Here is a 55,536-nt window from a genome sequence, read left to right on the forward strand (position 1 = left end):
GGTGCGCCCACCCCGGCGGTCTCTGGCGGGGGGCGGGAGGGGGGTGCGGGCGGGCGGGGGGCCGGGGCGCCCCGCGGGGCGGCTGAGCGGGCGGGGGGGGGGGGGCCCCCCCGCCCCCCACCACTGCGGTCACTCCTCAGGCCAGCGCTTTCCCGGCCTTCTCGACGGCATCCTGGGCGCGGCCCCAGTCGCCGTCGAAGTGATCCGCCAGAGCGTGGAGCCATCGCTCGACACCGAAGCCGACGCAACTGGTGGCGGCCGGACCGCCGCCGATCAGGGAGATGGAGCACCGTTCGCCGAAGAACATGTGGTGGGTGTTGACGGAGGCGATCGCCATGCCCTTGTAGACGTACTCGTGCTTGACCGGGACGATCTCCTGGAAGGTGGCACGCTGTCCGGACTGGTCGTAGAAGGGGTCACGGGCCGCACGGCGTTCGAGGGGCAACCCGATCTCACCGGACAGGCCGTCCAGGAAGCGGGCCGAGTGATCGAGGTGGTCCGTGACCTGCTCAGGGGTGCCCAGTGCCACGACCTCGCGCATCCGGAACGCCTTGAGGCGGCGGAGTCCGTCGAAGTGGTCCTCGTTGCGGAAGCACTGCGCCGACACCGTCACCAGTTCCCCGTCTTCCGCCACCTGCCGATTGCGGTGGTGGAGGTAGACGCCGTAGCAGGCGCTGGAGGGAAGGCCGAGGCCCGCCGTGCCCAGCGAGGCGGGCCCGAACCCACCCGAGGCGGCCTGCCGTTCGATCGGTTCGGTCCCGGCTCCGGCCACGTCCAGAGGGGAGGAGACGAGGGCGAGTTGAGGGAAGTTCCGGTAGACGTCGAGCAGGGCGAGGTCGCCGACCGGCAACAGCGGCGGCACGGTCAGCGCCACAGCGCCCGACCTCCCGGCCCACCGTGTGCAGATGCGGTCCAGCGTCTCGGCGAGCCGCGTCGGCTCCTCCTCCAGGGCGACGAGCCCTTCTGACACCCTGACACCGGTCTTGATGCTCATCACAGGCTCCTTGGGGTGAGTGCCTCTGCCGGCAGGTGGGGCCCCTTCGTCGTCGGCGGGGCGGCCGGGAGCGGACGGCGTATGCGCCGTGCGCGGTGGTCAACGCCCTTGCCGGGGAAGGGCTTTCCGTGCTCCACGGCGCTCGCTAAGGTAACACCTCAGAGGACCTGAGTACCTGAGTGGTTCTGAACACAACGATCACCGAACAGGACAGACGTTTCCATGAAAAAAGGACAACTCGGCTTTCTGACCGGCACCCACGCGGTCAACGACCTGTATCAGGGCGCGATCCCCGCGATGCTGCCGTTCCTGATGTCCGAGCGTCATTACAGCTACGCCGCGGTCTCCGGCCTGGCGTTCGCGGCAAGCGGCGTCTCCAGCCTGTTCCAGCCGCTCTTCGGCGTGCTCTCCGACCGCAAGCCACGCACCTGGCTGGTCCCGGCCGGGTTCGTCACCGCGGCCCTGGGGGTCGTCGCGGCCGGGCTGTCCGGGAACTACGTGGCCACCTGGCTCTGCGTCGCACTGGCGGGGATCGGCATCGCGGCCTACCATCCGCCCGCCACGAGCCAGGCCCGCGCCGCCGGCGGCTCATCGCAGAAAGCCATGAGCGTCTTCTCCGTCGGCGGGACGGTCGGCGGCGCCGTGGCGCCGGCACTGGTCACCCTCGTGATCGGATCAGCGGGGTTCGACGGGAGCTACCTCCTGGCGGCCCCCGCCCTGGTCATGGCGATCCTGTGGGTCCTCAAGGGCCCATGGATGCGGTGGCGAGGACACACGGAGGCGACTCCGCTGGTCACCGCCGCGCCGACGGCCTCGGCGGCGAACGGGACGGGACGGACCGACGACTGGCGCGCCTTCGGCCACCTGGTGGCCGTCATCATCGGGTGGTCCATCCCCTTCGTCACCGTCACCTCCCTGGTCTCCCTCCATGCGCAGCGCGAGCTGGGCCGGTCCGCGGCGGCGGGCGCGGCCGTGCTCACCTGCTACACCGCGGCCGGCGCCGTGGGGACACTGCTGGGCGGCTGGGTCGGCGACCGGTACGGGCGCATGACCTCGGTGCGGGTCGGCTACTCAGTGGCGCTTCCGGCCCTGTTGGGCATCGCCTGGGCCCCGACATTCCCGGCCCTCGTGGCGAGCGCCGCCCTGTTCGGCACCGCCATGTTCGTGCCGTTCGCCGCTCAGGTCACGCTCGCGCAGGACTACCTGCCCAATCGTCCGGGCACAGCCAGCGGACTGACTCTGGGGCTGGCCATGGCGGCGGGCGGCCTGTGCTCCCCCGCGTTCGGCTGGTTGGCCGATTCGAGCGGTCTGCGTACCACCTTCTACGCGCTGCTCGTCCTCTTCGTCGGCCCTGTCGTCATGGCGATTCGCCTGCCCGATCGGGCCCTGTACACACCCGAACCCCAATCCCCCGAGCCGGCCGAAGCAACAAGCACTGGCAGCGCACAATAGAGATCTCGGTCAATTCACAACAGCGAACGATGGTTCTACACTCGAGACAACGCTCAAAATATGAGACGGCCATTGAAAGTAACTTCGCCATTACGTACCGTCTGGTCTGGTCGTAAAAAACGATCCAGCAAAGCAACTCTCCCATTGACCCAAAAGGTCTCACCCGTCAAACCTGTGTGTCACAAGGAGAAATCTCATGAAGATCAACTGGGATGACCACGAGGAACTGAAGGCCGAAGGGATAGCACTTTCGCGGCGCCTCGCGTTCGGTCAGGAGATGTCCTGCCTCAAAGTGGTGGCGGACCAGTCCGGAGACCTGAACCTCCCGCCACACTGGCACGAGAACGAGCAGTGGGTCGTCGTCACCGAGGGATCCATCCGCTTCGTCTGTGAGGGGACCGAGTACGAGCTCAACGCCGGCGACGTGGCCTACATCCCGTCGCGCCAGCGGCACACGGCCACCTTCGTCGGGGAGGAAGGGGCCGTTCTCATGGAGTTCTCCGCCCCGCCGCGGCTCGACCTCGCCCCCGGTTCGATAATCCCCTCTTCGATGAAATTCGACTGAATCCCGCCGTGAAATCCCGCCGCTAATCAGCAACCGCGCCGATGGGGGCTCGATCGTGCGTAGCACCATGTACGGCAGGAAGAATCCAGAGACGACAATCCATGAGGCGTTCGGCCGGGTCGCTCGGGAATTCCCGGACCGGAATGCCCTGGTCACCACCGAGCGGGCGGTCACCTACGCGGAACTCGCCGCCGACTCCCGTCGGATCGCTCACCACCTGATCGGCCGGGGCGTGCGGCCCGGCAGCATCGTCCCGGTCGTGGCCCGCAGATCACCGGACCTGGCCGCCGTCATCCTCGGCGTCCTCATGGCCGGCGGGGCCTACGGCATCCTGGACGTGCGGTGGCCGGTCCCCCGTATCACCCGGCTGCTCCGCACGATGCGCCCCCCGGTCGTCCTGGCGGACACCGCGGGGTCCGCTCGCCTCGACGAGGGCGGGATCGGCCACAGCACCTTCGAGCAGTTGCGGCGGACGGCCCCAAAGGCTCCGGCGCCGGACGTCCTGCCCCATGTCCCGCCGGACGCCTGCGCGACCCTCTTCTGGACGTCGGGGAGCACTGGCGCCCCCAAGGCGGTTCTGTCCCCACATCGGGCCACGACGAGACTGTTCACCCCAAACGGCTTCCTCGACTTCGGCGAGCACCCGGTGATGATTCACGCGGCGGCAGTCGCCTGGGACGCCTTCGCCCTCGAACTGTGGGGCATGCTGCTCAGCGGCGGAACCGCTGTCGTGCACGAGGACGATCTGCTGCTGCCGCCCGCGATCCGCGCCTACACCCGTGACCGGGGCGCCACTCACCTCTTTCTCACGCCGTCGCTCTTCGACGTGCTCGCCGGTGGCGACATCGACTGCCTGGGCGGGCTGCGTGCCGTGCTCCTGGGCGGGGACAAACCGCCTCCGGCGAACTGCGGGAAGCTCCTCGACGCCTACCCGGACATCGAGTTGTACAACGGTTACGGCCCCGTCGAGTCCTGTGTGTTCGCCACGGTCCACCGCATCACCGGTGCCGACACGGACACGGCGACCGGCATCCCGGCCGGCCTCCCCGTCCCCGGAACGGAGGTGTACGTCGTCCGCGACGGCGCCCCGGTCCGGCGGGGCGAGACGGGCGAGGTCGCCATCGGGGGCGCCGGTCTCGCCCTCGGCTATCTGAACGCTCCCGACCAGACCGCCGCCGTCTTCCGGTACGTCACGGTCGACGGGGAGCAGGTCCGGGTCTACCTGACCGGCGACCAGGGCCGGCTGGACGACTCCGGCCTCCTGCATTTCGTCGGCCGCAAGGACGCTCAGATAAAGATCGCCGGACATCGCATCGAACCGGCGGAAATCGAATCGGTCGTCCGCAGTCTGGGCAGCACCCGAGCGGTCATCATGCCGATCTCCGATCGCGGTGGAACACCGCGCATCATCCTGTTCGCCGAAATGCCCCACAAGGCCATGACCGAACTGGAGATGCGAGGCCACCTCAGGGAAATGCTTCCCGCTTACATGGTGCCTTCCAAGGTGCATTTCGTCTCCTCGATGCCTCTTTTGGAAAACACCAAAATCAACAAGAGGGAGCTCTCGGCACGCTTCGGCTACCACTCCTGAGCGTCCGCCCGGATTCCCGAACCACAAGTGCCACACCCGTGCACAGGCAAGGAATCGAATTGAGTACGCTGAACCACACGGAAGAAAAATTCTCCGTCGCACTCGAATCCATCCAGAGCAAACGCCGAATAGAGCGGGTCCTGGAGGCGGCGAACGCCCTCCTCGACCGGTACGCCACTCAACGCGACCCCGAAGAACGCCTCAAGCTCACCTTCGAGCTTCTTCGGAGGAACTTCACCCCAGAAGTAGCCATCGTTTTCGGAAGCATGGCCCTCGGTACCGACGGCCTCGTCGGAGTTGCTGGAACCGAAGCCGTACCTCCCTTGCCCAAGGGAGGGCGCCGAGGTGCCACAGTTTTCCACTGCAAAATACATGGTCTCGACGGCACGAACGGATCGCTCACCGCGTTCTACACGGCGCCGGGTTCCATGGGACTGACCGACGCCGAGTGGCTCGCGGCGATGCGGCTGCTGGTCGGCATCAGCGGTCTGGGGGTCGGAGGGCAGGTGACATGCCCGGCATAGCGACCGCGGAATCCCCGGCGAGCCTGTTGTCCCAGCCGTACTGGTACCGGCGTCTGCCCAGGGAAGCCGACGTGCACCGGCTCGGCGAGGGGCTGTTCGCCGTGACCGGCAACGCCGCCGTGCAGGAGGCGCTCGCCCACCCCTCGATCGTGGCCGACCACCCGCTCAAGGCCAGTGCACGCGCCTTCGGCCCCAACGTGCTCGACGCCGACGGACCGCGCCACCGGGCCTTCCGTGCCCTGCTGGCGCCGATTCTGTCCGCCGGACGCATCGCGGAGTACAGACAGGCCTTGATGCCAGACCTCATCCGTGGCCTGGTCGACAGCATCGCGGGCGTCGAGACCGACGATTTCCACAACTCCTTCGCGCACAAGGTGCCCTACGGAATCGTGTGCACGATCCTCGGCATCGACGCCTCGCTGGAGGACCGGTTCCACGAACTGACCCGCCCGCTGGCACGGCTGCTGGACTATCCCACCCACGAGACCGACGAGACGCACTCCAACGTCGCCGAGTTGCTGCGGCTGATCGAGGAGCAACGGGCCGCCGGGATGGCCGACGAGCGGTCCCTGCTGGAAACCATCGAGCGAACCCGGGACCGCAAGGGCATCTCCCTGACGGACAGCGAAGTGCGGTCCACGGCGCTGCTGTTCTTCCTGGCCGGCACCGAGACCAGCAGTGCGTTCATCACCTCGCTCGTGTACTGCATGGGACGCGGCCTGTTCGGTCTGGACGAACTGCGCGACGAGACGGTTCGGGACGACTACATCGAAGAGGTCCTCAGGCTGTACCCGCCCGTGCAGACGATCGTCCGGTTCGCCGCCGAGGACCTGAACATCCAGGGCGTGACGGTGCCCCGACACTCGGCGGTACTGGCTTCGATCGCCGGGGCCAATCGTGATCCACGGGTCTTCGACCACCCCGACCGGTTCCGGACCGGCAGAAGCCTGAAGGGCTCGATCCCCTTCGCGGTCGGCGCACACGCCTGCCCGGGAGCCATGCTCGCGAAGACGGAGTTCTCGCTTCTCATCGAGGAGATCGTCCAGCGCTGTTCGGAGGTGGTCATCACCCGAGACCGCCTCGGCATGGAGAGCCAGTCGTTCTCCCACCCCACCGACTTTTCTGTCGAGTTCATTACAAAGTAGAAGGAAGAGGGCAGAGTGGAAAGCAAGATAGTGTCGTTGCGCAAGTGGCTCGACGGCCTGCACGAGGAGCCGCTCGACATCCAGGACGACACCGACCTGATCCAGTCGGGCGCGGTGACCAGTCTCCAGTTCGTCCAGATGGTCATCGAGATCGAGCGCCTGCACGGTCGGAAGCTGGACCCGGGCGTGATCAACATTGAGTCGATGCGCACGCTGAAGGCCATCGACGCGGCCGTCTTCCAAGCCGCCTGATGGCCACGCGCACCTCCCCGACGGCGGTGGTCTCAGGGACATCGTCGGGCATCGGGGCGGCCGTGGCGGCGGAGTTGCTGCGCCGGAAGTACACCGTGATCGGCCTGTCCCGGCGCGGCAACCCCGACCTGACGAAGGAGAGCGGCTACGTCGACCTCGTCGCCGACCTGTGTGACACCGACGCCGTACGGACCGCCCTGGCCTCCGCGGCCGATGCCACAGACGGCCGGGTCAAGGCCGTCGTCCTCAACGCCGGCGCCTCGCCGGATCCCGCCGACCTCGTCAAAGTCGAGTGGCAGGTGGCGGCGGAAACCTACGAGACCAACGTCCGCACGGCGCTGAATCTCCTCCAGGCCACGGCCCCGCTGCTCAGGCAGAGCGGCGGCGGCTCACTGACGTTCGTCGGTGCGAGCCTGGCCAACGGCTACCAGCCCGAACGCTGGGCGTACGCGGCCAGCAAGGCCGCGATGACCACCCTGATGCGGGCGTGCTCGGTCGAGTTCGCCGACGACGGCGTCGTCGCGAACGAGGTACGTCCCGGCCCCGTGGCCACCGCCATGACGCTGGCCGGGCTGGATGGCGCGGTGAACGACCAGATCATCCGCGCCATCAACGCGGGATTCGGAACGGACTGGCTCAAGTCGCCGCGCACCGTGGCGGAGTGGATCGCCGCCATCGCCGAGTTCCCGTCGAACGGACCCACGGGTCAGGTCTTCAACTACAGCCGCAAGGTTCTGTAACCCGGAGAAAGGCAGACAGACACCCATGTCCAACCACCCCTCTTCCGAGCAGCTTCTCGACCTGTTCAACTGGGCCTCCCCCGGCATGGTGATCACCGACGCCGACGGCGCCGTGGTGCTGGCCAACAAGGCCGCCACGGAGCTGCTGAGGGACAACGCCGCGGCCGGCACCGAGCTCGCCGGTGTCCTGGGCATCCACGACCACGACGTCCTGCTCGCGGCCGGGACGCCGGTGGAGAACCGGGAGGCGACCTTCACGAACCCCGACTTCCCCTCCGGGTACGCCAACATCGGCTTCGGTAAGGTGAACGGCAGGACCTACGGCTTCTGGGCCCTGCGCCCGATCACCACCCACCCGACGCCCTCCCCCGCACCGGGCGACGGCGCCTCCACCGCCCAGGCGTGGATCAACCGGGTGGACCGGGCCGACGAGTCGTACACCCCGGTCGGCGAGGACGCGGTCGTGTTCATCCAGGCGTACTACGACACGTGCCCGGTCGCCATCCACCTCATCGAGGAGGACGGCACGGTCGCCCACGCGAACTGGAAGGACATCGCGATCGTGGGGGCGAGCGAGAAGCCGGACACCTATGTCGGGCACCACATCCGGCGCATCTACGCGGACCAGGACGTCGTCGAGGACTTCCTGGGCCGCTGGGGCGAGGACGCGCCGATCATCGACTTCCGCGCCGACTTCCTCAACAAGGGAGAGCGGGTCCCGGTGGTGATCTTCTCCACGGCCAAGGTCGAGGAAGACAAGCTGAAGAACACCCGCTGCTTCGTCTTCCCCGACAGCCACCCGGACCGCGCGCGGGACAAGGTCAAGGCACTGGACCTCGGCTTCTGAGCCGGGTGGCGCGGGGCGCTCCGTTCCAGGCCGTTCCCGCGGCAATGCCCTGGACCTGAGTCGCGGTCCGCCCTCTCCGCAGACAGCGGCGCTCAACAGAAACGCCGGGCCCCGGCGAGAACCCTCGTCGGGGCCTGTTCCGTGCCCACAAAGCCCGTCATGCACTCGGAGTGAACATGGCTCACACATCTGCCCGACAAGGCGGCTGGCTCACCGGCTGGGATCCCGAGGACGAGGATGCCTGGCACCGGGGAGGCCATCGGGTCGCCCGACGCAACCTCGTCCTCTCCGTCCTCTCCGAGCACGTCGGATTCTCGGTGTGGACCTTGTGGTCCGTCCTCGTCCTGTTCATGTCCCCCGAGATCGGCCTCGGTTTCAGCGCCGGTGAGAAATTCCTCCTGGTGGCCACGCCCACCGTCGTCGGCTCGCTGCTGCGTCTGCCCTACAGCCGCGCGGTGACCCGCTTCGGCGGGCGGAACTGGACCGTGTTCGCCACCGGAATCCTGCTCGTGCCCATATTCCTGGCCGTGTATTTCGTACAACGGCCCGGGACCCCTCTGTGGGTGTTCCTGCTGATCGGTGCCCTGGCGGGCTTCGGAGGTGGGAACTTCGCCTCCTCGATGACCAACATCACGGCCTTCTACCCACAGCGCCATCAGGGTTGGGCACTCGGCCTCAACGCCGGCGGCGGAAACCTCGGGGTCGCGGCGGTCCAGCTCATCGGGCTCATGGTCATCTCCATCGCCGGCGACACCCATCCCTCGTACGTCGCGGCCGTGTACCTGCCCCTGATCGTGGTCGTCGCCCTGCTGGCGGCGTGGAAGATGGACAACGTCGACACGGTACGGGCGGCGCCCGGCGCCCAGCGCGAGGCGGCCCGGGATCCCGACACCTGGTGGATCTCGCTGCTGTACATCGGCACCTTCGGCTCGTTCATCGGCTACGGCTTCGCCTTCGGCCTCGTCCTGCAGAACGAGTTCGGAGCCTCCCCCCGGGAAGCCGTGGGCTACACCTTCCTCGGCCCGCTCCTGGGGTCCTTCTTCCGTCCGCTGGGCGGGCTGCTGGCCGACCGGCTGGGCGGTGCCAGGGTGACGTTCTGGACCTTCCTCGGCATGGGCGCCGGCACCGCCGTGCTCATCGTCGCGGCGGAGCGGAATTCCTTCGGGATGTTCGTCGCCGGCTTCACCGCCCTGTTCGTCCTCAGCGGCTTCGGCAACGGCTCGACGTACAAGATGATCCCGGCCGTCTTCGCGAAGAAGGCGGAGCACGAGGTCACCTCCGGTGGCGACGCGCGTGGGGCCTTCGTGCGGGCCCGACGCCTGTCCGGCGCGGTCATCGCCATCGCCGGCGCCATCGGCGCACTCGGCGGTGCCGCCATCAACCTCGCGTTCAAGCTCTCCTACACCGACGGAGCCGGCTCCGGTACGCCCGCGTTCATCGCCTTCCTCGCCTACTACATCGTGTGCCTGGTGGTGATCCGGGCCGTGTACCTGCGCCGTACCGCGACCGACGACAAGAAGCCCACAGACGCCGTGAAGGAAGCCAGCAGTGTCTGAACTGCCCGCGTCCGTACCCGAGACGAACACCCACTGCCCGTACTGCGCCCTGCAATGCGGCACACAGCTGTGCGGTGACTCGGACGTCGGGGTCAAGGTGCAGCCGACGGACTTCCCGGTCAACCGGGGCCGACTGTGTCACAAGGGCTGGACCGCCGCCGAGGTGCTGACCACGGCCGACCGGCTCACCCGGCCACTCGTGCGGGGCGCCGACGGTCGGCTCGACGTGGCGTCCTGGGGCACCGCGCTGGACACCGTGGCCGAGGCCCTGCGCACCCTTCGTGCCCAGCACGGCCCCGACTCCGTGGCGGTCCTCGGCGGTGGCGGCCTCACCAATGAGAAGGCCTATCTGCTGGGCAAGTTCGCCCGTCTCGCCCTGGGGACCAGCCAGATCGACTACAACGGCCGGTTCTGCATGTCGGCCGCGGCCGCGGCCGGCAACGCGGCGTTCGGCCTGGACCGGGGCCTGCCCTTCCCCGTCACCGATCTCAGGAACGCGCAGACGGTACTGCTGGCCGGGGCGAACGTCGCCGAGACCATGCCGCCGCTGATGCAGCACCTCGACCAGGCCGAACTGATCGTCATGGACCCTCGGCGCACGGCCACGGCCCAGCGCGCGGCGCTTCACCTGCAACCCACACCCGGCACCGATCTCGCCCTCGCGCTCGGCCTGCTGCACATCGCCCTCGCGGACGGCCTGGTCGATCGGGACTACGTCCACGAGCACACTCTCGGCTTCGACTCGGCGGCGCGACGGGCGACGGCATGGTGGCCGGAACGGGTCGAGGAGATCACCGGCGTTCCCGCGAGCGCACAGCGCCGAGCTGTCCGGATGCTCGCCGCGGCCCGCAGCGCGTATGTCCTGACCGGCCGCGGTGTCGAACAGCACAGCAAGGGCACCGACACCGTCGCCGCGTTCATCAATGTCGCGCTCGCTCTCGGCCTTCCGGGCCGGATCGGCAGCGGGTACGGGTGCCTGACCGGGCAGGGCAACGGCCAGGGCGGTCGGGAACACGGGCAGAAGGCCGACCAGTTGCCCGGCTACCGCTCCATCACCGATCCGACGGCCCGAGCCCATGTCGCCCGTGTGTGGGGCGTGACACCGAGCGATCTGCCGGGCCCGGGGCGCAGCGCCTACGAGCTGCTCGACGCGCTCGGTGGCGACCAGGGGCCGCGGGGACTGCTGGTCTTCGGCTCCAACCCCGCCGTCTCGGCACCGCACGCCTCGCATGTGACCCAGCGGCTCGCATCGCTCGATCTCCTGGTCGTGGCCGACTTCGTCCCGTCCGAAACAGCGCGCATGGCCGATGTGGTGCTGCCCGTCACGCAGTGGGCCGAGGAGGAGGGGACCCTGACCAACCTGGAAGGCCGCGTCCTGCGACGCCGGGCGCTGCTGCCGCCTCCACCGGAGGTACGCAGTGATCTCCGGGTCCTGCACGATCTCGCCGTACGGCTGGACGAGCCCGCGAACCGCTACCCGACCGATCCGCGAGAGGTGTTCGAAGAGCTGCGGGCCGCGTCCCGGGGCGGAAGGGCCGACTACTCCGGGATCTCCTATGAGCGTCTGGACGCCGGGGAAGTCCTGCACTGGCCCTGCCCGCACACGCGGGAGCCGCACCCCGGCACGCCGAGGCTCTTCCTGGACCGGTTCGCCCACCCCGACGGCCGGGCCCGGTTCGCGGACGTGGACCATCGCGGGCCGGCGGAGGAGATCAGTTCCGTCCACCCCCTCTACGCCACGACCGGAAGGGTTCTGGCCCACTACCAGTCGGGCACCCAGACCCGCCGCGTCGCCGAGCTGACCGAGGCCGTTCCCGAGCCGTTCGTCGAAGTACATCCCGACACCGCGGCCCTGTACGGCCTCGAGGAGCAGAGCCTCGCGCTGGTCTCCTCCGCGCGCGGCAGCATGACGGCCCGGGTGAGGCTGGACGGGACGATGCGCCTGGACACCGTGTTCCTGCCCTTCCACTTTCCCGACGAGGGCCGGGCCAACCTGCTCACCCACCCCGCTCTCGACCCGCGCAGCGGCATGCCCGAGTTCAAGGTGTGCGCCGTGCGGATCGCCCCTTCGCGAGGAGTGACGCCTTGAACAACGTCCTTGTTGTCGGCGACGGGGCGGTGGCCCAGCGGCTCGCGGAACGGATGCGCCACCACGGACATGAGGGAACCCTCACCACGCTGGTCACCGACCCCGAAACCTCTCGCCGCAGGCCATCGTCCCAGCCCGGTGCCACCGCCCCGTACGCCCTCGACGCCTTCGGCACGCCGTGCCCGGCCCCGACACTCATCCATCCGACCGCCGCGGTCACCGCCCTCGACCGGGGACAGCGCCGGGTACTGGCACACATGAACGGGGCCACAACGGCGTACTCCTACGACACGCTGGTCCTCGCTCCACAAGCACGGCCCCTGATTCCCGGCATCCCCGGTCTGGTCAGCGCCGAGGGGGACCTGACGGAAGGCGTCGTCGCGCTGGGCACGTCGTTCCCAGAGGTCCGCATCACCTCGGACACGGTGGTCGTCCTCGGCGAGGGCGCCCTCGCGGTCGAAACCGCGAGCACGCTCTCCGCCCAAGGTGTCGACACCACCTTGGTCTGCGCTTCCCCGCACCCGCTGCAGGCACGGCTGGGTGACATCTGCGGCGCGATGCTCTCCGAGAAACTGGAGCGGGCAGGGATCACCGTGCTCGGCGGGAGGACCGCTGTGCGGCGCGAACCCGGCCATCTCCTCCTGGAGGACGGGACCGCGCTGCGCGCCGGAACCCTCATGCTGTGCACCGGAGCCGTCCCCGACACCCGGCTGGCTCTTGACGCCGGTCTGAACGTGCACAACGGGATCGTGGTCGACGACCGGCTGCGGACGAGCGACCCCCAGGTGTACGCCATCGGTGACTGTGCCGAGTACGACGGGCATGTCATGGCGGGGCCCCGTGCCGCGTGGGAGCAGGCCGAGGCCCTCGCCGAGATCCTCACCTGTCGCGCCGGGAGCTACAGGCCTCGTCCCTCCGCACTGCGCCTGCGCACCGAAGCGGCAGATGTGTTGACCATCGGATCACTCACCGATCTGCGCCGGCCTGGTACCCGGCTGATCAGCCTCACCGACCAGTTCGGTCGGCGCTACGCACGTCTCGCTCTGCATGACGAACGCGTCGTCGCCGCCGTACTGCTGGGTCTGCCGCGGGCCATCGCCACGATCGGACTGCTCCACCGGCTCGGGCAGCGGCTTCCCTCCGACCGGCTCGGCCTACTGCTGGACCTGCCTCCCGAGCCGACGTCGCAGGGCACCGAAGAGAACAACGACCCTCCCGTCTGCCTGTGCAACAACGTATCGAAGCAGACGCTGTTCCAGGCATGGCGGGCGGGTTCCCGCACCGTCACGGAGCTCGCCGGAAGGACGCGGGCCACCACGGGGTGCGGCGGCTGCAGCCGGTCCGTGGCAGAACTGTGCGGCGTCTGGGCACGCGAGACCCGAAGCGAAGTGGAGAAGGCAGCGTGACGCGGACACTCCTCGTCGTCGGGCACGGCATGGTCGGCCACCGGTTCGTCGACCGGCTCAGGGCCCTGGACACCGACGGCGTCTGGCACATCGTCATCGCGGGCGAGGAGCACTACCCGGCCTACAACCGCGTCGGCCTCTCCTCGTACCTGAGCGGCAAGAGCAAGGCCGACCTCACCCTTGCCCGAGCAGACCTGTTCCAGGACCCGCGGACGGATCTTCTCCTGGGCTGCCCGGTCGTTTCCGTGGACCGCACCGCACGGACCGCCAGGACAGCCCAAGGTGACCGGCTCCCCTACGACGCCCTGGTCCTGGCCACCGGCTCGCGTCCGTTCGTCCCCCCGGTGCCCGGCCACGACCTGCCCGGCTGCTTCGTGCACCGCACCTTCGACGACCTCGATGCCCTGCGCACCGCCGCGCGCCCCGGCCGGTCGGGCGTCGTCGTCGGAGGCGGACTGCTCGGCCTTGAGGCGGCGAACGCCCTGCGCCTGCTCGGCATGCGCCCGCATGTCGTGGAAACCGGCCCCCACCTGATGCCGACGCAACTCGACGCGGGCGCCGCACTCATACTGCTGCGCCATGTCACCGAGCTCGGCCTGCGGGTGCACTGCGGTACCGCCACGACTTCGATCGACGCCGGGCCCGCCGGCAAGGTGCGTGCCGTCACGCTCTCGGACGGGACGGTTCTGGAGGCCGACGTCGTGGTCTTCGCCGCGGGCATCCGGCCACGTGACGAACTGGCCGAAGTCATGGGCCTCCGGCGCGGCGAACGAGGCGGCATCGTCGTCGACGATCTCTGCCGCACCGCTGACGAACGAGTCTGGGCCATCGGTGAGTGCGCTGCCGTGAACGGACGCTGTCACGGCCTCGTCGCTCCCGGATACCGCATGGCGGACAGCGTGGCACGCCAGCTGACTGGGCACGCTCCTGAGCCCTTCATCGGCACCGATGCCTCGACCACCCTGAAGCTTCTCGGCGCGAGCATCGCCACTTTCGGCGAGGTCACCGATCCCGACGACGGCCCCGCGATCGAAGCCGTCTTCTCGGAAGGCTCCGATCGCTACGCCAAGGTCCTCCTGTGCCCACGCAACGGTCATCTGCTGGGTGGAATCCTCGCCGGTGACACCGGCTCCTGGACGACAGCCCGCTCGCTGGTCGGCCGCCGACCCCCCGCAGACCTGGAGCGGCTGCTCCTGCCCTGATATTGCCCCCCCTTCGCCCTCACAAAGGAAGCTCCCCTTGAAGACGATCGGTTTCCTCGGCCTCGGCACCATGGGCAGCCCCATGGCTGTCAACTTGTGCGCGGCAGGACACACTGTGTACGGCTGGAACCGCAGCGAAGGCAGGGCCGGGCCGCTGCTCGCGGCGGGAGGACGAACGGCCGACTCGATACGGGAAGCGGTCCGCGACACCGACGTGGTGATCACCATGCTCCCGGACGCACCCCAGGTCGAGGAGGTCGCCTACAGCCCTGAGGGGATTCTGGCCAACGCCCGCCCGGGGACGCTCCTTATCGACATGTCCACCATCGCTCCACGGAGTTCGGTCGAACTCGCCCGCAACGCCGCCGCCCACGGAATCCGAGTCCTGGACGCCCCGGTCGCCGGCGGTGAGGCGGGAGCGACCGAAGGCATCCTGTCGATCATGGTCGGTGGTGAAGCCGACGACTTCGAGGAGGCGAAGCCCGTCTTCGAGGCCCTCGGCAGGACCATCACGCACTGTGGCGCCCACGGTCTCGGTCAGACGGTGAAAGCCGCCAACCAGCTGGTTCTCGCGATCAACATGCAGGCGTGCGCGGAAGCCGTGGTCTTCCTGGAGAAGTCGGGCGCGGATCTCGAAGCCGCCCTCAACGTACTGAGCGGCGGCCTCGCCGGCTCCAACGTCCTCACTCGCAAGAGGGACAACTTCCTGCGGCGTGACTACACGCCCAGCTTCAAGATGGCCCTTCACCACAAGGACATGGGCATCGTCACCGATACCGCACGTGCCGTCGGCGCCGCCATCCCCCTCGGCAGCGTCGCCGCACAGCTCTTGGCGTCCGCCGTGGCCCGCGGAGACGAAAGGCTCGACCACTCCGCCCTGCTCCAAGGCGTCGAACTCCTCAGCGGGTGGAACCGTTCCCGGGGAGCAGGGAGTCCGACACCCACGCCCGGCCTTTGACCGCGCCGCCCGTGCTGGAGCCGCGGCGGGACACCGACACGGCCGATCCGAGCACGTCCACCGGCACGGCGATCTCCTTGAGCGCTGACACATCGGAGGCGCGGTGCCGGGTTTTCGATCACGCCGAGACCAGCAGGCCTCTCACTTGACGGGTCACCCTGCACGACTCCGAAGGCGCTGGTGTTGATGTCCCAAGGCCTGGTGGTGATGACGGTCGCGGGCGCCGCGGCGGCCCTCTCCCGGGCTTAAGTGGTGGAGCGTGGAAGTCCTTCGGGGGTTGACGTGGGGCTTCACTCTGTGGCGTTCCGATGTTGCTGGGTGCACATCGAATATCGAGCGCAGTGGCTGGGTGGCCTATGTGTCGATATCCATGTTCTGGGTGCCGAGGACGGAGAGGAGTTGCAGGGCCTGGTCGGAGGGGGAGCCGGGTTCGGCGGTGAAGATGACCACGTGCTGGTCCTGGTCGGGGACGACGAGGACATCGCAGTTCAGCGTGATCGGTCCGACCACCGGGTGGTGGATCGTTTTGTGGAGGTGGCGGGCGGTCCGTACCTGGTGTGAGGTCCACAGGCGGGCGAACTCGTCGCTGCCACTCGCCAGTTCGTCAACGAGGGCGCGGATTCCTGGGTCGTCGGGGTAGCGAGCTGCTGTGGCGCGCAGGTGGCCGGCGGCGAACAGGCCGAACACTTCCTCGCCGGACAGGCCGTAATGCCGTTGTGCCGGGTCGGGGTGCAGGAAGTGACGCCGGATGAGGTTGCGCTCGCGTGGTGCCAGTGCGGAGAAGTCCTCCAGGAGCGCGGCGGCCAGGGCGTTCCAGGCGATCACTTCGTACGTCGTGTCGAGCACAATGGCAGCGGCCTGTGGCAGGCGGTCGATGAGGTCCAGGATGCTCTGCCGCACCTCGCGGGGCGGGCCGGGCGGCGGGCCGGGGGGCTCACCCGCGAGGTGGTAGAGGTGGTCGCGTTCCGCGTCGGACAGGCGCAACGCACGCACGATGCCCGCCAGCACGCGCCTTGAGGGGTGGGGGCCGCGGGCCTGTTCCAGGCGGGTGTAGTACTCCGTTGAGATGTGGGCGAGCTGGGCGACCTCCTCCCTGCGCAGACCGGGCGTGCGCCGTCGTGGTCCGGCCGGCAGTCCCACATGCGAGGGCTGCAGCCGTTCGCGCCTGCTGCGCAGGAAATCCGCCAGTTCAGGTTTGTCCACACGCCCAGTGTCCCGTCGTCCACGCGGGCCAGCCAGGTACCGGCCGTGCCTGGCTGGCGCGGCAAAACGGCCGCAGGCTGCCGGCATGAGCAATGCAACGACACCGAACAACGGTCCGGACCGCGCTCCTGGCGGGCTCCTGGCGGACAAGGTCGCACTGATCACCGGCGCCGGTCGAGGCATCGGCGCCGCCGCGGCACGGCTGTTCGCCCGGGAAGGCGCCATCGTCCTCCTGGCCTCGCGGAGCGAATCCGAACTGAGCGGCGTGGCCGAGGAAATCCGCGGGGCCGGCGGCACCGCCAGCTATGTGGTGACCGACCTGGCCGACGCCGCGAGTGTCCAGAACGCGGTCGACGTTGCGGTGGAGCGCCATGGACGGCTGGACGTCGCCTTCAACAACGCCGGCATGACCATCCCCCACGCGTCCCTCGCCGAGGTGCCCGAAGGCGACTTCGACGTCGTCACCTCGATCAACTACAAAGGCGTCTGGCTGGCGATGGCGGCTGAGGTCCGGACGATCCTTCGGACGTCCGGAACTGGCGCGATCGTCAACAACAGCAGTGTCGGCAGCCTGGTGGGCAACCCGGGACTGGGGCCCTACTCCGCCGCCAAACGGGCGGTCAACAGCCTCACCCAGACCGCAGCCGCCGAGTACGGGCCGGAAGGCATCCGCATCAACGCCATCGCTCCCGGCACAACCATGACCGCCATGATGCGGCGGTGGGCCGGCCGGGAGCCCACCATCGTCGAGCGGCTCAACGCCCGCACCCCCCTGCGGCGCGCCGCCGACCCCGACGAAGTCGCCGAAGCGGCCGCCTGGCTGTTGAGCGACCGCGCCTCGTACATCACCGGAGCAGTCCTGCCCGTCGACGGAGGCATCACGGTGTGAGACGCACCCGCGGGCCCCGTCCGGGTACGCCGCCCCTGTCGGAGCCCCTCGACCCGTGAACAGCCCGAAATGACGAGACCAGGGGATGGAACGCGATGGTACAGCCATCAAGTGCGTCCTTAACGCCTGGCTCAACGATCAGCCGTCACTCGCGCCGCGCGCCGATCATCTTTTCGACGTCCTCGTGAGCGCGATTGTGACGAGCGCGGGGAGCAGCGACGACAAGCCGGAAAGCCACTCTCGGGCCCGGAGCTGAAGCCGACCCCTCTGCGGACGAGCGACCCGGCCGCGCGCTCGACACGGAGCGGCTTTTGCTGCCGAGTCCGCCAAGGCGGTCACGGGCACGGGCGGCGAGCCGTGCTCGCGCAGGATCTCGTGCGCGGGTGCGAACCCCGGGCGGGCGGCCCCGGGACACCTCCCACGTCGGCGGCGGCGTCAGTCGTCGGCGGCAGCCGTGCACGGCTGCCGGTAGGGTCGCACCGCGCGGCGGGCGATGGCGAAGCGGTGCGTCTCCGACGGGCCGTCGTAGATCCGGAACGGCCGCACCTCCCTGAACAGCCGGGCCAACGGGGCGTCGGCGGCCGAGATGCCGAGGGCTCCGCAGATCTGCACCGCCCGGTCGACCACCCGGTTCACCGCCTCCGCCACGAAGGTCTTGGACACGGAGGTGAGCTGCGAGGCGGCTGCGGAGCCGGTGTCCAGTTCCCAGGCGGTGCGCAGGATCAGCGCGCGGCTCGCCTCGATGTCGATCTCGGAGTCGGCCAGCATCTGCTGGACCATGCCCAGGTCGCCCAGCGCCGAGCCGAACGCCATCCGGCTCCCCGCCCGTTGCAGCGCGACATCCTGGGCGCGGCGTGCCGCCCCCAGCCAGCGCATGCAGTGGGTCATCCGGGCGGGGCCCAGCCGAATCCGGGCGCCTTCGAAACCGCGGTCCACCCCGCCGAGCACCTGCTCCTCCCCCACCACGCACCCGTCGAAGACGATCTCGCCGTGCCCGGCGAAGAGCGACTCGTCCAGCGTCTCGATGCTGCGGACGAGACGCATCCCGGGAGTGCCCGCGTCGACCAGGAACATGGTGGCGCCGCCCGGGTCGCCGGGGCTGCCGGAGGTGCGGGCCATGACGATGGCGAAGCCGGCTCCGTGGGCACCGGTGATGAACCACTTGCGCCCGTCGATACGCCAGCCGCCGGGAACCCGGGTCGCGGTGGTGCGCAGGGCGCGGGGATCCGCGCCCGCTCCCGGCGCCGGTTCGGTCATGGCGAAGCAGGAACGCGTGTCGCCCGCGGCGAGCGGACGCAGGTACTTCTGCCTCTGTTCCTCGGTGGCCACCTTCTCCAGCAGGTGCATGTTGCCCTCGTCCGGGGCCGCGCAGTTCAGCGCCAGCGGTCCCAGCAGCGAGTAGCCCGCCGCTTCGAACACCACCGCCTGTCCGCGCAGGTCGAGCCCGTGCCCGCCCCATCGCGTCGGTACGTGTGGAGCGAACACACCCGCGTCACGGGCGGCTTTCTGCAGGGTTTCCCGCGCCGCCTCGGGGGCGTCGTGCACGGACCCGCCGCACTCGCGCTCGGCCGGGATCACCACCTCGCGCACGAAAGCCCGGGTGGCTTCCGCCAGTTGGGCGACGGTCGGATCGACATCGAACTGGATGGGCACGGGACCTCCCGTCGACGGGCGTACGGGCACCGTCACCCGTCGGCTCCTAGAAACTGTATAGCGTCTTCAGTATCTTGCCGGGAAGCCCCGTCGACGGGAAGACGACAGGAGAGACCCCATGAGGCCTACCGCGAGCTCCGACCCGGTCCGGATCGTCCGCCATCCCGAGGGAGTCGTCGAGCTGAGGCTGAACGATCCCGGCCGAGGAAACGCGCTGGATCTCAGGACCGCCGAGGCACTGCGGGACGCGGCCTTCGAGGTGACCGCCCACCCGGGTGGCGCGGTCCTCCTACGGGCGACGGGCGGCAGCTTCTGCGTGGGGGGTGACCTGCGCGCATTCGCCGGCCGCGGCAGGGAGACCGGCAGCTATGTGCACGCCGTGGCGAGCGCCGCGCACGCCGCGATACAGGCCCTGTACGACCTGCCCGTGCCGCTGGTGACCGCCGTGCGCGGAGCGGCCGCAGGCGGCGGGGTCGGCCTCGCCCTCGTGGGCGACATCGTCCTGGCGGCCCGCTCCACGCGGTTCCGGCTGGCGTACACGGCGATCGCCCTCACACCGGACTGCGGGGCGTCCTGGCTCCTGCCCCGCCTGGTGGGCCCCCGCAGGGCGGCGGATCTGATCCTGGCCAACCGGGTCCTGACCGGAGACGACGCCGAACGCTGGGGCCTGGTCTCCCGGTGCGTGGACGACGGGGAACTGGACGAGACGGCCCACCGGACCGCGGCCGACCTGGCCGCCGGCGCCGGTGAGGCACTGCGCGCCGCGAAGGGCCTGCTGCGCGCCGGCGACGGTGAGGATCTGCGCCGCCACCTCGCCGACGAGGCCCGGTCGATCGCCGCCCTGGCGGACGGCCGGGAGGCCCAGGACCGCATGGCGTCGTTCCTCGCCGCGAAAAGTGTTTCTTGAGTTCCTCTTCACTAACCTGCCTGCCGGGGCGTAACCTCCGGGCAACACCGAACCGAGCCAAGGGTGTGGCGATGCAATCTGCTGCCGTGAACCTTCCGGACGCGTCCGAAGAGCCCCTCACCGAAGCCGTCGTCGATCTCGTTCTGCGTGGCATGTGGCGTGACCGGCCGGAGTCCGAGCACCGTCCGCTGGTCGACGCCGGTCTCGCGATGGTGAAGGGACCGGTGGTCCTGCCGACCGAGCGCGCCAAGTCCGCCGTCGCGCAGATCCTGCGGGTTCCGGCGGGATCCGAGCAGGAGGAGCGGATCACCGCGGCGTACGAGTCGTTCCTGCCGGTCAACCGGCAGATCCGCGATGTGTGCACGGCATGGCAGTGCCGACCCGACGGCACGGTCAACGACCACTCGGACGACGTCTACGACGCCGGGGTGCGCGAGTCGCTGGAGGACGTGCACGAGGCCATCCAGCCCGTGCTGCGCCGACTGGACCGGGTGCTTGCGGGGAGCGGACGGTACCTGTCGGCACTGGAGGACGCCCTCGAGCGCTTCGACGACGGCGCCCCGCAGTGGCTGGCCTCGCCGCTGTGCGACTCGTACCACACGGTGTGGATGCGGCTGCACCAGGAGCTGCTGCTCGTGCTGGGCATCAGCCGGGCCGAGGACGAGGCGCGCGAAGAGGAGCTGGTCGCAAGGAGCCGGGGTTGAGCGTCACCGACCGCGAGGCGGACGCGCTCGCCCCGTCCGGATCGGCCCTCGCGTCGCAGGAGACCTCCCCGGCCTCCGCACCCTGCGCGACCTCCGGGTCCCCCGGCCGGATCCTGGTGCCCTACGGGCAGGGACGGAGCCGGGGCCTCGATGCCGACGAACTGGGCGTGCACGGCATGGCGATGGACCGGCTGGTGGCCCTTGGTCTGCCGGTCGTGCCGGGGCTCACCGTGCCCGCCCGCGCCGCCGCGTCGCTGTGCGAACCCGGCACCGCCGAAGCCGCCGTGGAGCTGGTCGAGCAGCTCTCGGGGCGGCGCATCGGGGACACGGCCCGGCCGCTGCTGCTGCGTCTGTCGGCGAGCGCGCCGAGGGAGATCGCCGGTCTGCCGCCCGACCTGGCCTGTCTCGGCGTCTCCCCCGCCGGTGCCGACGACCTGTGCGCCGTCATCGGAGGTGAGGAGGCACTGTACGAGGTCTGGGCCGGCACCGTGCGTGTGATCGCCGAGTACGCCCTCGACGTGCCCGGCGCACTGCTCGACGACGCCCTCCTGGACACGCCCGGACCGCGGGCACGGGCGAAGGTGCTGCTGTCCCTGGTGGCGGAGCACGGCATCCGTCCCTTCCCCGACGACCCCGCGCAGCAGCTCTCGCTGGCCGCCCGTGCCCTCCTCGCCCGGTGGGACTCGCCGCGTGCGAAGAGGTCCCGCCGGACCCAGCGGCTGCCTGCCGAGCTGGCCGTCGCCCTGCATGTGCAGGCCCTGCGCATCGGCCCGGCGGACCACTCGGGCTACGGCACGGCGGTCAGTCGCGATCCCGAGACCGGACGTCTCTCCCCCCGGGGCTCCTTCTTCCGCGGAGTGCGCCGCAGCGCGCCGCCGCCGCACACCGGTGAACCGCTGGACCGGCTCGCGGGCGGCACCGCTGTCCTGGAGCACTCCCTGCTCACCCTGGAGCGGCACCTGCGCGCGCCGGTGTCGGTCGACTTCGAGGTGCGTGACGACGAGATCTCCCTGCTCGCCGCCTCCGCACAGCACCGCCCGCCGCTACGCGCCTCGGTGTGTCTGGCCGCAGACCTGGCCCGAGACGGGGCACTCGGCCGTCAGGAGGCCGTACGGCGGATCACACCCGCCCAGGTGCAGGAACTGCTGCACCCCCAGCTCAGGCTGACCGGCGCGGAGGAGCTCCTCGCGAAGGGGCTGCCCGCGTCGCCGGGGGCGGCGACCGGAGCGGTCGTGCTCTCCAGTGAACGGGCCCTCGAACTGGCCGCGGACGGCACCCGGGTCGTGCTCGTGGCCGCCGAGACGACCCCGGCGGATGTCCCCGGGATGCTGGCCTCCGCCGCCGTGCTGACCGGCAGCGGCGGTATCGCCTCGCACGCCGCCGTGGTGGCGCGGGGCGCCGGCAAGCCCGCCGTGTGCGGCGCCGAAGGGCTGCGCGTGGACCTGGCCGCCGGGACGGTCCGCTTCGGGGAGCGGGTGGTGCGCGAGGGCGACCCGGTCTCGCTGGACGGCCGTACCGGCGCGGTCTACGCGGGGACGCTGAGCGTCAGTGTCGCGGGCCCCCCGCCCGAGCTGTCCACCCTGCTGGAGTGGGCGGACGGTACGCGCCGGCTGGGTGTGCGGGTGAACGCCGACACGGCCGCCGAGGTGGAGACGGCCCTCGCCCTGGGTGCGGAGGGGGTCGGGCTGTGCCGTACGGAACACCAGTTCCTCGGGGAGCGGCTGCCGCTGATCCGCCGGGTGCTTCTGGCCGCCGATCCGGCCGCCCGCGACGAGGCGCTGCTGGCGCTGGAGCGCGCCCAGTACGAGGACTTCCACGCGCTGCTGGCCGCCGTAGGGGAACGCCCGGTGACCGTGCGCCTGCTCGACGCGCCCCTGCACGAGTTCCTGCCCGCCCCCGGGCAGGCCCTGGACGCGGCCGAGGAGCAGCGGGCCGCCGCACTGCGCGAGGCGAACCCGATGCTCGGGCTGCGCGGGGTGCGGCTGGCGCTGCTGCACGAGCGGCTCTACCCGGCCCAGGCCGAGGCGCTCTTCACCGCCTGGGCCGATGTCGCCGCCACCGGGGTCCGGCCGCAGCTGGAGGTGATGATCCCGCTGGTCAGCCTGCCGGAGGAACTCGCAGCCGCGGCCGCGTACGTACGCTCCGCCGCCGACGCGGTCGCCGCCCGCACCGGGGTGGAAGTCCCGTACCGGCTGGGCACGATGATCGAGACACCCCGGGCCGCCCTGCTGGCCGGCGAACTCGCCGAGCACGCCGACTTCTTCTCCTTCGGCACCAACGACCTCACCCAGCTCACCTACGGGTTCTCCCGGGACGACGTCGAACGGCAGGTGCTCGCCGCGTACCAGGAGCGCGGGTTCCTGACCGCCAGCCCGTTCGCGCGGCTCGACCCGCACGGGGTGGGCGCCCTGGTCGGCCTGGCGGCCGAGCGGGCACGGGAGGTGCGGCCCGGCATCAAGCTGGGCGTGTGCGGTGAGCACGGCGGGGATCCGGAGTCGATCGCGTTCTGCGACGACCTCCGGCTGGACTACGTCTCCTGTTCCGCGCATCGCGTGCCGGTGGCCCGGATGGCGGCCGCGCACAGTGCCCTGAGGGAGCGACACGAAGAGAGCGGGAGCGCACGATGACGAGCGCCGTGACCGAGGGCAGGGCACTGTCGGACACCGAGCTGCAGGACCTGCGCGAGACGGTACGGTCGGTGTGCGCGGACGCGGGCGGAACCGCCGCGGTACGCCGACTGTCCGAGGAGGCCCCCGGCGTCGACGCCGCGTTGTGGGACACCCTCGGCCGCCAGGTCGGCCTGGCGGGGCTCGGCCTGCCCGAGGCGGCGGGAGGCGTCGGCGGCCTCGCCGAGATCGCCGCGGTCTGCGAGGAGCTGGGCAGGACGCTGGCACCGGTACCGCTGCTGTCGTCCACCGTGCTCGCCGGGCAGGTGCTGGCCGACTGCGGTACGGCCGACGAGGCGCTGGCCGGGTTGGCCGGGGGAACCGTGCATGCCCTGGCGGTGGCGGCGCCCGACGGGACGTGGCGAGCCGAGTCCGTGCCGGTGGCCGTCTCCTGGCGGGGCGGCGTCCCCCTGCTGGACGGTAGCGCGCCGTTCGTCCTCGACGGCGCCGACGCCGAGGCGCTGGTGGTGGCCGCGGCCGGGACCGACGGCGTGGACCTCTTCCTGGCCGACCCACGCGAGCCGGGGGTCACGGTGCGCCGGGTGCCCACCCTGGACCTCAGCCGGGGCCAGGCGGTGGTCACCTTCGGCGGTGCCCGGGCCCGGGCGCTGACCGCCGGCGGGGAGGGGGCGGACGTCGTCTCCCGCGCCCTGGACGTGGGCCTGGTGGCGTTGGCCGCCGAGCAGCTCGGCGGCGCACAGGCCGCCCTGGACATGACAGTGGCCCATGTGCGCGACCGTACCCAGTTCAGCAGGGCGATCGGCGGCTTCCAGGCGGTCAAGCACACCTGCGCCGACATGCTGCTCCAGGTCGAGGCCGCACGGTCGGCCGTGGTGCGCGCGGTCCGGGCCGACGGCTCACCGGGCGCGCTGGCCGAGGCGGCGGCGGTGGCACAGGCGTGGTGCGGGGAGGCGTTCGTCTCCGTCGCCGCCGAGTGCGTGCAGTTGCACGGCGGGATGGGCTTCACCTGGGAGCACGACGCCCACCTGTACTTCCGGCGCGCCCAGTCCGACGCGGTGCTGCTCGGCGGCGCCGCCCACCATCGGGAACGGCTGGCCGCGCTGCTGAACTGGTGACGCGGACGAGGGAGGGAACATGAGCACCAGACTCGTCGACGAGTCGCTGTTCGAGAACCGGGACAACCGCGAGAACCGGAAGTACGACGACGGGGACGTACCGTCTCTCGTGGGGGCCCACTGCGCCGCGTGCGGCACCGTCGTCTTCCCCCGGCAGGACTCGTGCCCCAGGTGCACGGACGGGGTGATGTCCGCGCACGTGCTGCCGGTGAGCGGGCGGGTGTGGTCGTGGACGCTCCAGGTGTTCCCGCCGAAACCGCCCTACCGGGCGCCCGCCGGAGGCCACCGGCCCTACCACGTCGGCTATGTGGACCTGGGTGGGGTGCTGGTCGAGGCACGCCTCGCGGTGCCCCGCGCGGAGATCCGGATCGGTCTGCCGGTCCGGCTCACCCTGGTGCCCGCGTACCAGGACGAGGACGGAACCGGGGTGGTCACCTTCGCGTTCCGCCCGGAGCGGGACGTGGAGCGATGAGCCGGGCCGACGACGTCTACGTGGTCGGATGCGGGATGCATCCCTTCGGGCGCGACGAGAGTGTCAGCGGAATGGACATGGCCGAGCGTGCCGTACGCGAGGCGCTGGCCGACGCCGGGGTTGCCTGGGAGGACATCGGATACGCGGCCGGCGGCTCCGACGTGTCCGGCAAGCCCGACACCCTGGTGGGACGGCTGGGCCTGACCGGAGTGCCGTTCGTCAACGTGCAGAACGGCTGCGCGACCGGGGCCTCCACCGTGCTCGCGGTGGCCAACGCGCTGCGCGCCGGCGAGGCCTCCCTGGGCCTGGCGGTGGGGTTCGACAAGCACGAACGGGGCGCGTTCCACGTCTCCGCGGCCCGCTACGGCCTGGGCGACTGGTACGCCGAGACCGGCATGATGCTCACCACCCAGTTCTTCGCACTGAAGACCCGGCGGTACCTGCACGAGCACGGGATCTCCGAGCGGGCACTGGCGACGGTCGCGGCGCGGGCCTTTCGCAACGGCTCGCACCACCCCTTGGCCTGGCGGCGCACGCCGCTGACGGAGCAGCAGATCCTGGACTCCGCGGAGGTCAGTCCCCCGCTCACCCAGTACATGTTCTGTTCACCCGGACAGGGTGCGGCGGCGCTGGTGCTGGCGCTCGGCGACCGCGCCTTCGACCTGTGCGAACGACCCGTCAGGCTGGCGGCGCTGGCCTTCCGGACCCGGCGCTTCGGCTCGTTCGAGGTGTTCTCCCCCTGGCTGCCGCCGGGACCGCACCACAGCCCCAGCTCCGACGCCGCGGAGGCGGCCTTCCGTGCGGCGGGGGTGCGGCCCGCCGACGTGCAGGTGGCCCAGTTGCAGGACACCGACAGCGGCTCGGAACTGATCCATCTGGCGGAGACGGGACTGTGCGGCCACGGCGAGCAGGAGGAACTGCTGGCCGGCGGGGTCACCGATCCCACGGGCCGGATACCGGTCAACACCGACGGCGGCTGTCTGGCCGGCGGGGAGCCCGTCGGCGCCTCCGGGATGCGCCAGTTCCACGAGGTCGTACGACAGTTGCAGGGCCGGGCGCCGGGTGTGCAGGTGCCGGGCGCTCCCCGAGTGGGCTTCACCCATGTCTACGGCGCGCCCGGCATCAGCGCGTGCTCGGTCCTGACGGTGTGACAGGAGGCAGCCATGCGGAACGGTGACAGAACCGCGCTGGTGACCGGCGGGGCACGCGGCATCGGCCTGGAGATCGCCCGCCAGCTCGCGCACCGGGGGCTGCGGGTCCTGGTCGGGGCGCGCAGCACGGCGGCCGCCAAGGAGGCGTGCCGTGCCATCGGCCCGGCGGCCCTGCCACTGGCCCTGGACGTGACCTCGACGAAGAGCGTCGGTGAAGCGGTCCGGGCGGCACGCGAGCTGACGGGCGGGATCGACGTCCTGGTGAACAACGCGGGGGTGTCCCTGGACGGGCAGCTGCGGCCCCCGTACGTCGACGAGGACATTCTGCGCGCGACACTGGACACCAACCTCACCGGCGCCTGGCGGCTGGCGGAGGCCGTCGTCCCGGGGATGGTGGAGGCCGGCTACGGCCGGGTCGTGAACCTCACCAGCTCGTACGGCTCACTGGCGCTGATGGACTCCGGCCGGCACCCCGCCTACCGCGTCTCCAAGACGGCGCTCAACGCCCTGACCCGTATGCTCGCGGCCGAGCTGGCCGGGACGGGTGTGCTGGTCAACGCCGCCGATCCCGGCTGGACCCGCAGCGGCATGGGTGGCCCGTCCGCCCCGCGCGGCCCGGAGGAGGGAGCGGACACGCCGGTCTGGCTGGCGACTCTTCCCGAGGGCGACGGGACGACGGGCGGGCTGTTCGCCGACCGCAGGCCACTGCCCTGGTGAACGGCCTCGGGTCCGTGCAGCGGCCGATTCCGCCCGCTTCTCCGCCTACTCCGGCTTCTGGTCGGCGGCGACGATGCGCAGCGCCAGCTCCCTGACCGCCTCCAGCACCGAGCGGGAGGGCAGCCGGGACAGCGGTCCTCCCTCCGCCCGCAGCGCGGTGACGAGCATGGTCGTGCTGATCAGCGTGCGGACGGCGAGCGCCTGTGCCGCGTGCCGGGCCTTCGCCGCGCGGGGGCTGCGCGTGGTGCCCTCGGGCAGGTAGTCGTAACCACGCTGGATGTGCCGCTGTTCGAACTCGTCCCGCAGCACCTTCACGCTGCCGTTGGCCGAGGCGACCTGGACCTGGTACAGCCGGGCCTCGTCCGGGTTCTGCTCCACCCAGTCCCACACGGCGTCGATGACGCGGACCAGGCCCTCGGCGTCACCCGGCTCGGAGTCCGGCCGGGCGGCCTCCACGACCGCGTTGAGCTGGTCGAAGACCCGGCGCATGGCGAGTTCGAGCAGTTCTTCCTTGCCGTCGAAGTGGTAGTAGACGGCCGTGGGGACCACCTGGGCCTCGTCCGCGATGTCCTGGATGCTGGTCTCCGCGAACCCGTTGCGGCCGAAGACCCGCACGGCGGACGTGATGATGTGCTGCCGCCGCGAGGGTCGGTGGGCGGGCTGCTTGCCGGTCTTCGTGGTGGCCATCATGCTCCCTGCCCGCTGCCGTGAACCCACGTCCGTGGGTCCTGCGTACTGACCATTGTATCCAGTAACTGAAACCCTGCTTCCGCATAATTCCCGCTGCGCACTGGCCTCCGGGGCCTCGAGGTCCCGGCATACTTGACATCATGACGACATCCGGAACCCGCGCCGCTCACCGTCCCTCGCGCAAGCAGTGGGTGGTCGAGGCAGCCACGGAGTTGTTCGCCACGCAGCCGCCGGACGAGGTGACGGTGGCCGACATCGCCGCTCGTGCGGAGATGACCTCGGCGGCGGTGTACTACCACTTCTCCTCCAAGGACCGGGTCCTGGCGGAGGCCATGCGGGGGTTCGCCGCCGCGCTGCGCGAGCAGTTGCAGGCACTCACGGAAGCGCACGAGCCCGGTTCGGACATCGCGGCGGCGGTCACCACCCTGCTGGCCTGGATGGGCGAACACCGGTCCGCCGCCACCGTGTTCTTCGTGTCGTCGGCCGGCATGAGCCAGGACGCCGAGGCGCTGCGGCAGGAGAGCCGTACGGAGTTGCTGGACGAGCTGGTGCGGCTGATCCGCAAGGCCCGCGCGTCCGTCTCCGACGCCGAGGCGGCGGTGATCGGCCTGGGCCTGCTCGCGCTGCTGGAGACCGCGGCGATCTCCCAGGTCCGGGGGGACGACGTCTACCGGTCGCTGGGGCACCGCTCCTTCGTCCGTGAGGTCGGCGAACTCGCCGAGCGGATCGCCGACCCCACCGCGTAGGTCCCGGATCACACCAGCAGGCGGAGGGGTTTGCCCAGCAGCTCACCGACCGTGCGGAGGAAATCGGCGGCGGGTGCCCCGTCGACGGCACGGTGGTCGAAGGTGAGGCTCAGGGTGAGCACCCGGGTCCGCAGCGGCCGGTCGTCGACCCACTCGACCCCGTCCCTGAGCCGGCCCACCCCGAGGATCCCGACGTTGCCCGGATTGATCACGGGAGTGAAGAAGTCGACGCCGTATCCGCCGAGCGAGGTGACGGTGAAGGTGGCGCCTTCCAGCTGTGCGGGGGAGATCCGCCCCTCGCGCGCGGCCTGGGCAAGGGATCTCGACCGGCGGGCGATCTCGGGCAGTGGCAGTGCCCCCGCGTCCTCGATGACGGGAACCATGAGGCCGCCCGGCACAGCCACCGCGAAGCCCAGGTGGATGCCGTCCAGCAGATGGATGCCGTCCTCCCGCACCGTCGCGTTGAGCAGCGGGTGCGCGCGCAGGGCCAGGGCCGCGGCCTTCAGCAGGAAGTCGTTGACGCTGGGCACCGGCAGTTCGCCGTCGGCCCACTCCTCCTTGAGCCTGTCCCGCAGGGAGACCACGGCGTCCATCCGCACCTCGTAGCCGTGGGTCAGCTGGGCCATCTCCTGGAGGCTGGTGTGCATCCGGCGGGCGATGGTTCCCCTCATCCCGGTGAGGGGGATGACGTCGCCGCCTTGCGGGGCCGCGTTCCGACGGACCGGCGCCGGTGTGGCGGCGTCGAGGTCGGAGCGGCGGATCCGGCCGCCCGGGCCGGTGCCGTTCACCTCGGTGAGATCGATGCCCCGTTCCCTCGCCAGCTTGCGGACCAGCGGCGAGGAGGAGGTGCCGGCCGGCAGAACCGGCGCGACGGAATCGCCGGAGCCGCCGGAGTGGCCGGAGCCGCCGGAGAGTGTCGCGAGGAAATCCTCCAGGTCCTCGGAGACGATCCGGCCGCCCGGTCCCGTGCCGCTCACGGCCGTGAGGTCGACACCGGCGGCCGCAGCGACCCGGCGGGCGTTCGGCGAGGACAGAAGCCGGCCGGCGGTGCCGTTGCCGGAGGTCGCCGCACCGTCGAGGGCAGGCATGGCGGTCGTATCCGCACCGGTTGCGGGCCCGGCGGCAGGCACCGGCGCAGCCCCCGTCCGCGGTGGCTGCTCGCCCTCGTCCAGCAACCAGCCGATGAGGGCCCCGGCCGGGACGGTGGCCCCCGCCGGGACCACCGGATGGAACAGCCCCCCGGCCTCCGCCTCGACGTCCACGTCGACCTTGTCGGTGGCCAGCCGCAGCAGTGCGTCACCCTCCGCGACAAAGGCGCCGGACGGCACCAGCCATGCGTCGATCGTGCCTTCCTGCATGGTCAGGCCGATCTTCGGCAGCAGAACCTCGACCGCCACGTCGGTCACGACCTTTCGAGCAGGCGCCGGCAGCCCTGGGCGATACGGGCGCGATCGGGCACGTACGCCTTCTCCAGGACCGGCGAGAAGGGCACCGGGGAGAAGGGGGCGCCGATCCGCAGGACCGGCGCGTCCAGGTGGTCGAAGGCGGCGTCCTGGATCTGGGCGGCGATCTCCGCTCCGAGCCCGCCGAAGGTGACGGCCTCGTGCACCACGAGCACCCGGTTGGTGCGGCGGACGGAGGCGAACATCGTCTCGGTGTCCAGCGGCTGCACGGTGCGCGGGTCGATCACCTCGATCTCCACGCCTTCGGCCGCGAGTTCGTCGGCCGCCGCGAGGGCCTCTCCCACCATGCGGCCGAGGGCGATCACGGTCACGTCGGAGCCCTGTCGCGCGGTGTGCGCCCGGCCCAGCGGAATGCCGTAGATCTCCTCGGGCACTTCACTGGTGCTGCCGAGCAAGACCTTGTTGAGCATGACGACGACCGGGTTGTCGTCCCGGATGGCCGAGACGGTCAGGCCCTTGGCGGTGTAGGCGTCGCACGGCATCACCACCTTGAGGCCGGGGACGTGGGCCAGCCACGCCTCCAGGCTCTGGCTGTGCTGGGCCGCGGCGCCGAGGCCCGCGCCGGAGGCGGTGGTGATGGTGAGCGGCACGGACACCGCGCCGCCGAACATGTACTTCATCTTCGCCGCCTGGTTGACGATCTGGTCGAGGCAGACGCCGATGAAGTCCATGAACATCAGGTCGACGACGGGGCGCAGACCCCGGGCGGCGGCTCCCACGCCGAGGCCGACCAGGGCGGCCTCGGAGATCGGGGTGTCGATCATGCGGCGGGGGCCGAACTCGTCGAGCAGGTTGTCGAACATGCGGAACACGCCGCCGTATCCGGCCACGTCCTCTCCGGCGACGAAGACGTTCTCGTCCTCGCGCATGGCTTGGGCGAGTCCCTCGTTGAAGGCCTTGACGTAGCTGAGTCTGCGCGGGGCGGCGACCGGGGTGGGGGCCGGTGCCTCGGTGGTGGTGGTCATGGCGGTCATCCCGAGTAGACGTTGAGCAGCAGGTCGGCGGGGTCGGGCAGTGGGCTCGCCTCGGCGTACGCGATGGCCTCGGTGATCTCGTCGCGGGTGCGCCGCCATACGTCGTCCAGCTCGGCGCGGGTGGCGATGCCGTCGGCCATCGCCCGGGCCTCGATCAGGTCGATGGGATCGCGGGACTTCCACTCGGCGACCTCCTCGTCCGAGCGGTAGGGGTGACGCAGGCCCTTGACGCCCTGGTGGTCGAAGTAGCGGTAGGTCTTGGCCTCGATCATCATCGGGCCCGCGCCGGCCCGGGCCCGTTCGACGGCTTCGGTGGTGGCGCGGTGGACGGCGACCGCGTCCATGCCGTCGACGATCACGCTGGGCATGCCGTAGGCGGCGGCCCGGTCGGCGACATCCGTGAGCAGCATGTGCCCGGACTGCGGGGTGAACTCCGCGTAGCCGTTGTTCTCACAGATGAAGATCACCGGCAGGCCGAGAATCGCGGCCAGGTTGGCGCCCTCGTGGAAGGCGCCGATGTTGGTCGCGCCGTCGCCGAAGAAGGTCACGGCGACGCTGTCCTCGCCCTTGTACCGGGCGGCGAAGGCGGCGCCGACGGCGATCGGTACGCCCGCTCCGACGATGCCGTTGGCGCCGAGCATGCCCCGGGTGAGGTCGTTGATGTGCATGCTCCCGCCGCGGCCGAGGCAGGCTCCGGTGACCCGGCCGTACAGTTCGGCGTACATCTCGCGGAAGCCGACGCCCTTGGCCACCGCGTGCCCGTGGCCGCGGTGGGTCGAGGTGATCTGGTCGTCGTCCCGCAGGACTGCCATCACTCCGGCGGCCACGGCTTCCTGGCCGACATAGAGGTGCAGGAAGCCGGGCAGTTTGCCCGCCTCCATGAGTTTCCCCGCCTCGGTCTCGAACAGCCGGATACGCACCATGCGCTCGTGCAGGTCCTTGATGACCTGCGCACTGACCTGCGTGGATTTCTTCGACGCCGTTGACGCTCGTTGAGCCATCGTCCGCCCCTTCGTCCGAGGGAGGTTGCCAAGCGATCGGACTTACTTATGCCGGTCTACAGTAACCGGCAGGGGCACCTTACTGAACAGCGTCTCTAATTACTACGCCCCGGATCGGGGTTGCCGTCCTGCGCGTCCACCACCTCCACGACGTTGCCCTCCGGATCCGCCCAGAAGCTGATCCGCCGTCCGCGCGCGCGGACGACGACGGGGTCCGACACAGGCCGGGCGCCCGAGGCCGTCAGCGCGGCCACCACCGGGTCCATGTCGTCCAGATGGAAGGTGAGATACGACAGCCCCGGACGTCCGGCCGACCAGGGCTCCGCACGGTCCGGCACCGGTGCCGACCGGGGACGGATCAACTTGACGCACCCTCCGGAGGGCACCCGCAGCCAGACGACCACCAGCTCACCGCCGAGCCCGGCCGGGCCCCCGACGAACGCCGGCACCCGCGAGCGGCGCTCCACACGGCAGCCGATGACGTCGCAGTAGAAGCGCTCCATCGCCTCCAGATCCCGCACCATCACACCCACCTCGAACGGCAGGGTCATGACCATCCCACCCACCCCCACGCGACACCGAGCGGCAACTTCGACACTTTCTATTGACAGACCACACTAAGTCCTGTTGCAGTTTCGGACACAACCCAGCTGTCGCATTCCGAAGCCGGTCACCGGCTCGCGGCTGGGAGGATTGTGAGGACACCGTGGTCCAGATCAGTTCACCGGCGGTTCGGGACACAGGTGCCGAGCGCGGGACGCCGTCCTCGGCCCCCTCCGCCCCCGAGTACTCGTCGTGGATCAGCCAGGACCGGTCCACCGACGCCGCGTCCGTGACGATGCGGCGGGAGGCGGCCGAACTCGTCGAGCGGGTGGTCGCGCACTACCGCGACAACACGACGCACGAGGCGGACGGCCAGTGGACGGAACCCGTGGCCAACTACCTGGACGCCGACCGCTGGCGACGCGAGACGGACGCGGTCCACCGGAGCGTCCCGCTGCCGCTCGCCATGTCCTGCGAGCTGCCCGGGCCGAACACCTACAAGGCGATCGACGTGCTCGGCGTCCCCGTACTGATCACGCGGGACCGGCAGGGCGCCGTGCACGCGATGATCAACGCCTGCCGGCACCGGGGGGCCAAGCTCCTCGAACCCGGTTGCGGGGTGTCGAGACGGCTCACCTGTCCCTACCACTCCTGGTCCTACGACCTGGCCGGGGAGCTACGGGGCGTGTACGCCGAGAAGACCTTCGGCGAGGTGCCGCGCGAGGGCCGCGGCCTCGTCAGGCTCCCGGCCGGGGAGCGCGCGGGGATCGTCTTCGTCTCGCTGGACCCGGCAGCCGAGCCCGACCTGGACGGCTGGCTCGGCGATCTGCAGCCGCTGCTCGAAGGGCTCCGGCTGGCGGAGTGCCACCACTACTCCACCAACGAGCTGACCAGCCCCAACTGGAAGGTCACCCTCGACGGGTACCTGGAGACGTACCACTTCGCCTCGCTGCACCCGAAGACGGTGTTCGAGACGAACCTCTCGAACATGATGGCCCACGACACCTGGGGCCCCCATCAGCGCATCGCACCGGCCCTGCGCCCCATCGCTCAGGCGGTCGAGCTGCCGCCGGACCAGCGCGACCCCGGGGACTGTGTCGGGCCCATCTACTGGCTCTTCCCGGGCCTCGCGATCGCCGGCGGCTGGCGCCAGAAGATCGCCGTCTCCCTGGTGCTCCCCCGGACGGCGACCGAGTCGGTGACCCAGCAGATCATCCTGCTGCGCGAACCGGCGGTCACCGAGGAGGAGCGCCGGGCCGCCGACCGGTTCGGCTCGTGGTTCCACGAGGTGGTCCGCGACGAGGACTACGCGACCACCTACGGAGTCCAGCAGGGCCTGCAGGCCCTCGACGGGACCGACTTCGTCTTCGGACGCAACGAGCCCGGGCTCCAGCACTTCCACCACACCATTCACCAGCACCTGGAGACAGCAGCCCCCAGAGCCGCCAGGTGACGTACCGACAACACTCGCGGGAGAACAACATGGTGGCTACGGGCAGCCTCGACGGACGTGTCGCGGTGATCACGGGCAGCACGCGCAGCATCGGCCGCGCCATCGCCGAGGCCTTCCTGGCCGACGGCGCCACGGTCGTCGTCAGCGGCCGCAGCGAGATCAAGGGCAAGCAGGCCCTCGAGGAGATGGGCGCCGGTGACCGGGCCGTCTTCCACCCCTGCGACGCGGGCAGCCAGGAGGACATCGAGAGCCTCGCCGACTTCGCCGCGGAGCGCTTCGGCCGGCTCGACATCTGGGTCAACAACGTGGGCGGCAGCTCCGGCTTCGCCCCGATCCACCAGCTCAGCGACGAGGCCTGGCACGACGCCCTCAACCTGAACGTCAACAACTACTTCTACGGCACCCGCCGGGCGCTGCCGACGATGCTGGAACACGGCTGGGGCCGCGTCATCAACATCTCCTCCGTCGAGGGCAAGCAGGCCAACAAGCCCGGGATCAGCCATTACATCACCAACAAGCACGCCATCCACGGACTCACCAAGGCCACCGCCTTCGAGTACGGCACCCAGGGCGTCACCTGCAACGCCATCTGCCCCGGCGCCGTCGACACCGACCTGATGCGTGCCGCGGGCCCGGCCGCCGCCGAGGCCGAGGGCATCAGCTACGAGGAATGGCTGAACCGCTTCGCCGAGCACGCCGCCACGAAGAAGATCACCACGGTGGAACAGATCGCCGCCGTCGCCTCGCTGCTGGCGAGCGAGGCCGGGGCGGGCATCACCGGCGCGCTGATCAGCGTCGACGGCGGAACGGCGCAGTGGTAGGCGAGGGACGGGCAGGAGCGGGCACGGGTACGGAAAAGCGGGAGACCTCGGGCATGAAGAGCTGGATCACGGACTGGCAGCGCAGTGAGCGGCTGCCGCACTACACCCGGGCCAACGCGGGCGAGACCCTGCCGGACCCCGCCAGTCCGCTGGGCTGGACCCTGGTCTGGGGGCGGGGCCTCGAGGGCTGGCGCAACGGCTTCGTCGGGTTCGGCATCTACCGCGAGGAGGAGGTGGCCGGCCCCAGGCCGCCGTTCGTCGGCATGTTCGGCGGCCACTTCTACCTCAATCTGTCCCACATGCGGCTGTTCGGCATCCGTATGGGCCAGACGGCGGACCAGATCGACGCGGCCTTCGTCGGTCAGCGCTCCGACACGCCACTGTACGTGGCGCACCCGGACGACCAGGACGAGGAGCTGACCGGCAAGGCCGGCGCGACGCTGCAGCGGATGCTCGGCCAGACCGGGTTCCCCGAGGCCGACGCCGACCGGGAACGGCTGCGCGCCCTGCGCCGCTCGCGCCCCGCCCTGACGGGTCTGTCCGACGCCGAACTGGTCGCCCACGCGAGGTCGTTGCTGGGCGATGTGGAGACGACCTTCCAGCGGCACGTCGAGTCCTCACTGCCCGCGTCCGTCGGACCGGCGATCCTCGGCCCGCTGTGCGCGAGCGTGGACCGCCCGGAAGCCATGCTCGACCTGATCGGCGGTCTCGGCGACGTCGACTCCGCCTCCCCCTCGGCCGGGCTGTGGACGCTGTCCCGCCAGGTGGCGGCCTCCGCCGAGCTGAGCGCGCTGTTCGACCGGGGTCCGGCCGCGGTGGAGCAGGCGCTCGACACCGCGACCGGGGACGTGAAGGCGTTCCGTGACTGCTTCGAGGAGTTCCTGGCGGAGTCCGGCGACCGCGGCCCCAACGAGTGGGACATCCACGCGCTGTCCTGGGAGGCGGCGCCCGTCCAGGCGCTGGCCCTGGTCGACCGGATCCGGCACAGTCCCGACGACGACTCCCCGGCCGCGCGGCGCAAGCGGTTGACCGAGGGGCGTGAGCTCACGGCTCGGGAGATCCGGGCAGCGCTCCCCGAGGAGACGCAGCCCCTGTTCGACGCCGGCATGCACGCCTCCCAGGTGTGGATCCCGGCCCGCGAGCGCACCAAGGCGAACTGCGTCACCGTCGTCAACGAGATCCGTATGGCCGTACGGGAACTCGGCCGTCGCGGCGTCGAGGCGGGACTCTTCGCCCGGCCCGAGGACGTGATGATGCTGCTGGACACCGAACTCGACGACTATGTCGCCGCCCCGGAGTCCTTCGGCCCCATGATCGCGAGCCGGCTCGAGGAGTACGCGGGCCTGCACGAGCTGGAGCCGCCGTTCTTCGTCGCCGACGACACGCAGACGGAGATCGACAGCTGGCCGCGACGCGCCGGGGAGCGGACACCGGCGGCTGTCGAGGGTGATGTGCTCGGGGGTGTGGGCGGCAGCCACGGCACCTACACCGGCAGGGTGCGGGTGGTGACGGACCCGGCCTCCTGCGAGGCGCTGGAGCCCGGTGAGGTGCTGGTCGCGCCGATCACGGACGCGGCCTGGACCCCGCTGTTCCTGGTGGCCGGAGCGGCCGTGGTGGATGTGGGCGCGCTCAACAGCCACGCCGTGGTGGTCTGCCGCGAGCTGGGCATCCCGGCGGTCATCTCCGTGGAGGGCGGTACACAGCGACTGCGGGACGGCATGGTGATCACGGTCGACGGCGACAAGGGCACGGTCACCGTGGACAGCGTGCCGGCCACGCTCGGCGTCTGACGGACGCGTGGGCCCGCCGCTCCCCCGACGGGGCGGCGGGCCCACGTCCATGACCGCGAAGGGAACATGCCATGACCGAGGAGATCATCGTCGCGGGCTGGATGGACTACGAGCCCGGCGATCGCGACAGGATGCTGGACCATCTGGTCGTACTGGGACACCGGACCCGTGAGGCGGAGCCGGGCTGCCTGGACTACGCGATGACCGCGGACCCGGGCGACGAACGGCGGATCCGGGTGTACGAGCGGTGGGCCTCCCAGGAGGCCCTCGACGAGCACTTCGCCACCCCGCACATCAAGGAGTTCCGGGCGGCCGTGGGCGGACTGACCCGGGTCGGCGTCTCGCTGACGGCCCATACCGTCGCCGCGTCCCGCCCCATGCGCTGAAACCGCGCCCCCCGCGAAGGGGCGCCGTTTCACTCGTCCATGAGTCAATCGGCCAGCCGCACCAGCATCTTGCCGACATTGCCGCCCCCGAGCAGCGACAGCAGCGCCCCTGGCGCGTTCTCCAGGCCGTCCACGACGGTCTCCCGCGCGGTGATCCGGCCCTCGGCGAGCCAGCCCGCGACCCGCCGCTCGAACTCCGGCCGCAGGTCGTCGTGGTCACGGACGATGAAACCGCGCAGGGTCAGCCGCTTGAGGACCGCCTGGATCAACTGGTTGATGTCGGCGGACCGCCGGTCGCCGCCGAACTGCGACATCATGCCGCACAGGGCGACCCGGCCACCGGTGCGCAGCGCGTGCAGCGCGGCGGCGAGCTGCTCACCTCCGACGTTGTCGAAGTACACGTCCAGGCCGTCGGGCGCCAGCCGGGCCAGCGCGTCGCGCACCGGCTCGGCACGGTAGTCCGCGGCCGCGTCGTAGCCGAACTCCTTCACCAGCAGGGCGCACTTGTCCGGCCCTCCGGCGGTCCCGACGACGCGGTCCGCGCCCAGCAGGCGAGCGAACTGGCCGGCGGCCGTGCCGACGGCGCCGGCCGCCGCCGACACGAAGACCGTGTCCCCCGGGCTCAGCTCCGCGATCCGGGTCAGGCCCACGTACGCGGTGAACCCGGTCTGTCCGAGCAGGCCCAACCAGGTGGGCAGCGGGGCGAGCCGGGGGTCGACACGACCCGCGCCGTCGGTGTCCGCCGCGTCCAGCACGGCCCACTCCCGCCAGCCGAGCTGATGGCGTACATAGGTGCCGGGCGGCACCGAGGCGAGGCGGCTCTCCTCCACGACGCCGAGGGCCCGGCCGTCGAGCGGCGAGCCCGGGGTGAAGTTGTGGGTGTAGTGCTTCTCGGTGCTCTCCAGACGACCGCGCATGGCCGGGTCGACGCTCATGTAGAGGTTGCGCACGAGCAACTGCCCCTCCCCCAGGGGCGGCAGCGGGCGTTCCTCGACGGCGAAGTCGGCGGGAAGCGGTTCGCCGTCGGGCCGGCGCACCAGACAGACCATCCGGGTGGTACGACGGGGCGTCATGCGTTCACTGCTCCCGCTGGGTCGTACGCCGGCGGGCGAGGCGGCCGACCCAGCCGGCCATCTGGAGGTCGGCGTGGCGCAGTTCGCCCGACTGCCAGCGGGCCTGGAAGTCGAAAATGCCCCGCGCCCCCGTCCCTGGATCGGTCACCTCGACCAGTCCGTCCTCGGTGAGCCGGTACACCTGCCCGGTCAGTGGGTGGATCACTTGCTTGGACATGGGGCCTCACTCCTGCACTCGGCGGCGCACGCCGCGCTTGGTCACGGTCACCGGGCCCTCGACCCGGAGCCGGCAGGCGAGCCGGGTCAGGCCGTCCACCGGCCTGCGGAGGGCTTCGATGCCCTCGCGTTCCAGCGGGCCCACGGGGGAACAGTTCTCGGCACCCTCCTCGACCCGGACGAAGCAGGTACGGCAGGTGCCCTTGCCGCCGCAGACGGTGGGCCAGCGGTAGCCGAGCCGCCCGGCCGCGGTGAACAGATCCTCGCCGTCCAGGACTTCGAGCTCGGCGCCCAAGGGCTCGACCGCCACCCGGTGCGTCACTTGTCCATCCATGCGTCGAGCGTCCGGTTGAAGTGGCGGATACGGCTCTCCTGGTAGTTGGCCAGCGTGATGCCCGGCTTGCGCATCGCCTTCAGTCCCTGCTGGACGTAGGGCAGGTTCTCGCAGTCCTGGTCGAAGACGGGTCCGAGTACTCCGAGTTCGGGGATGTCGGCGAAGAGCATGTCCTCAGGAACCCAGCGGATCTTCGCCGGGGGTGGCAGCTCGCCGGGACTCTTCGGGGACGACATGAAGATGATCTCGGCGGTGCAGGAGTCCGGGTCCAGACCGTGGGGCCGGAACCGGTAGATGATGTTCGACTTGGCGCCGCCCCAGGGGTTGAAGTTGGGGAAGAGCAAGTAGTTGATGGCATCCAGCAGTTCGGTGTCCGGAGTCTGTGAGAAGTCCTGCTGCGAGGTGGCCGCCAGCTGGGCGCGCATCCGCTCGGCGAGGACCTGACGGGCGGTGCCGCCGGGCGGGATGGCCGGCAGGTCGTCGCCCTCCTGCCGCACCAGGTCACGGCCCTGGGCCGCGGCGTAGAACGCGCGCGAGTCGTAGAAGGTCTCCAGGATGTCCTCCTCCGTGACGGAGTCCGCCACATGCGGGCTGGGCGCGCCCTGGATGTTGATCATCCGGTTCCAGTTCGGCTGGTCCGCCATGACGTCGTACTGCGAGTTGGCGTCGGCGAGCCACGGCAGCATCTGCGGGTGGGTGGCGATCACATGGAAGGACTCGATGAACGCGTCCTGGGCGATCTTCCAGTTGCAGGGCAGCACCTTGCCGATGTGCAGCGACTTGTAGCGGTTCTCCAGCGGCCAGATGTAGTACGCGTCGAAGGTGCCTCGGTAGCTGTCGAAGGACTCGGCGTACGGGTCCATGTTGATGAAGACGAAGCCGCGCCAGGTGGCCACCCGGGCCTCGGGGAGGGCGAACTTCTCGGGGGTGACGTGCGGGAAGTCCCAGGAGCAGGGCGGGGTCTGCATGGTGCCGTCCAGGTTCCACGCGAAGCCGTGGAACGAGCAGCGGAACTCGCTGACGTTGCCGCCGCCGGTACGCAGTTTGCGTCCGCGGTGCAGGCAGACGTTGACGAAGGCGCGGATCTCGTCCGGAGCCGTGCGGACGACGATGAGGGAGTCGTCGCCGATCTCGTAGACCTCATGGTCGCCGACCTCGGGGATCTCGCTCTCCAGGCAGGCGAACTGCCAGACGCGCCGCCAGACCTGCCGCATCTCGCGCTCCGCCCACGCGCGGGAGGTGAAGCGGGCGGTGTCGATGTCCTCGCTGCCGAGGTGGTCGTTCCGCTCGAACCTCAGCGCGGGGGGAACGGGGCGGCTGTCCTGGTCGAGGTAGTCCTGGACGCTGGGCCCGGGGCACCGCGCGGTACCCAGCTCCGACGTTTCGTCCATCATCTCTCCTCCGGCAGAAACTTTAGAGTGAGTGTAGTTACCGTTGACGTCCGGGGGCAACACTCAGACCGGCGAGCACGGCCAGGACTTCCCGAGGTCATCGCTTGATTCAACCGCGAGCATGGAATTTCTTGCGGCGCCCCTCTCCCCAAGCCCCCTGGGCCGTGTCACACTCCGACCCACTTGAGGCTGTAGAGCCTCATAAGTTTCTCGCTTGCTTCCCCCTCCGGGACGGTCTCTGCCCTCCCGGCCCCAGCCCCGCGGCGGTCCCGCTCCGGGGCGACACGACACGGGAGTGCTCAACGATGAGTTCCAGACCCCGTTCCGCGGTCCGCCGCGCCCTCACCTCGATCGTCCCCGTCACCGCCCTGCTCGCCCTGGCGGCGTGCGGCACCGGTACGGCTCCGGCCGCCGACTCCGCCAAGGCGGCGGCTGCGGACTCCCCCGGCCTGACCGCCGCCCGCAAGGCCCTGGCGAAGTACTCCGAGCGCCCGGAGAGGATCCCGGTCACCACACCGGTGGGCGAGGCAATCCCCTCCGACAAGAAGATCGACTTCATTCTGTGCGGTGTGCAGTCCTGCCAGGACCTGGCCGACTTCTTCACCGCGGGCGCCAACCAGCTCGGCTGGAAGGTCCAGCAGATCGCCACCCAAGGCACGCCGGAATCCGTCCAGGCCGCCTACGAACAGGCGCTGCGCGACAAGCCGGACGCCGTCGTCTCCTCCGGGTTCCCGCGCGCGGTGTACGCCAAGCAGCTGGCGCGACTGAAGGCAGCGGGTGTCCCGGTCATCCAGTCGAACGCCGACGACGTGGTCGGCGATGGCATCTCCCTGCTCAAGAACGGGCCCGACGACGTCGCCGTCCAGGGCGAGATGCTCGCCTCCTGGGTGGTGTCCGACGGCAACGGCCGGGCCGACACCGTCTACTTCGACCTGCCCGCCTACACCATCCTCAAGCCCGTCAAGGACACGTTCGCGGCCAAGTACAAGGAGTGGTGCGAGGGCTGCGGGCTGGACACCGTCGACGTGCCGATCACCGCGATCGGCAAGGACATGCCGGACCGGGTGGTGTCGTACCTCCGCTCGCACCCGAAGGTGACGCATGTCGTCTTCTCCCTGGGCCTGCTCAACGTGGGCGTCCCAGCCGCACTGAAGACCGCCGGCCTCACCGGCAAGCACATCGCCGTCAACGTCGGTGACGGTCAGAACTACCAGTACATCCAGAGCGGCCTCAGCGACGCCGCGATGGCACTGAACTCGCACGAGGCCGCCTGGCTCCAGGTCGACGCGCTGGCCCGCCACTTCACCGGCCAGTCCATGGACGTGGACCAGAAGGCGGTGCTGCCCAACGTGCTGATCACCAAGGACAACCTCCCGGACGCCATGGGCGACTTCCCGCTCGTCGAGGACTACCAGGCGCAGTTCGAGGCGCTGTGGGGACTGAGTTGACCGGGCCGGTGCTGCGCGTGGCCGCGCTGTCGAAGAGGTTCGGCGGCACCCAGGCCCTGAAGGACGTCGAGCTCGAGGTGTCGCCCGGTGAGATCCACGCCCTGATCGGCCCCAACGGCTCCGGCAAGTCCACCCTGATCAAGATCCTCGCGGGCTACCATCACGCGGAGCCGGGCGCGGTGGCCGAACTCGACGGAGAACCCTTCGACCTCGGTCAGGTCTCGCTCTCCCGCCACGACCGGCTCCGCTTCGTCCACCAGGAACTGGGACTGGTGGGCGAGTTGAGCGCCATCGACAACCTGGCGCTCCGTCAGGGCTTCGCCCGCACGGCCTTCGGCAACATCCGCTGGCCCGAGATGGAGAAGCGGACCAGTGCCCTGGTCGAACGGTTCGGCCTCGGCATCGACGTAGGCCGCCCCCTGGCGACAGCGACCCCCGTCCAGCGCACGGTGGTGGCCATCGCCGCCGCGCTGCAGGGGTGGGAGGGCCACCGCGGGGTCCTGGTGCTCGACGAGCCCACCGCCGTGCTGCCACCCGGCGAGGTGGCCCGGCTGTTCGACATCGTGCGGGAGCTCCGCGACGCCGGTGCCGGCGTGCTGTACGTCTCGCACCGGATGGACGAGATCTTCGCGCTCGCCGACCGGGTCACCGTGATCCGGGGCGGACGCCGGATCGCCACCCGTGCGGTCGCCGAGCTCACTCCGCGTGCCCTGGCGGAGTTGATGGCGGGCGAGGAGATGGAGACCGACCACCGTCCCCCCTCGCCCGCCAGCCGCGCCGACCCCGTGCTGGAGGTCCGCGACCTGTGGGCCGGACCGCTGCGGGGAGTGGGCTTCGACCTGGCCAGGGGCGAGCGGCTGGGCGTCACCGGTCTGGTCGGCTCCGGGCACGAGATCGTGCCGTACGCCGTGTGCGGGGCGCATCCCGGGCCGGTGAGCGGCAGGCTGCGGCTGTCGGAAGGCTCCGAACGGTGGACCGAGGCGCGTGACGCCGGCGGCCTGGGCCTTCCCCTGGTCCCGGCGGACCGGGCACAGGAAGGGGTGATCGGCGACTTCTCGGTCGGCGAGAACCTCACCCTGCCGCTCCTGGACCGCCTGCGCGCCCGTTCCGGGCGGCTGCGCCGACGCCGCGAGTCCGCCCTGGCGGAGGACTGGATCCGGCGGGTCGGCGTGCGTACGCCCGACGGCCGCCCGGCCGACGCCAGGATCACCACGCTGAGCGGCGGCAACCAGCAGAAGGTCGTCATGGCCCGCTGTCTGGCCCAGCGCCCGCCGGTGCTGACGCTGTGCGAACCCACGGCGGGCGTCGACATCGCCACCCGTCTGCACCTGTACGACCTGATAGAGCATCAGGCCGCCGCGGGCACGGGCGTCATCGTGTCCTCCTCCGACACCCAGGATCTGCTCGCGCTGTGCACCCGCGTGCTGGTGGTACGGGACGGCCGGATCGCACGCGAGATCAGCGGACGGGACATCACGGAGTCCACGCTCGTGCACGCCATGGAAGGAACCGACTGACATGAGTCCTGACGGGAACCGAGCGACGGCGGCGCTGTCGTTCCGGAACATCGGCGCCGTGTACGTGTGGCTGGTCATCGTCGTGCTCTTCTCCGTGTGGGCGCCGGACACGTTCCCGACCACCATCACGGTCAGGCAGGTGCTGAACGGCAACGCCGTCGCGGGCCTGGTGGCGCTCAGCGTCGTACCACCGCTGGCCGCACGGGTCTTCGACCTCTCGATCGCCTACACCATGTCCCTCACGAGCGTGCTGACCGCGCGCTTCCTGGTCTCGGCGGGGCTCGGGCCCGGCATGGCCATCGCCTTGGCGATGGCCGCGGCACTGCTGGTCGGAGTCGTCAACGGAATCGTGGTGGTGCTGCTGCGGGTGGACTCCTTCATCGCCACCCTGGCCACCGGGGCGCTCATCCAGTCCCTGATCACCATGGTCACCAACGACAGCTCGATCACCGGAGTACAGCTGCTCGCCGAGCCGTTCGCGAGCATCGCCCAGCTGGACGCGGGCGGCATCACACTGCCGGTGCTGTATCTGCTGCTGGCCGCCCTCGCCATCTGGTTCCTGCTGGAACACACCGCCACCGGGCGCCGGCTGTACGCGACCGGTTTCAACGCCGACGCGGCCCGGCTGCAGGGGGTGCGCACCGACCGGCTGCGCTTTCTGACCCTGGTGGCCTCCGCCCTGCTCTCCGGGTTCGCCGGCGTCGTCTTCGCGTCCTCCGTCGGATCCGGATCGCCGACCGCCGGCACCCCGTATCTGCTGTCGGCCTACGCCGCCGCGTTCGTCGGGGCGACCCAGTTGCGCGCGGGCCGCTTCAACGCCTGGGGAACGGTACTCGCCGTTCTCCTGCTCGGCACGGGCATCACCGGACTCGGGCTCGCCACCAGCGCGCAGTGGGCCGCGAGTCTGTTCACCGGCTCGGTCCTCATCGTGGCGCTGGTCCTCACGGGCGGGCGGATCGCCCTTCCCGCGGTGCTGCGCCGCCGGACGGGGACCCGGCCGGATCCGATCATCGAAAAGGAGACCGAGGATGAAGGCTGTTCAGTACCGACGGGTGGGGCACGCCCCTGAGGTCGTCGAGCTTCCGATGCCTGAACCCGGGCCCGGCCAGGTGCTGTTGAAGGTGACGGCGGCGGGGCTCTGCCACTCCGACCTGGCGGTGATGGGCTGGCCCGAGGAGCAGTTCCCCTACGCCCTGCCGATGACCCTCGGTCACGAGGGTGTCGGGACGGTGGCGGCGCTGGGAGCCGGCGTCACCGCCGTGACGGAGGGCGAGGCGGTGGCGGTGTACGGCCCGTGGGGCTGCGGGCGCTGTCACCCGTGTGCCGAGGGCGGGGAGAACCGCTGCCCGCACGCCGCCGGCCTGGGCATTCTGCCGCCGGGGCTCGGCTTCCCCGGCGCCCTGGCGGAGTACATGGTGGTGGACTCGCCCCGCCACCTGGTGCCGCTGAACGGACTCGACCCGGTGCAGGCCGCGCCCCTCACCGACGCCGGACTGACTCCGTACCACGCGATCCGCGGGTCCCTGCCGAAGCTGCTGCCCGGCAGCACGGCGGTGGTGATCGGCGTCGGCGGTCTGGGGCACATCGCCGTGCAGCTGCTCCGCGCGCTGACCCCGGCCCGGGTGGTCGCCCTCGACGTCAGTAAGGAGAAGCTGAAGCTGGCCGGCGAGGTGGGCGCCCACGAGAGACTCCTCTCCGACGACGAGGCGGCCGCGCGGATCCGGGAACTCACCGGCGGTACGGGAGCGGAGGTCGTCCTGGACTTCGTCGGAGCCGAGATGACCCTGGCGGTCGCCGCCGCGTCGGTGGCGGTCGCGGGCGATGTCGCCGTCGTCGGCCTCGGCGGGGGCACACTATCCGTCGGTTTCGGCGGCGGGCTGCCCTTCGAGGTCTCGGCCTCCTTTCCCTACTGGGGCGGCCGCACGGAACTCATGGAGGTCATCGAGCTCGCACGGCGGGGGCTCGTGTCCTGCCACGTCGAGACCTTCACGCTGGAGCAGGCGCCCGAGGCGTACGAGCGCCTGCACGCCGGCGACATCAACGGCCGCGCGGTGGTGCTTCCGCACGGTTGAGCCGCGATTCGCAGAGGGGCCGGCGCCGGACTCGCTCAGGCGCCGGCCCTGTCCGGTGTGTCCACCACCCGCTGCACACAGCGCCGGAGCACGGTCAGGAACTCCGCTGTCTGCCACGGCCCCGCGTCCACCTGCCCGGTGTCGTCCACGCCGAGGTCCTGCATGTCGTAGCGGCCCCGGCAGTGGCCGAGGGTGAAGTAGCAGACCTCGCCGCGGCCGTGCCGCTTGAGATACAGCACCGGCCGGGACGCCGTGTCGAGGGCCGCTGTGCCGCCCTCGGCGAAACCGCGGCACGGTCCCGTGTACTCGGCGTGCAGCAGCACTTCGAGCTCCCCGTGCAGCTCGCACACGTACAGCTCGTCGGTGACCGTGAACGGCCGGATCCCGGCGACCAGTGGGTGGTCGGGCCGGGTCACCTTCACCTCGTACGGCTCGATCGGCGGGTGGGCCAGGAACTGACTGCCGAGCACCTGAGCCAGGTCCCCGAGGAGCCGCGGAGTCGTGAACACCCGCGGCCCTCCACTCCTCGACGGCTCGATCACCGCGTTGGTGCCGTGCAGGGCGAGCCAGCGCCCGCCCCGCTCGACGAACCGGGCCAGCGCGGCCCGCTGCGCCGGGCGGGGCCGGACGTCGCAGGTGTAGGTGACCAGCAGGTCGGCCCGGTCGAGGGCGTCTTGACAGTCGTAGTCCTGGTGGACGGTCGTGCGCACCCGCGGATGCTCTCCGAGCAGCTCCAGCAGCCTGAGCCGCGCCTGGTCGAAGTCGTGCCAGCGGCCGCCGCAGACGAGTACGGCGTCCAGGCGGCCGGCCGGGCCCGCCACGGCTCAGTACTGGACGCGGGTGAGCAGCCCGCCGTCCACCACGAGATTGACCCCGACACAGAAGGAGCCGGTCCGTCCGAGCAGGAACGCCACCGCCGCGGCCACGTCCTCCGCGGTGCCGTAGCGACCGATCGGCAGCTTGGCGAGGACCTCCTCGTAGACCTCGGGACGGCTGGTGCGGATGGTCTCCCAGGCGCCGCCGGGGAAGTCGATCGGGCCGGGCGAGACGGTGTTGACGCGGATGCCCTTCGGCGCGAGGGCGTGCGCGAGGGCCGAGGCGTGCTGGACCACGGCCGCCTTCAGCGCGGAGTAGGAGTTCGCTCCGGCCGGCCGGGCGGTGTCGGAGGCGTTGGTGGTGCCGATGGCCACGACGGCGGCCCGGCTGGAGGCCTCCAGGTGCGGAAGGGCCGCCTCGACGAGCCCCGCGAACGGGACCAGATCGCCGCGCAGGCTGGCTTCCCAGGAATCAGGGCCCTTCACGTTGCCCGCCGACACGTTGGACACCAGCAGGTCGAGTCCGCCGAGTTCACCGGCCGCCCGCTCCACGAAGTCCGCGAGGGCGCCCGGGTCGGTGACGTCGACCGGTTCCGCGAACACGGTGGCCCCCTCCCCGCGCAGTTCGGCGGCGGCCTTGGCGAGCCCCTCCTCACCGCGGGCGCACAGCGCCAGTGCGCAGCCCTCCGCTGCCAGAGTTGCGGCGATCGCCCGGCCGATGCCCCGGCTCGCACCTGTCACCAGCGCCTTCGCGCCTGTCAGTCCCAGATCCATTGATGTCACTCCTTGGTGAGATGAGCCTGTGGGGTGCCGGGGAGCTGTGAGAACGGCGCCCGGTCCGCGCGCGGCTCCGGCGGCAGCTTCAGGACGCGCTCGCCGATCAGGTTGCGCTGGATCTGGTCGGTGCCTCCGGCCAGCCGGTAACCGGGGGCGCCGAGCAGGTGCTGGGTCCAGGCGAAGGTGCCCGCCTCCCCGGTATCGGCGCTGATCCGCGCGCCCATCAGCTCCGCGGCGACCTGGCCTGTGTGGGTGAGCAGGTCGGAGGCCATGAGCTTGGTCAACGACGCCTCCGGACCCGGGCGACCGCCGGCGGCGCTCGTCCTGGCCACGCGATCGACGGTGGCCGCGCGCAGGGCGGCACGGACGTACAGGTCGGCGAGGCGCTGGCGGACCAGCGGGTCCGAGGTCCGGCCGAGGGAGCGGGCGAGCGCGAGAACGTCCGCGAAGGTGCCGCCCTTGCGGCGGTTGCCGCTGCCGGAGGCGGTCCGCTCGAGGGCGAGGGTGGTGGTGGCGACCTCCCAGCCCTGGCCCGGCCGCCCGATCCGGAGCCGGTCGGGGACGTGTACGCCGCTGAGGAAGACCTCGTTGAAGGAGGCACCGCCGCTCATCTGGCGGATGGGGCGGACCTCGACTCCGGGCGCGTCCATCGGCACCAGGAAGGCGGTGATGCCGGCCTGTTTGACGACGTCCGGGTCGGTGCGCGCGAGCAGCAGACCGTAATCGGCGAACTGGGCGCCCGAGGTCCACACCTTCTGACCCTCGATCACCCAGGCGTCGCCCTCCTGCCGGGCGCGAGTGCGCAGGGCCGCGAGGTCGGATCCGGCACCGGGTTCGCTGAAGAGCTGGCAGGCCAACAGGTCGGCGCGCAGGAAGGCGCGTGCGTGGTCGTGGCGCTGCTCGGGCGTCCCGAACAGGGAGACGGCCATCGCGACGAGACGCACGGTGACGCTGATCAGCTCGGTGGACGGCGGCACCTCGAACGCGGACTCCTCCTCGGCGAAGACGGCCGCGTGGGCGGCGGTCAGGCCGGCGCCGCCCTTGTCCGCGGGGAGGGTCAGCGCCTGGTAGCCGGCGTCGAAGCGGGCCCGCTGGTAGGCGCGGCAGCGCTCGAGCAGCAGGCGTTCCTCGTCCTGAGCGAGGTTGTGGAACACGGCGAGGTCGGCGGCCTCACCGGTTGACTCCGGCGCCCGCGTCGGTTCGAGCACGGTGGCCAGCCACTGCCGGACCTGCCGGCGCCATGCGTCCGGATCGAGCTGGGACATGGCTCCTCCTCGGGCACTTACCAGATGACAGATTCAGTAACGGCGAACCGGCCGCTTGCTTGTTTCACCACTGAGCCAGGCATGAATGTCTACGTCCGGGATCAGAGTGTTCCGTACTTTCTTGATAAACGCTACAGTCTCAGCATCCCCTCTCCCCTCGAACCGGGAGAGAACCGAGGAGCCGCCGGAGGAGCCATGTCGCTGCTGCCACTAGACCGTCGCGCCCAGGAGACACCCGACGAGCCCGCCCTGGTGGACGACCTGGGCGTGCTGTCCTGGTCCGGTCTCGCCGACCAGGTGGCGCGGGCGGCGGCCCGGCTGCTGGAACTCACGTCCGGCCCCGACGACCGGATCGCCGTCCTCGGAGACAACGCGATCCCGACACTGGTGGCCCATCTGGCGGGCCTGCGAGCCGGAGTGGGGACGGTGGCCACGTCCCGGAACCTCACCTCGGGCGAACTCGTCGACCAGATCACCGACGCGGGCGTGACCGGGATCATCGCCGGGCCCGTCGGCGCGGGGGCCGCCCTTGACGCGGCCCGGGAACTGGGCCTGCCGGTCGTGACACACGGAACCCCGGCGGCGGGGCACGCCTTCGACTGGGATCTGTGGCTGGCCGCCGCACCCGCCGGACGGACTCTTCCCACGGACCGTCCCGCCAGGCCACCGCTCGTCTACACCTCGGGAACCACCGGACGGGCGCGCGGCACCGAGGTGCGCTGGGTGAGCGGCCCGGTCGCCGACAACTGCGCCTATCTCGCCGAGATGTCCGCCCGGCCCGGATTCCCGCCGGGACCGCACCTGGTGTGCGGCCCCCTGCAGCACAACGCGCCGCTGACCTCGCTGCGGCACCTGGCGGCGGGGGAACCGGTGGTCGTCCTCGGCAGATACGACGCGGAGACGTTCCTCAGCCGGGTGCAGAAGTGGCGCGTCTCCTCGACGGTGATGGTCCCCACCCACTTCCAACGGCTGCTCGCCCTCCCGCAAGAGGTCCGCGCCCGGTACGACGTCTCCAGTCTGCGGCAGGTCTCCCACACCGGCTCCGCTTGCCCACCGGACGTGAAGCTCGCCATGATCGACTGGTTCGGTCCGGTGCTGACCGAGTCGTACGGCGCCAGCGAAGCGGGAACCGTGGCCCGTATCAGCAGCACCGAATGGCTGGCGCACCCGGGCTCGGTCGGGCGCGCCCGGCCGCCGTTCGAGGTCCTGGTCACCGATGACGACGGCCGCCGACTGGAGCCCGGGGAGCGCGGGTTGCTGGCCTTCCGGGCGCCCGACGACCAGGGCGTCCGCTACCACGCGGACCCGGACAAGACCAAGGCCGCCTACCTCTCCCCCGGCGTCTTCACGCTCGGCGACATCGGCTACGTCGACGCGGACGGCTACATCTTCATCACCGACCGGGCGGCGGACGTCGTGGTCTCCGGTGGCGTGAACCTGTACCCGGCCGAGAGCGAGGCAGTCCTGCGGCGGCACCCGGCGGTCGCCGAGGTGGCGGTGATCGGCGTGCCCGACCCGGACTTCGGCGAGTCGCTCCGGGCGCTCGTCGTGGCGGCGGGGCACGAGCCGCCGGCCGACGATCTGGACCGGTTCTGTCGCGAGCACCTCGCCGCCTACAAGTGCCCGAAGGCGTACGAGTTCGTTCCCGAGCTCTTGCGCAACGCGATGGGCAAGCTCGACAAACGCGCGATGCGCCGCCCCTACTGGAGCTCGGAACGGACCATCGCCGGCTGAGCCGCCCCACCCCCTTCCCTCTCTGTCACGAAGGATCGTCCCCTCTCCGTCACGAAGGATCGTCCATGACCGAACTCCTCCTCATCCGGCACGGACTTCCCCTGGCCGGCGTGTTCGACCCAGGGCTGTCGCCGGAGGGCACCGCCCAGGCCGAACGTCTCGCCGCCTGGCTCGGACACGAGGACCTGGACGCCCTGTACTCCAGCCCGTTCCGGCGGGCCCGTGAGACGGCGGCGCCCCTGGAACGCCGCACCGGCCTGACCACCACCGTCCTCGACGACCTGCGCGAGTGGGACACGGACGTGTCCCACCCCTACACACCACCGGAGCAGATCGGCGCGGACGATCCCCGGGCGGCGGCGCTCGCCGAGGGACGCTACGAGGACTTCGTGCCCGACCTGGACTGGGACGCCTTCCGCGCCCGAGCCGTACGGGCCATGGACACCGTCTTCGCCGCGCATCCCGGCGGGCGGGTCGCGGCCGTGTGCCACGGCGGCATCACCAACACCTATCTGGCGACGGTGCTCGGCCTGCCCACGATGTTCTGGTTCCACCCCGGCTACACGTCCGTCAGCCGGGTCCGGCGCCTGCCCGGCGGCCGGATCGTGCTGCACTCGGTCAACGAGACGGCCCACATGATCGCCGACCGTGCCGTCGACACGGTCGCGTGACCCGTCCCACACCTCAGGAGGTCCCGGTCTTGCCCGGATCCGTCATCGTCGCCGGAACCAGAACGCCCATCGGCAAACTGACGGGCGCCTTGAGCACCCTGTCCGCGGTCGACCTCGGCGCCCACGCCATCACAGCGGCCCTGGCCACCGTCGGCCTGGACCCGGCAGCCGTGCAGGCCGTCGTCATGGGCCATGTCGTCCAGGCCGGCGCCGGCCCCAACCCGGCGCGGCAGGCCGCCATACACGCCGGCATCCCCTTCTCCGTCCCCGCGAGCACCGTCAACAAGCTCTGCCTGTCCGGCCTGCACGCCATCGCCCTGGCCGACCTCATGATCGCCTCCGGCCGTCACGAGGTGGTCGTCGCGGGCGGCATGGAATCCATGTCCTGCGTCCCCCATCTGCTGCGGCGAGCACGCACCGGCTGGAAATACGGCTCGGCCACGGTGGAGGACGCCCTCGACCGCGACGCCCTCGTATGCGCCTTCGACGGCGTCTCCATGGGCGCGGCCACCGAGCGCTACCAGCAGCCGTACGCCCTGACCCGCGAGGAACAGGACGAGTACAGCGCGCTGTCCCACCGACGGGCCGCCCACGCCCAGGAGTCGGGCGCGTTGTCCGAGGAGATCACCCCCGTCACCGTGCCGGGACGCCGGGGCGAGACAGTGGTGGAGGCCGACGAGGGCGTACGGCCGGACAGCACCGCCGAGAGCCTGGGCCGCCTGACGCCGGCCTTCTCCGGCGCGGGCACCATCACCGCGGGCAACTCGTCACAGCTCTCCGACGGCGCCGCGGCCGTCGTCGTGATGAGCCCCGAGCGCGCCCGGCGGGAGGGACTGACCCCGCTCGCCGAGGTCGGCGCCTACGGCACGGTCGCGGGCCCGGACCCCTCGCTGCTCGCCCAGCCGGCCGGCGCGGTCCGCGACGCCCTTTCCCGGGACGGCCGGCTGAAGGCCACCGACCTGGACCTGCTGGAGATCAACGAGGCTTTCGCCGGAGTGGCCCTGGCCTCCGTGCGGGAGCTGGGCCTCCCCCTGGACAAAGTGAACGTCAACGGCGGAGCGATCGCGCTCGGGCACCCGGTCGGCATGACCGGCGCCCGGCTGGTGCTGACCCTCGCGGCGCAGCTGCGGCGGCGCGGCGGCGGCAGCGGAGCGGCGGCCCTGTGCGGCGGCGGCGGTCAGGGCGACGCGCTGTTGCTGCATGTGCCGGCCCAGGCCTGAATCCCGGAGCTGAACCACTATGAACGACCCACTGTCCCCGGTCGACACGACCCTCACCGTGGCGAGCCGCACCGTCGCCGCCGACGCGGTCGTCTCCCTCACCCTGAGCCGCCCCGACGGCGGTGCGCTTCCCCCTTGGACGCCGGGCGCCCACATCGACGTCCTCCTGCCCGGCGACGACGGCGGCCTGGTCCGTCAGTACTCCCTGTGCGGGCACCCTGCGAACCGCGAGACCTGGCAGATCGCCGTGCTGCGCGAGCCGGGGGGCCGCGGCGGCTCGGCGTACGTCCACGACCACCTCGGTGAGGGCGCCACCGTGCGGGTCCGCGGACCGCGGAACAACTTCCCGCTGCGGCCTGCCGCGCGCCATCTCTTCATCGCCGGAGGCGTCGGCATCACACCGGTCCTGCCCATGGTCGAGGCCGCCGAGGCCGCGGGGTCCGACTGGCGTCTGCTGTACGGCGGGCGGACCCGGACCTCCATGGCGTTCCTGGACCGTCTGGCCCCGCACGGGGACCGGGTGCTCATCCGTCCGCAGGACGAGTACGGCCTGCTGGACCTCACCGCACATCTCGGTGCTCCCGAGGAGGGCACCCTGGTGCACGCCTGTGGTCCCGAGCCCCTGCTGCGGGCGGTGCAGGAGCAGTGCGCGGGCTGGCCGCCGGGCACCCTGGGCGTCGAACGGTTCGCCCCGGTGCGGGCGGCCGGAACCGGCCCGGCGGCGGCCTTCGACGTGGAGCTCGCCCGTTCCGGGCTCGTCCTCACCGTGCCGCCAGGCCGTTCGGTGCTCGAAACCCTGGAGGAGGCAGGCGTCGCGGTCGACTTCTCCTGCCGGGAAGGCACCTGTGGCACCTGCGAGACCGACGTACTCGACGGCAGGCCCGACCACCGGGACACGCTGCTGACGGAGGACGAACGGGCCGCCGGCGACACCATGCTCATCTGCGTCTCCCGCTCGTGCGGACCTCGCCTGGTCCTCGATCTGTGACGGCGATCCCCTCGAGCGATCTGCCCGGGCCGTCGAGGAGGAGAAGCCTTCTCAACCGGCTGGGCCGCGGACTTCTGGGCCACCACGACCGGAGCGGCCCGGGCTGCTTCCCGGCTGGACCGAGCAGAGCGAGGGCGTCGTCGCCGGGGCGGCCCACGTAGATCATCCGATGCGGCAATGCGGGTGCCGATCTCCACCCCGCCGGCGGCGCCGTACGCCTCGTACCGCCGGGCGGTGGCGTACCGGCCGCCGTCGTCGTCGACCCACCCGGCCGGCGCCGCAAGGTCGGCGGTCGCCGCGCGCACCCGGGCCTCAGCGAGGTGGGGTGCCTCCTCCAGCACCGTGGCGGTATCGGTGCAGCTCAGGGGGGTGTGAGGGCGTCGAGTTGTGCGGCGAGGTCGGGGTGGGTGGCGGTCAGGTGGGGGCGGGTGGCGTTGAGCGGGTGGATGAGGTCGGCCGGGTCGTCTTGGGCCAGCGCTTCATGGAGTTGGCCGAGGGGGAGGTGGGCGGCGGTGGGCAGGTCGGTGAGGGCGCTGATCTGGCCGGCGATGCGGCGCAGGTCGGCGGCGTTGCGGCGGGCCCAAGTGGCGGTGGTGCGTTCGGCGGCGCGGCGGGCGCGGGTGGCCTGGACGCGTTGTTCGCCGGTGGTTCCGCCGGCGCCGGGACGGTTGCGCAGGTAGCGGCGTTCGGCGGCCTGGCGACTGGAGACGCCGAGCGGGTGGGCGAGGTCGGCCCAGCTGGCTCCGGCGTTGCGGGCGGTCTCGATCAGGCCGGTCTCCCATCCGGCGAGCCGCTCGCGTACCTGCCGCAGCAGAAGGAGGGAGGCCAGGGCCTGCTCCGGGCCGACGTCGTGAGCCTCGGCAGTGTCGGGGACGTCGTGCCGGGCGGCACGCAGGGCGTCGTCCACGGCTTGAAGGGCCACCGCGGCGGCGAGGAACGACACCGGGCTCTGTGTGCCGGCGCTGGAGGGTGCCGGTTGGTCGGCCTGGGTCATGGGCGCCTCCCTCACGTAGTCATCCACGTAGTCATCCTTTGGACGACACCATGTTTGTCATCCATTGGATGACATGTTACAACGGTGTCAGTGAGGCGCATTGGCAGCAACTGCCCGAACCTTCCTGGAGGTGTTTTCCGATGTTGATGCGCACTGACCCCTTCCGTGAGCTGGACCGGCTGGCGCAGCAGCTGATGGGCCCGGGCACCTGGTCCAGGCCCTCGGCGATGCCGATGGACGCCTACCGCGAGGGCGACCAGTACGTGGTGGCGTTCGACATCCCCGGCGTCAGCGCGGACGCGATCGAAATCGACGTCGAACGCAACATGCTGACCGTCAAGGCCGAGCGCCGGCCCGTCACAAAGGCAGACGACGTGCAGATGGAGCTGTCGGAGCGGCCGCTGGGCGTCTTCTCCCGCCAGATCGTGCTCGCCGACACGCTGGACACCGAGCACATCCAGGCCGACTACGACGCCGGCGTGCTCACCCTGCGCATCCCGATCGCCGAGCGCGCCAAGCCCCGCAAGATCGCCATCGGCGTCGGAACCGGCCGCAAGGAGATCTCCGGCTGAACCGGCCCCCGTGAGGGCCGAACAGCGGCGGAGGACGGGTACCCGATCTCCCCCTCGCCCGTCCTCCGCGCCCCGCGGACCGAGGAAGGGGTGACGGCCGACATGACACTCCGACGCGAAGCGTTCCTCGACCACGTGAAGGAACGCGGCGAATACGACACGCTGCACGAAGCCGGCCGCGCGACCCGCGTGGTGCTCGCCCTGTTGGGCGCACACCTGGTCGGCGGGGTACGCGCCCGGCTGGCGGCACGTCTGCCGGAAGACTTCGCCCTCATCCTCCTCAACCCGCTGCAGAGCGCCGAGCCGCTCCCCCCGGAGCGGTTCGTGCGCGCGACCGCGGCCTGGATCGAAGGGGCCACCGAACAGACCGCGGCCTGGGACGTCGGCGCCGTCCTCTCCACGGTCGCCGACGCCGTCGGCGACGACCTCCTCGAGGAGATCCTGCTCCAGCTCCCCGCAGGCTACGACCTCCTCTTCGGCCGCCCTCAACCCACCTGACCACCCACCCCGGTGAAAGAAAGGCAACCACCGCAGTGATGTCCGACCAGCGCGAACCGCTCCAGCAGCAGCCTTACGGAAGGGCGTACGAGCACATGCTGGAAAAGGTCCGCTACGACGGCGCCTACCCCACCCATGAGAAGGCCGAGCAAGCCGTCCGCCTCGTCCTCGCGGGACTCGGACGCCAGCTGACCGGCGACGAACGCGTCGAACTCGCCGCCCGTCTCCCCCTCGAAGCCGCACGCATCCTCACCGCCCAGATCCCCGACACCCAGCCGCTGACCGGCTGGGCCTTCATCAAAGACCTCGCCGCCCGCACCGGCGCCTCCCCTGCCACCACCCGCTGGGACACCGGATCCGTCTTCTCCGCCGTCGCGGCCTACGCCGGCCCCGACCTGCTGACCCGCATCCTGCACCAGCTCCCCTCCGGCTACGCGCTGCTGTTCGGCCGCGCCGAACTCACCCCCGCCGCCTAGGCCATGTCAACCAGCTGAACGCGCGGTCGCCGCAGCAGGCACACCTCCGACTGCGCCCACCAAGCGTAGTCGGGGGTGAGCGCCGCGCGGCCAGACCCGTGGCCGGGCGCATGGTCGGCGCCCGGTCGGGGCCCGAGCCTTGGGAAGCTCGGGTCTCCTGCCGGCGGCATGGGACGGGCGCGGCCGTACTGACCGCTCGGACAAGCCGGCAGTCACGGCCGCACAGTCGCCCCGGGGCCTCGAGACGACGAGGTTCGCCATCTCCACATGGCCGTCAGTGCTCAATTCCACGCCGTCGAAAACTGGCCCCCAGCTGCTCGTGACACGCGGCCGCCTCATGCGCTCGTGGCGAACTTGCCCCTTCCGGGCGACGTCGAGCGCCTGCAGGAACGCCTCGACCGGCTGGGCCCCGGACACGGCGTACTGGCCGTCGAAGACGAAGAACGGCACTCCGGTGACACCGAGTTGGCCGGCGTGTCGCACATCAGCGTCGGCGTCGAACGCGCCCCTGTCCGGCGCCTCCCGGGCGACAGTCCGGTCGAGGCCGATCTCCGCGGCCGGGCGGGCAAGGACGTCGTAGTCGCCGACGTCGAGTCCGCCGGTGAAGCAGGCGCGGAAGAACCGCTGGAACATGTCGTGCTGTCGGCCCTGACGCTCGGCGAAGTGGATCACGATGGGCGGCGCGGGTGCTGGTCGCGATGGCGGAGTCGAGCCGGAAGTCCAGCCCGATCCGGGCGGCACGGGCGTCGACCTGGGCATTCATCGCCTTGGCCTGCGCCTTGGGGAAACCGCACTCCTTCGGCAGGAGTTCGGTCAGGTCGACGGCGTGGTAGGTCGGCAGACGAACCG

General features: G+C 71.0%; 54 protein-coding genes. 37 read left to right on the forward strand and 17 right to left on the reverse strand.

Going from position 1 to position 55,536, the window contains the following annotated elements:
• Positions 1-136: 136 nt before the first annotated feature.
• The gene (locus ACIRF9_RS38190; protein ID WP_403832072.1) at positions 137-994 is read right to left on the reverse strand and encodes a hypothetical protein; all 858 of its coding nucleotides are present in this window, start codon (positions 992-994) and stop codon (positions 137-139) included.
• Positions 995-1,216: 222 nt separating this feature from the next.
• On the opposite strand from ACIRF9_RS38190, the gene ACIRF9_RS38195 reads away from it, so the two are divergent.
• The 13 genes from ACIRF9_RS38195 (at position 1,217) to ACIRF9_RS38255 (ending at position 15,321) form a co-directional block, all read left to right on the forward strand.
• A complete protein-coding gene (locus ACIRF9_RS38195; RefSeq protein WP_403832075.1) occupies positions 1,217-2,446 on the forward strand; it encodes an MFS transporter in 1,230 nt (409 codons plus the stop codon).
• A 196-nt stretch (positions 2,447-2,642) separates the two neighbouring features.
• Positions 2,643-3,011 carry a cupin domain-containing protein gene (locus ACIRF9_RS38200; protein WP_403832077.1) on the forward strand — a complete coding sequence of 123 codons (369 nt, stop codon included), beginning with the start codon at positions 2,643-2,645 and terminating at the stop codon, positions 3,009-3,011.
• 55 nt (positions 3,012-3,066) lie between these two features.
• Entirely contained in the window at positions 3,067-4,602 is a 1,536-nt protein-coding gene (locus ACIRF9_RS38205) for an amino acid adenylation domain-containing protein (protein ID WP_403832079.1), read from the forward strand.
• A 59-nt stretch (positions 4,603-4,661) separates the two neighbouring features.
• Entirely contained in the window at positions 4,662-5,126 is a 465-nt protein-coding gene (locus tag ACIRF9_RS38210; protein ID WP_403832081.1) for a hypothetical protein, read from the forward strand.
• The gene (locus tag ACIRF9_RS38215; RefSeq protein ID WP_403832083.1) at positions 5,114-6,271 is read left to right on the forward strand and encodes a cytochrome P450; all 1,158 of its coding nucleotides are present in this window, start codon (positions 5,114-5,116) and stop codon (positions 6,269-6,271) included. Before ACIRF9_RS38210 ends, ACIRF9_RS38215 begins: the two co-directional genes overlap by 13 nt.
• A gap of 15 nt (positions 6,272-6,286) precedes the next feature.
• Entirely contained in the window at positions 6,287-6,523 is a 237-nt protein-coding gene (locus ACIRF9_RS38220) for a phosphopantetheine-binding protein (RefSeq protein ID WP_403832086.1), read from the forward strand.
• Entirely contained in the window at positions 6,523-7,263 is a 741-nt protein-coding gene (locus ACIRF9_RS38225; RefSeq protein WP_403832088.1) for an SDR family NAD(P)-dependent oxidoreductase, read from the forward strand. The genes ACIRF9_RS38220 and ACIRF9_RS38225 overlap by 1 nt, the downstream gene beginning before the upstream one ends.
• A 25-nt stretch (positions 7,264-7,288) precedes the next feature.
• Positions 7,289-8,110 (forward strand): PAS domain-containing protein, encoded by an 822-nt coding sequence (locus tag ACIRF9_RS38230; RefSeq protein ID WP_403832090.1) that lies wholly within the window; start codon positions 7,289-7,291, stop codon positions 8,108-8,110.
• A 176-nt stretch (positions 8,111-8,286) separates the two neighbouring features.
• Positions 8,287-9,666 (forward strand): MFS transporter, encoded by a 1,380-nt coding sequence (locus ACIRF9_RS38235; RefSeq protein WP_403832091.1) that lies wholly within the window; start codon positions 8,287-8,289, stop codon positions 9,664-9,666.
• The gene (locus ACIRF9_RS38240) at positions 9,659-11,755 is read left to right on the forward strand and encodes a molybdopterin oxidoreductase family protein (RefSeq protein WP_403832093.1); all 2,097 of its coding nucleotides are present in this window, start codon (positions 9,659-9,661) and stop codon (positions 11,753-11,755) included. Before ACIRF9_RS38235 ends, ACIRF9_RS38240 begins: the two co-directional genes overlap by 8 nt.
• The gene (locus tag ACIRF9_RS38245) at positions 11,752-13,161 is read left to right on the forward strand and encodes an FAD-dependent oxidoreductase (RefSeq protein ID WP_403832095.1); all 1,410 of its coding nucleotides are present in this window, start codon (positions 11,752-11,754) and stop codon (positions 13,159-13,161) included. Before ACIRF9_RS38240 ends, ACIRF9_RS38245 begins: the two co-directional genes overlap by 4 nt.
• Entirely contained in the window at positions 13,158-14,363 is a 1,206-nt protein-coding gene (locus ACIRF9_RS38250) for an NAD(P)/FAD-dependent oxidoreductase (protein WP_403832098.1), read from the forward strand. The genes ACIRF9_RS38245 and ACIRF9_RS38250 overlap by 4 nt, the downstream gene beginning before the upstream one ends.
• A gap of 1 nt (position 14,364) precedes the next feature.
• Positions 14,365-15,321, forward strand: coding sequence for a 2-hydroxy-3-oxopropionate reductase (locus ACIRF9_RS38255; RefSeq protein ID WP_403832438.1), 957 nt, complete (start codon positions 14,365-14,367; stop codon positions 15,319-15,321).
• A 354-nt stretch (positions 15,322-15,675) separates the two neighbouring features.
• Here the strand turns inward: ACIRF9_RS38255 and ACIRF9_RS38260 are convergent, their stop codons facing one another.
• Positions 15,676-16,524, reverse strand: coding sequence for a helix-turn-helix transcriptional regulator (locus ACIRF9_RS38260; RefSeq protein ID WP_403832100.1), 849 nt, complete (start codon positions 16,522-16,524; stop codon positions 15,676-15,678).
• Positions 16,525-16,609: 85 nt separating this feature from the next.
• On the opposite strand from ACIRF9_RS38260, the gene ACIRF9_RS38265 reads away from it, so the two are divergent.
• Complete coding sequence (locus ACIRF9_RS38265) at positions 16,610-17,413, forward strand: SDR family NAD(P)-dependent oxidoreductase (protein ID WP_403832103.1); 804 nt, start codon at positions 16,610-16,612, stop codon at positions 17,411-17,413.
• A 435-nt stretch (positions 17,414-17,848) separates the two neighbouring features.
• Here ACIRF9_RS38265 and ACIRF9_RS38270 read toward each other — a convergent pair whose 3' ends face one another.
• On the reverse strand, positions 17,849-19,066 hold the full coding sequence (locus tag ACIRF9_RS38270; RefSeq protein ID WP_403832105.1) for an acyl-CoA dehydrogenase family protein: 1,218 nt from the start codon (positions 19,064-19,066) through the stop codon (positions 17,849-17,851).
• A gap of 118 nt (positions 19,067-19,184) precedes the next feature.
• On the opposite strand from ACIRF9_RS38270, the gene ACIRF9_RS38275 reads away from it, so the two are divergent.
• From ACIRF9_RS38275 to ACIRF9_RS38305, 7 genes are all read left to right on the forward strand, one after another.
• Entirely contained in the window at positions 19,185-19,973 is a 789-nt protein-coding gene (locus ACIRF9_RS38275) for an enoyl-CoA hydratase/isomerase family protein (RefSeq protein ID WP_403832108.1), read from the forward strand.
• 86 nt (positions 19,974-20,059) lie between these two features.
• On the forward strand, positions 20,060-20,677 hold the full coding sequence (locus ACIRF9_RS38280) for a hypothetical protein (protein ID WP_403832111.1): 618 nt from the start codon (positions 20,060-20,062) through the stop codon (positions 20,675-20,677).
• Entirely contained in the window at positions 20,674-23,304 is a 2,631-nt protein-coding gene (locus tag ACIRF9_RS38285) for a putative PEP-binding protein (RefSeq protein WP_403832113.1), read from the forward strand. Before ACIRF9_RS38280 ends, ACIRF9_RS38285 begins: the two co-directional genes overlap by 4 nt.
• The gene (locus ACIRF9_RS38290; RefSeq protein ID WP_403832115.1) at positions 23,301-24,419 is read left to right on the forward strand and encodes an acyl-CoA dehydrogenase family protein; all 1,119 of its coding nucleotides are present in this window, start codon (positions 23,301-23,303) and stop codon (positions 24,417-24,419) included. Before ACIRF9_RS38285 ends, ACIRF9_RS38290 begins: the two co-directional genes overlap by 4 nt.
• Positions 24,420-24,438: 19 nt before the next feature.
• Positions 24,439-24,891: a Zn-ribbon domain-containing OB-fold protein gene (locus ACIRF9_RS38295; RefSeq protein ID WP_403832117.1), complete on the forward strand. Its 453-nt coding sequence runs from the start codon at positions 24,439-24,441 to the stop codon at positions 24,889-24,891.
• Positions 24,888-26,042: a thiolase family protein gene (locus tag ACIRF9_RS38300; RefSeq protein WP_403832119.1), complete on the forward strand. Its 1,155-nt coding sequence runs from the start codon at positions 24,888-24,890 to the stop codon at positions 26,040-26,042. The genes ACIRF9_RS38295 and ACIRF9_RS38300 overlap by 4 nt, the downstream gene beginning before the upstream one ends.
• Before the next feature lie 12 nt (positions 26,043-26,054).
• Entirely contained in the window at positions 26,055-26,759 is a 705-nt protein-coding gene (locus ACIRF9_RS38305; RefSeq protein ID WP_403832121.1) for an SDR family NAD(P)-dependent oxidoreductase, read from the forward strand.
• Positions 26,760-26,804: 45 nt separating this feature from the next.
• On the opposite strand, the gene ACIRF9_RS38310 is transcribed toward ACIRF9_RS38305, so the two are convergent.
• On the reverse strand, positions 26,805-27,446 hold the full coding sequence (locus tag ACIRF9_RS38310; protein ID WP_403832124.1) for a TetR/AcrR family transcriptional regulator: 642 nt from the start codon (positions 27,444-27,446) through the stop codon (positions 26,805-26,807).
• 143 nt (positions 27,447-27,589) lie between these two features.
• Between ACIRF9_RS38310 and ACIRF9_RS38315 the strand changes: the two genes are divergently transcribed.
• Positions 27,590-28,195 (forward strand): TetR/AcrR family transcriptional regulator, encoded by a 606-nt coding sequence (locus tag ACIRF9_RS38315; protein ID WP_403832126.1) that lies wholly within the window; start codon positions 27,590-27,592, stop codon positions 28,193-28,195.
• Between the two features lie 8 nt (positions 28,196-28,203).
• On the opposite strand, the gene ACIRF9_RS38320 is transcribed toward ACIRF9_RS38315, so the two are convergent.
• From ACIRF9_RS38320 to ACIRF9_RS38335, 4 genes are all read right to left on the reverse strand, one after another.
• Positions 28,204-29,592 carry a 2-oxo acid dehydrogenase subunit E2 gene (locus ACIRF9_RS38320; protein WP_403832129.1) on the reverse strand — a complete coding sequence of 463 codons (1,389 nt, stop codon included), beginning with the start codon at positions 29,590-29,592 and terminating at the stop codon, positions 28,204-28,206.
• A 5-nt stretch (positions 29,593-29,597) separates the two neighbouring features.
• Entirely contained in the window at positions 29,598-30,623 is a 1,026-nt protein-coding gene (locus ACIRF9_RS38325) for an alpha-ketoacid dehydrogenase subunit beta (protein WP_403832132.1), read from the reverse strand.
• A 5-nt stretch (positions 30,624-30,628) separates the two neighbouring features.
• Entirely contained in the window at positions 30,629-31,633 is a 1,005-nt protein-coding gene (locus tag ACIRF9_RS38330) for a thiamine pyrophosphate-dependent dehydrogenase E1 component subunit alpha (protein WP_403832135.1), read from the reverse strand.
• Positions 31,634-31,728: 95 nt separating this feature from the next.
• The gene (locus ACIRF9_RS38335; protein WP_403832138.1) at positions 31,729-32,184 is read right to left on the reverse strand and encodes a VOC family protein; all 456 of its coding nucleotides are present in this window, start codon (positions 32,182-32,184) and stop codon (positions 31,729-31,731) included.
• Between the two features lie 155 nt (positions 32,185-32,339).
• On the opposite strand from ACIRF9_RS38335, the gene ACIRF9_RS38340 reads away from it, so the two are divergent.
• The 4 genes from ACIRF9_RS38340 (at position 32,340) to ACIRF9_RS38355 (ending at position 36,626) form a co-directional block, all read left to right on the forward strand.
• Positions 32,340-33,629 (forward strand): aromatic ring-hydroxylating dioxygenase subunit alpha, encoded by a 1,290-nt coding sequence (locus tag ACIRF9_RS38340; protein WP_403832141.1) that lies wholly within the window; start codon positions 32,340-32,342, stop codon positions 33,627-33,629.
• A gap of 29 nt (positions 33,630-33,658) precedes the next feature.
• Positions 33,659-34,450: an SDR family NAD(P)-dependent oxidoreductase gene (locus ACIRF9_RS38345; protein ID WP_403832144.1), complete on the forward strand. Its 792-nt coding sequence runs from the start codon at positions 33,659-33,661 to the stop codon at positions 34,448-34,450.
• A gap of 53 nt (positions 34,451-34,503) precedes the next feature.
• Positions 34,504-36,240, forward strand: coding sequence for a PEP-utilizing enzyme (locus ACIRF9_RS38350; protein WP_403832146.1), 1,737 nt, complete (start codon positions 34,504-34,506; stop codon positions 36,238-36,240).
• 71 nt (positions 36,241-36,311) lie between these two features.
• Positions 36,312-36,626, forward strand: a complete 315-nt coding sequence (locus ACIRF9_RS38355; RefSeq protein ID WP_403832148.1) for a putative quinol monooxygenase — start codon at positions 36,312-36,314, stop codon at positions 36,624-36,626.
• A 44-nt stretch (positions 36,627-36,670) separates the two neighbouring features.
• Here the strand turns inward: ACIRF9_RS38355 and ACIRF9_RS38360 are convergent, their stop codons facing one another.
• The 4 genes from ACIRF9_RS38360 to ACIRF9_RS38375 are packed head-to-tail and all read right to left on the reverse strand — an operon-like array spanning position 36,671 to position 39,640.
• Entirely contained in the window at positions 36,671-37,699 is a 1,029-nt protein-coding gene (locus ACIRF9_RS38360) for an NADP-dependent oxidoreductase (RefSeq protein WP_403832151.1), read from the reverse strand.
• Positions 37,700-37,703: 4 nt separating this feature from the next.
• Positions 37,704-37,916 (reverse strand): transposase, encoded by a 213-nt coding sequence (locus ACIRF9_RS38365; protein WP_403832153.1) that lies wholly within the window; start codon positions 37,914-37,916, stop codon positions 37,704-37,706.
• Positions 37,917-37,922: 6 nt separating this feature from the next.
• Positions 37,923-38,249: a 2Fe-2S iron-sulfur cluster-binding protein gene (locus tag ACIRF9_RS38370; protein WP_403832155.1), complete on the reverse strand. Its 327-nt coding sequence runs from the start codon at positions 38,247-38,249 to the stop codon at positions 37,923-37,925.
• Positions 38,234-39,640, reverse strand: a complete 1,407-nt coding sequence (locus ACIRF9_RS38375; protein ID WP_403832157.1) for an SRPBCC family protein — start codon at positions 39,638-39,640, stop codon at positions 38,234-38,236. Before ACIRF9_RS38375 ends, ACIRF9_RS38370 begins: the two co-directional genes overlap by 16 nt.
• Positions 39,641-39,945: 305 nt before the next feature.
• Between ACIRF9_RS38375 and ACIRF9_RS38380 the strand changes: the two genes are divergently transcribed.
• The 4 genes from ACIRF9_RS38380 to ACIRF9_RS38395 are packed head-to-tail and all read left to right on the forward strand — an operon-like array spanning position 39,946 to position 44,677.
• Positions 39,946-41,088: a sugar ABC transporter substrate-binding protein gene (locus ACIRF9_RS38380; RefSeq protein WP_403832159.1), complete on the forward strand. Its 1,143-nt coding sequence runs from the start codon at positions 39,946-39,948 to the stop codon at positions 41,086-41,088.
• Positions 41,085-42,605 carry a sugar ABC transporter ATP-binding protein gene (locus ACIRF9_RS38385; RefSeq protein WP_403832161.1) on the forward strand — a complete coding sequence of 507 codons (1,521 nt, stop codon included), beginning with the start codon at positions 41,085-41,087 and terminating at the stop codon, positions 42,603-42,605. Before ACIRF9_RS38380 ends, ACIRF9_RS38385 begins: the two co-directional genes overlap by 4 nt.
• Before the next feature lies 1 nt (position 42,606).
• The gene (locus ACIRF9_RS38390) at positions 42,607-43,674 is read left to right on the forward strand and encodes an ABC transporter permease (RefSeq protein WP_403832164.1); all 1,068 of its coding nucleotides are present in this window, start codon (positions 42,607-42,609) and stop codon (positions 43,672-43,674) included.
• Complete coding sequence (locus ACIRF9_RS38395; protein ID WP_403832167.1) at positions 43,634-44,677, forward strand: NAD(P)-dependent alcohol dehydrogenase; 1,044 nt, start codon at positions 43,634-43,636, stop codon at positions 44,675-44,677. Before ACIRF9_RS38390 ends, ACIRF9_RS38395 begins: the two co-directional genes overlap by 41 nt.
• Before the next feature lie 35 nt (positions 44,678-44,712).
• Here ACIRF9_RS38395 and ACIRF9_RS38400 read toward each other — a convergent pair whose 3' ends face one another.
• The 3 genes from ACIRF9_RS38400 to ACIRF9_RS38410 are packed head-to-tail and all read right to left on the reverse strand — an operon-like array spanning position 44,713 to position 47,534.
• A complete protein-coding gene (locus tag ACIRF9_RS38400) occupies positions 44,713-45,498 on the reverse strand; it encodes a ThuA domain-containing protein (protein WP_403832169.1) in 786 nt (261 codons plus the stop codon).
• Positions 45,499-45,501: 3 nt separating this feature from the next.
• Positions 45,502-46,266 carry an SDR family NAD(P)-dependent oxidoreductase gene (locus tag ACIRF9_RS38405; protein WP_403832171.1) on the reverse strand — a complete coding sequence of 255 codons (765 nt, stop codon included), beginning with the start codon at positions 46,264-46,266 and terminating at the stop codon, positions 45,502-45,504.
• 5 nt (positions 46,267-46,271) lie between these two features.
• Positions 46,272-47,534 carry an acyl-CoA dehydrogenase family protein gene (locus ACIRF9_RS38410; RefSeq protein WP_403832174.1) on the reverse strand — a complete coding sequence of 421 codons (1,263 nt, stop codon included), beginning with the start codon at positions 47,532-47,534 and terminating at the stop codon, positions 46,272-46,274.
• Between the two features lie 195 nt (positions 47,535-47,729).
• Here ACIRF9_RS38410 and ACIRF9_RS38415 point away from each other — a divergent pair, with 195 nt between their 5' ends.
• From ACIRF9_RS38415 to ACIRF9_RS38430, 4 genes are all read left to right on the forward strand, one after another.
• Positions 47,730-49,268 (forward strand): AMP-binding protein, encoded by a 1,539-nt coding sequence (locus ACIRF9_RS38415; RefSeq protein WP_403832177.1) that lies wholly within the window; start codon positions 47,730-47,732, stop codon positions 49,266-49,268.
• A gap of 65 nt (positions 49,269-49,333) precedes the next feature.
• Positions 49,334-49,939 carry a histidine phosphatase family protein gene (locus ACIRF9_RS38420; RefSeq protein ID WP_403832179.1) on the forward strand — a complete coding sequence of 202 codons (606 nt, stop codon included), beginning with the start codon at positions 49,334-49,336 and terminating at the stop codon, positions 49,937-49,939.
• A 29-nt stretch (positions 49,940-49,968) separates the two neighbouring features.
• Positions 49,969-51,159, forward strand: a complete 1,191-nt coding sequence (locus tag ACIRF9_RS38425) for an acetyl-CoA C-acyltransferase (RefSeq protein ID WP_403832181.1) — start codon at positions 49,969-49,971, stop codon at positions 51,157-51,159.
• A 19-nt stretch (positions 51,160-51,178) separates the two neighbouring features.
• Positions 51,179-52,147: a PDR/VanB family oxidoreductase gene (locus ACIRF9_RS38430; protein WP_403832183.1), complete on the forward strand. Its 969-nt coding sequence runs from the start codon at positions 51,179-51,181 to the stop codon at positions 52,145-52,147.
• A gap of 361 nt (positions 52,148-52,508) precedes the next feature.
• On the opposite strand, the gene ACIRF9_RS38435 is transcribed toward ACIRF9_RS38430, so the two are convergent.
• Positions 52,509-53,141 (reverse strand): type III effector protein, encoded by a 633-nt coding sequence (locus ACIRF9_RS38435; RefSeq protein ID WP_403832185.1) that lies wholly within the window; start codon positions 53,139-53,141, stop codon positions 52,509-52,511.
• A 140-nt stretch (positions 53,142-53,281) separates the two neighbouring features.
• Between ACIRF9_RS38435 and ACIRF9_RS38440 the strand changes: the two genes are divergently transcribed.
• From ACIRF9_RS38440 to ACIRF9_RS38450, 3 genes are all read left to right on the forward strand, one after another.
• Positions 53,282-53,713 (forward strand): Hsp20/alpha crystallin family protein, encoded by a 432-nt coding sequence (locus tag ACIRF9_RS38440; RefSeq protein ID WP_403832187.1) that lies wholly within the window; start codon positions 53,282-53,284, stop codon positions 53,711-53,713.
• 102 nt (positions 53,714-53,815) lie between these two features.
• Positions 53,816-54,211 carry a DUF2267 domain-containing protein gene (locus ACIRF9_RS38445; RefSeq protein WP_403832189.1) on the forward strand — a complete coding sequence of 132 codons (396 nt, stop codon included), beginning with the start codon at positions 53,816-53,818 and terminating at the stop codon, positions 54,209-54,211.
• A 38-nt stretch (positions 54,212-54,249) separates the two neighbouring features.
• Positions 54,250-54,687: a DUF2267 domain-containing protein gene (locus tag ACIRF9_RS38450; RefSeq protein ID WP_403832192.1), complete on the forward strand. Its 438-nt coding sequence runs from the start codon at positions 54,250-54,252 to the stop codon at positions 54,685-54,687.
• A 6-nt stretch (positions 54,688-54,693) separates the two neighbouring features.
• On the opposite strand, the gene ACIRF9_RS38455 is transcribed toward ACIRF9_RS38450, so the two are convergent.
• Complete coding sequence (locus tag ACIRF9_RS38455) at positions 54,694-55,359, reverse strand: DsbA family protein (protein WP_403832194.1); 666 nt, start codon at positions 55,357-55,359, stop codon at positions 54,694-54,696.
• Between the last annotated feature and the right edge of the window lie 177 nt (positions 55,360-55,536).

This window comes from Streptomyces sp. NPDC096132, assembly GCF_044763345.1.
In the GTDB taxonomy this organism is placed as follows: Bacteria; Actinomycetota; Actinomycetes; order Streptomycetales; family Streptomycetaceae; genus Streptomyces.

What these genes read in the sequence shown, in the direction of transcription:
- ACIRF9_RS38370 (WP_403832155.1), bottom strand. Translation starts at nt 38,249, where the DNA reads ATGGATGGACAAGTGACGCACCGGGTGGCGGTCGAGCCCTTGGGCGCC.
- ACIRF9_RS38450 (WP_403832192.1), top strand. Translation starts at nt 54,250, where the DNA reads ATGTCCGACCAGCGCGAACCGCTCCAGCAGCAGCCTTACGGAAGGGCG.
- ACIRF9_RS38200 (WP_403832077.1), top strand. Translation starts at nt 2,643, where the DNA reads ATGAAGATCAACTGGGATGACCACGAGGAACTGAAGGCCGAAGGGATA.
- ACIRF9_RS38415 (WP_403832177.1), top strand. Translation starts at nt 47,730, where the DNA reads ATGTCGCTGCTGCCACTAGACCGTCGCGCCCAGGAGACACCCGACGAG.
- ACIRF9_RS38350 (WP_403832146.1), top strand. Translation starts at nt 34,504, where the DNA reads ATGAAGAGCTGGATCACGGACTGGCAGCGCAGTGAGCGGCTGCCGCAC.
- ACIRF9_RS38295 (WP_403832117.1), top strand. Translation starts at nt 24,439, where the DNA reads ATGAGCACCAGACTCGTCGACGAGTCGCTGTTCGAGAACCGGGACAAC.
- ACIRF9_RS38225 (WP_403832088.1), top strand. Translation starts at nt 6,523, where the DNA reads ATGGCCACGCGCACCTCCCCGACGGCGGTGGTCTCAGGGACATCGTCG.
- ACIRF9_RS38215 (WP_403832083.1), top strand. Translation starts at nt 5,114, where the DNA reads ATGCCCGGCATAGCGACCGCGGAATCCCCGGCGAGCCTGTTGTCCCAG.
- ACIRF9_RS38300 (WP_403832119.1), top strand. Translation starts at nt 24,888, where the DNA reads ATGAGCCGGGCCGACGACGTCTACGTGGTCGGATGCGGGATGCATCCC.
- ACIRF9_RS38440 (WP_403832187.1), top strand. Translation starts at nt 53,282, where the DNA reads ATGTTGATGCGCACTGACCCCTTCCGTGAGCTGGACCGGCTGGCGCAG.
- ACIRF9_RS38330 (WP_403832135.1), bottom strand. Translation starts at nt 31,633, where the DNA reads ATGGCTCAACGAGCGTCAACGGCGTCGAAGAAATCCACGCAGGTCAGT.
- ACIRF9_RS38275 (WP_403832108.1), top strand. Translation starts at nt 19,185, where the DNA reads ATGAGGCCTACCGCGAGCTCCGACCCGGTCCGGATCGTCCGCCATCCC.
- ACIRF9_RS38305 (WP_403832121.1), top strand. Translation starts at nt 26,055, where the DNA reads ATGCGGAACGGTGACAGAACCGCGCTGGTGACCGGCGGGGCACGCGGC.
- ACIRF9_RS38365 (WP_403832153.1), bottom strand. Translation starts at nt 37,916, where the DNA reads ATGTCCAAGCAAGTGATCCACCCACTGACCGGGCAGGTGTACCGGCTC.
- ACIRF9_RS38310 (WP_403832124.1), bottom strand. Translation starts at nt 27,446, where the DNA reads ATGGCCACCACGAAGACCGGCAAGCAGCCCGCCCACCGACCCTCGCGG.
- ACIRF9_RS38430 (WP_403832183.1), top strand. Translation starts at nt 51,179, where the DNA reads ATGAACGACCCACTGTCCCCGGTCGACACGACCCTCACCGTGGCGAGC.
- ACIRF9_RS38235 (WP_403832091.1), top strand. Translation starts at nt 8,287, where the DNA reads ATGGCTCACACATCTGCCCGACAAGGCGGCTGGCTCACCGGCTGGGAT.
- ACIRF9_RS38380 (WP_403832159.1), top strand. Translation starts at nt 39,946, where the DNA reads ATGAGTTCCAGACCCCGTTCCGCGGTCCGCCGCGCCCTCACCTCGATC.
- ACIRF9_RS38360 (WP_403832151.1), bottom strand. Translation starts at nt 37,699, where the DNA reads ATGACGCCCCGTCGTACCACCCGGATGGTCTGTCTGGTGCGCCGGCCC.
- ACIRF9_RS38390 (WP_403832164.1), top strand. Translation starts at nt 42,607, where the DNA reads ATGAGTCCTGACGGGAACCGAGCGACGGCGGCGCTGTCGTTCCGGAAC.
- ACIRF9_RS38195 (WP_403832075.1), top strand. Translation starts at nt 1,217, where the DNA reads ATGAAAAAAGGACAACTCGGCTTTCTGACCGGCACCCACGCGGTCAAC.
- ACIRF9_RS38410 (WP_403832174.1), bottom strand. Translation starts at nt 47,534, where the DNA reads ATGTCCCAGCTCGATCCGGACGCATGGCGCCGGCAGGTCCGGCAGTGG.
- ACIRF9_RS38265 (WP_403832103.1), top strand. Translation starts at nt 16,610, where the DNA reads ATGAGCAATGCAACGACACCGAACAACGGTCCGGACCGCGCTCCTGGC.
- ACIRF9_RS38325 (WP_403832132.1), bottom strand. Translation starts at nt 30,623, where the DNA reads ATGACCACCACCACCGAGGCACCGGCCCCCACCCCGGTCGCCGCCCCG.
- ACIRF9_RS38315 (WP_403832126.1), top strand. Translation starts at nt 27,590, where the DNA reads ATGACGACATCCGGAACCCGCGCCGCTCACCGTCCCTCGCGCAAGCAG.
- ACIRF9_RS38355 (WP_403832148.1), top strand. Translation starts at nt 36,312, where the DNA reads ATGACCGAGGAGATCATCGTCGCGGGCTGGATGGACTACGAGCCCGGC.
- ACIRF9_RS38345 (WP_403832144.1), top strand. Translation starts at nt 33,659, where the DNA reads ATGGTGGCTACGGGCAGCCTCGACGGACGTGTCGCGGTGATCACGGGC.
- ACIRF9_RS38290 (WP_403832115.1), top strand. Translation starts at nt 23,301, where the DNA reads ATGACGAGCGCCGTGACCGAGGGCAGGGCACTGTCGGACACCGAGCTG.
- ACIRF9_RS38420 (WP_403832179.1), top strand. Translation starts at nt 49,334, where the DNA reads ATGACCGAACTCCTCCTCATCCGGCACGGACTTCCCCTGGCCGGCGTG.
- ACIRF9_RS38190 (WP_403832072.1), bottom strand. Translation starts at nt 994, where the DNA reads ATGAGCATCAAGACCGGTGTCAGGGTGTCAGAAGGGCTCGTCGCCCTG.
- ACIRF9_RS38230 (WP_403832090.1), top strand. Translation starts at nt 7,289, where the DNA reads ATGTCCAACCACCCCTCTTCCGAGCAGCTTCTCGACCTGTTCAACTGG.
- ACIRF9_RS38375 (WP_403832157.1), bottom strand. Translation starts at nt 39,640, where the DNA reads ATGGACGAAACGTCGGAGCTGGGTACCGCGCGGTGCCCCGGGCCCAGC.
- ACIRF9_RS38435 (WP_403832185.1), bottom strand. Translation starts at nt 53,141, where the DNA reads ATGACCCAGGCCGACCAACCGGCACCCTCCAGCGCCGGCACACAGAGC.
- ACIRF9_RS38445 (WP_403832189.1), top strand. Translation starts at nt 53,816, where the DNA reads ATGACACTCCGACGCGAAGCGTTCCTCGACCACGTGAAGGAACGCGGC.
- ACIRF9_RS38405 (WP_403832171.1), bottom strand. Translation starts at nt 46,266, where the DNA reads ATGGATCTGGGACTGACAGGCGCGAAGGCGCTGGTGACAGGTGCGAGC.
- ACIRF9_RS38335 (WP_403832138.1), bottom strand. Translation starts at nt 32,184, where the DNA reads ATGACCCTGCCGTTCGAGGTGGGTGTGATGGTGCGGGATCTGGAGGCG.
- ACIRF9_RS38395 (WP_403832167.1), top strand. Translation starts at nt 43,634, where the DNA reads ATGAAGGCTGTTCAGTACCGACGGGTGGGGCACGCCCCTGAGGTCGTC.